The organism is Amycolatopsis sp. NPDC047767 (assembly GCF_040704195.1).
GTDB lineage: Bacteria > Actinomycetota > Actinomycetes > Mycobacteriales > Pseudonocardiaceae > Amycolatopsis.
Genome location: NZ_JBEYSJ010000003.1, coordinates 394,501 through 449,431 on the forward strand (window position 1 = coordinate 394,501; position 54,931 = coordinate 449,431).

The 54,931-nt window shown below is 70.2% G+C and carries 56 protein-coding genes and 3 tRNA genes (2 of these 59 running past the window's edge); 31 read left to right on the forward strand and 28 right to left on the reverse strand.

Annotated features, from left to right (window positions below; genetic code table 11):
* Positions 1-720: the 3' portion of an MFS transporter gene (locus AB0878_RS08020; protein WP_366577646.1), read on the forward strand. It extends 639 nt beyond the left edge of the window; the window shows 720 of its 1,359 coding nt (coding positions 640-1,359); the start codon falls outside the window, past its left edge; its stop codon occupies positions 718-720.
* 1,536 nt (positions 721-2,256) lie between these two features.
* Here the strand turns inward: AB0878_RS08020 and AB0878_RS08025 are convergent.
* From AB0878_RS08025 to AB0878_RS08040, 4 genes are all read right to left on the reverse strand, one after another.
* Positions 2,257-3,021, reverse strand: a complete 765-nt coding sequence (locus tag AB0878_RS08025) for a hypothetical protein (RefSeq protein WP_366577648.1) — start codon at positions 3,019-3,021, stop codon at positions 2,257-2,259.
* A gap of 119 nt (positions 3,022-3,140) precedes the next feature.
* The gene (locus AB0878_RS08030; protein WP_366577650.1) at positions 3,141-3,686 is read right to left on the reverse strand and encodes a SigE family RNA polymerase sigma factor; all 546 of its coding nucleotides are present in this window, start codon (positions 3,684-3,686) and stop codon (positions 3,141-3,143) included.
* Between the two features lie 8 nt (positions 3,687-3,694).
* Entirely contained in the window at positions 3,695-4,009 is a 315-nt protein-coding gene (locus tag AB0878_RS08035; RefSeq protein ID WP_366577652.1) for a hypothetical protein, read from the reverse strand.
* A 539-nt stretch (positions 4,010-4,548) separates the two neighbouring features.
* Entirely contained in the window at positions 4,549-5,748 is a 1,200-nt protein-coding gene (locus AB0878_RS08040; protein ID WP_366577654.1) for an Ig-like domain-containing protein, read from the reverse strand.
* A gap of 459 nt (positions 5,749-6,207) precedes the next feature.
* Between AB0878_RS08040 and AB0878_RS08045 the strand changes: the two genes are divergently transcribed.
* Entirely contained in the window at positions 6,208-6,411 is a 204-nt protein-coding gene (locus tag AB0878_RS08045; RefSeq protein ID WP_020669570.1) for a cold-shock protein, read from the forward strand.
* A 198-nt stretch (positions 6,412-6,609) separates the two neighbouring features.
* Here AB0878_RS08045 and AB0878_RS08050 read toward each other — a convergent pair whose 3' ends face one another.
* Positions 6,610-7,029, reverse strand: coding sequence for a hypothetical protein (locus tag AB0878_RS08050; RefSeq protein ID WP_364044635.1), 420 nt, complete (start codon positions 7,027-7,029; stop codon positions 6,610-6,612).
* A 485-nt stretch (positions 7,030-7,514) separates the two neighbouring features.
* Here AB0878_RS08050 and AB0878_RS08055 point away from each other — a divergent pair, with 485 nt between their 5' ends.
* The 4 genes from AB0878_RS08055 to AB0878_RS08070 all read left to right on the forward strand — a co-directional run bounded on the left by AB0878_RS08055 (position 7,515) and on the right by AB0878_RS08070 (position 8,335).
* Positions 7,515-7,769 (forward strand): hypothetical protein, encoded by a 255-nt coding sequence (locus AB0878_RS08055; protein ID WP_360602346.1) that lies wholly within the window; start codon positions 7,515-7,517, stop codon positions 7,767-7,769.
* Positions 7,770-8,061: 292 nt separating this feature from the next.
* Positions 8,062-8,134: transfer RNA gene (locus AB0878_RS08060), tRNA-Glu, on the forward strand.
* Positions 8,135-8,156: 22 nt separating this feature from the next.
* Positions 8,157-8,230 (forward strand) — tRNA-Asp (locus AB0878_RS08065).
* A 31-nt stretch (positions 8,231-8,261) separates the two neighbouring features.
* A tRNA-Phe gene (locus tag AB0878_RS08070) sits at positions 8,262-8,335 on the forward strand.
* 201 nt (positions 8,336-8,536) lie between these two features.
* On the opposite strand, the gene AB0878_RS08075 is transcribed toward AB0878_RS08070, so the two are convergent.
* Positions 8,537-9,055, reverse strand: coding sequence for a hypothetical protein (locus tag AB0878_RS08075; RefSeq protein WP_366577657.1), 519 nt, complete (start codon positions 9,053-9,055; stop codon positions 8,537-8,539).
* Positions 9,056-9,231: 176 nt separating this feature from the next.
* Between AB0878_RS08075 and AB0878_RS08080 the strand changes: the two genes are divergently transcribed.
* From AB0878_RS08080 to AB0878_RS08090, 3 genes are all read left to right on the forward strand, one after another.
* Positions 9,232-9,924: a class I SAM-dependent methyltransferase gene (locus AB0878_RS08080; protein WP_366577658.1), complete on the forward strand. Its 693-nt coding sequence runs from the start codon at positions 9,232-9,234 to the stop codon at positions 9,922-9,924.
* A 179-nt stretch (positions 9,925-10,103) separates the two neighbouring features.
* Positions 10,104-10,448 carry a YciI family protein gene (locus AB0878_RS08085; RefSeq protein WP_366577659.1) on the forward strand — a complete coding sequence of 115 codons (345 nt, stop codon included), beginning with the start codon at positions 10,104-10,106 and terminating at the stop codon, positions 10,446-10,448.
* 34 nt (positions 10,449-10,482) lie between these two features.
* Entirely contained in the window at positions 10,483-11,274 is a 792-nt protein-coding gene (locus AB0878_RS08090) for an arylamine N-acetyltransferase (protein ID WP_366577661.1), read from the forward strand.
* Here the strand turns inward: AB0878_RS08090 and AB0878_RS08095 are convergent.
* Positions 11,268-13,595 (reverse strand): EAL domain-containing protein, encoded by a 2,328-nt coding sequence (locus tag AB0878_RS08095; protein ID WP_366577663.1) that lies wholly within the window; start codon positions 13,593-13,595, stop codon positions 11,268-11,270. The two genes, AB0878_RS08090 and AB0878_RS08095, sit on opposite strands and share 7 nt — an antisense overlap.
* Positions 13,596-13,686: 91 nt before the next feature.
* Positions 13,687-14,475 carry a rhomboid-like protein gene (locus AB0878_RS08100; RefSeq protein ID WP_366577664.1) on the reverse strand — a complete coding sequence of 263 codons (789 nt, stop codon included), beginning with the start codon at positions 14,473-14,475 and terminating at the stop codon, positions 13,687-13,689.
* Positions 14,476-14,611: 136 nt separating this feature from the next.
* On the opposite strand from AB0878_RS08100, the gene AB0878_RS08105 reads away from it, so the two are divergent.
* Complete coding sequence (locus AB0878_RS08105) at positions 14,612-15,214, forward strand: hypothetical protein (protein ID WP_366577666.1); 603 nt, start codon at positions 14,612-14,614, stop codon at positions 15,212-15,214.
* A 62-nt stretch (positions 15,215-15,276) separates the two neighbouring features.
* The gene (locus AB0878_RS08110; protein WP_366577668.1) at positions 15,277-17,217 is read left to right on the forward strand and encodes an amino acid transporter; all 1,941 of its coding nucleotides are present in this window, start codon (positions 15,277-15,279) and stop codon (positions 17,215-17,217) included.
* On the opposite strand, the gene AB0878_RS08115 is transcribed toward AB0878_RS08110, so the two are convergent.
* Together AB0878_RS08115 and AB0878_RS08120 are read right to left on the reverse strand one after the other, a co-directional pair.
* Positions 17,214-17,531 carry an NIPSNAP family protein gene (locus AB0878_RS08115; RefSeq protein ID WP_366577670.1) on the reverse strand — a complete coding sequence of 106 codons (318 nt, stop codon included), beginning with the start codon at positions 17,529-17,531 and terminating at the stop codon, positions 17,214-17,216. The genes AB0878_RS08110 and AB0878_RS08115 overlap by 4 nt on opposite strands.
* A complete protein-coding gene (locus tag AB0878_RS08120; RefSeq protein WP_366577672.1) occupies positions 17,528-18,646 on the reverse strand; it encodes a 5-methyltetrahydropteroyltriglutamate--homocysteine S-methyltransferase in 1,119 nt (372 codons plus the stop codon). Before AB0878_RS08120 ends, AB0878_RS08115 begins: the two co-directional genes overlap by 4 nt.
* 79 nt (positions 18,647-18,725) lie before the next feature.
* Here AB0878_RS08120 and AB0878_RS08125 point away from each other — a divergent pair, with 79 nt between their 5' ends.
* From AB0878_RS08125 to AB0878_RS08165, 9 genes are all read left to right on the forward strand, one after another.
* The gene (locus AB0878_RS08125) at positions 18,726-20,066 is read left to right on the forward strand and encodes a nucleobase:cation symporter-2 family protein (RefSeq protein WP_366577674.1); all 1,341 of its coding nucleotides are present in this window, start codon (positions 18,726-18,728) and stop codon (positions 20,064-20,066) included.
* 251 nt (positions 20,067-20,317) lie between these two features.
* A complete protein-coding gene (locus tag AB0878_RS08130; protein WP_366577676.1) occupies positions 20,318-21,109 on the forward strand; it encodes an IclR family transcriptional regulator in 792 nt (263 codons plus the stop codon).
* Positions 21,110-21,195: 86 nt separating this feature from the next.
* Positions 21,196-22,362, forward strand: coding sequence for a cytochrome P450 (locus AB0878_RS08135; RefSeq protein WP_366577678.1), 1,167 nt, complete (start codon positions 21,196-21,198; stop codon positions 22,360-22,362).
* A 5-nt stretch (positions 22,363-22,367) separates the two neighbouring features.
* The gene (locus AB0878_RS08140; protein ID WP_366577680.1) at positions 22,368-22,691 is read left to right on the forward strand and encodes a 2Fe-2S iron-sulfur cluster-binding protein; all 324 of its coding nucleotides are present in this window, start codon (positions 22,368-22,370) and stop codon (positions 22,689-22,691) included.
* Complete coding sequence (locus tag AB0878_RS08145) at positions 22,688-23,923, forward strand: FAD-dependent oxidoreductase (RefSeq protein WP_366577682.1); 1,236 nt, start codon at positions 22,688-22,690, stop codon at positions 23,921-23,923. The genes AB0878_RS08140 and AB0878_RS08145 overlap by 4 nt, the downstream gene beginning before the upstream one ends.
* Before the next feature lie 30 nt (positions 23,924-23,953).
* Positions 23,954-25,129, forward strand: coding sequence for a 4-hydroxybenzoate 3-monooxygenase (locus AB0878_RS08150; RefSeq protein WP_366577684.1), 1,176 nt, complete (start codon positions 23,954-23,956; stop codon positions 25,127-25,129).
* Positions 25,130-25,949: 820 nt separating this feature from the next.
* Positions 25,950-26,765: a MerR family transcriptional regulator gene (locus AB0878_RS08155; protein WP_366577685.1), complete on the forward strand. Its 816-nt coding sequence runs from the start codon at positions 25,950-25,952 to the stop codon at positions 26,763-26,765.
* Between the two features lie 319 nt (positions 26,766-27,084).
* Positions 27,085-27,816, forward strand: coding sequence for a Clp protease N-terminal domain-containing protein (locus tag AB0878_RS08160; RefSeq protein WP_366577687.1), 732 nt, complete (start codon positions 27,085-27,087; stop codon positions 27,814-27,816).
* 73 nt (positions 27,817-27,889) lie between these two features.
* Positions 27,890-28,402 carry a hypothetical protein gene (locus AB0878_RS08165; protein ID WP_366577689.1) on the forward strand — a complete coding sequence of 171 codons (513 nt, stop codon included), beginning with the start codon at positions 27,890-27,892 and terminating at the stop codon, positions 28,400-28,402.
* Positions 28,403-28,448: 46 nt separating this feature from the next.
* Here the strand turns inward: AB0878_RS08165 and gndA are convergent, their stop codons facing one another.
* Entirely contained in the window at positions 28,449-29,885 is a 1,437-nt protein-coding gene (gene gndA / locus AB0878_RS08170; RefSeq protein WP_366577691.1) for an NADP-dependent phosphogluconate dehydrogenase, read from the reverse strand.
* Positions 29,886-30,029: 144 nt separating this feature from the next.
* Complete coding sequence (locus AB0878_RS08175) at positions 30,030-30,947, reverse strand: MBL fold metallo-hydrolase (RefSeq protein WP_366577693.1); 918 nt, start codon at positions 30,945-30,947, stop codon at positions 30,030-30,032.
* Positions 30,948-31,218: 271 nt separating this feature from the next.
* Between AB0878_RS08175 and AB0878_RS08180 the strand changes: the two genes are divergently transcribed.
* Positions 31,219-32,076: a helix-turn-helix transcriptional regulator gene (locus AB0878_RS08180; RefSeq protein ID WP_364044700.1), complete on the forward strand. Its 858-nt coding sequence runs from the start codon at positions 31,219-31,221 to the stop codon at positions 32,074-32,076.
* On the opposite strand, the gene AB0878_RS08185 is transcribed toward AB0878_RS08180, so the two are convergent.
* Positions 32,033-33,187: a glycosyltransferase gene (locus AB0878_RS08185; protein ID WP_366577695.1), complete on the reverse strand. Its 1,155-nt coding sequence runs from the start codon at positions 33,185-33,187 to the stop codon at positions 32,033-32,035. The two genes, AB0878_RS08180 and AB0878_RS08185, sit on opposite strands and share 44 nt — an antisense overlap.
* Before the next feature lie 169 nt (positions 33,188-33,356).
* Between AB0878_RS08185 and AB0878_RS08190 the strand changes: the two genes are divergently transcribed.
* On the forward strand, positions 33,357-34,205 hold the full coding sequence (locus tag AB0878_RS08190) for an SAM-dependent methyltransferase (protein WP_366577697.1): 849 nt from the start codon (positions 33,357-33,359) through the stop codon (positions 34,203-34,205).
* Positions 34,206-34,267: 62 nt separating this feature from the next.
* Here AB0878_RS08190 and AB0878_RS08195 read toward each other — a convergent pair whose 3' ends face one another.
* Complete coding sequence (locus AB0878_RS08195) at positions 34,268-34,522, reverse strand: hypothetical protein (RefSeq protein WP_285970871.1); 255 nt, start codon at positions 34,520-34,522, stop codon at positions 34,268-34,270.
* Between the two features lie 4 nt (positions 34,523-34,526).
* Positions 34,527-34,793, reverse strand: coding sequence for a hypothetical protein (locus AB0878_RS08200; RefSeq protein ID WP_366577699.1), 267 nt, complete (start codon positions 34,791-34,793; stop codon positions 34,527-34,529).
* A 252-nt stretch (positions 34,794-35,045) separates the two neighbouring features.
* On the opposite strand from AB0878_RS08200, the gene AB0878_RS08205 reads away from it, so the two are divergent.
* Entirely contained in the window at positions 35,046-35,306 is a 261-nt protein-coding gene (locus AB0878_RS08205; protein WP_366577701.1) for a DUF397 domain-containing protein, read from the forward strand.
* Between the two features lie 212 nt (positions 35,307-35,518).
* Here AB0878_RS08205 and AB0878_RS08210 read toward each other — a convergent pair whose 3' ends face one another.
* Genes AB0878_RS08210 through AB0878_RS08225 form a run of 4 tightly spaced genes read right to left on the reverse strand, consistent with a single transcriptional unit; the run spans position 35,519 to position 39,017 of the window.
* Positions 35,519-36,067: a hypothetical protein gene (locus AB0878_RS08210; RefSeq protein WP_366577702.1), complete on the reverse strand. Its 549-nt coding sequence runs from the start codon at positions 36,065-36,067 to the stop codon at positions 35,519-35,521.
* Positions 36,060-37,190 carry a hypothetical protein gene (locus tag AB0878_RS08215; protein ID WP_366577703.1) on the reverse strand — a complete coding sequence of 377 codons (1,131 nt, stop codon included), beginning with the start codon at positions 37,188-37,190 and terminating at the stop codon, positions 36,060-36,062. Before AB0878_RS08215 ends, AB0878_RS08210 begins: the two co-directional genes overlap by 8 nt.
* A gap of 13 nt (positions 37,191-37,203) precedes the next feature.
* Positions 37,204-37,605 carry a FixH family protein gene (locus tag AB0878_RS08220; RefSeq protein ID WP_366577705.1) on the reverse strand — a complete coding sequence of 134 codons (402 nt, stop codon included), beginning with the start codon at positions 37,603-37,605 and terminating at the stop codon, positions 37,204-37,206.
* Positions 37,602-39,017, reverse strand: coding sequence for a hypothetical protein (locus tag AB0878_RS08225; RefSeq protein WP_366577707.1), 1,416 nt, complete (start codon positions 39,015-39,017; stop codon positions 37,602-37,604). Before AB0878_RS08225 ends, AB0878_RS08220 begins: the two co-directional genes overlap by 4 nt.
* A gap of 170 nt (positions 39,018-39,187) precedes the next feature.
* Between AB0878_RS08225 and AB0878_RS08230 the strand changes: the two genes are divergently transcribed.
* Together AB0878_RS08230 and AB0878_RS08235 are read left to right on the forward strand one after the other, a co-directional pair.
* On the forward strand, positions 39,188-40,207 hold the full coding sequence (locus tag AB0878_RS08230) for an aldo/keto reductase (protein ID WP_366577709.1): 1,020 nt from the start codon (positions 39,188-39,190) through the stop codon (positions 40,205-40,207).
* A gap of 11 nt (positions 40,208-40,218) precedes the next feature.
* Positions 40,219-41,076 (forward strand): LLM class flavin-dependent oxidoreductase, encoded by an 858-nt coding sequence (locus tag AB0878_RS08235; RefSeq protein WP_366577711.1) that lies wholly within the window; start codon positions 40,219-40,221, stop codon positions 41,074-41,076.
* Positions 41,077-41,385: 309 nt separating this feature from the next.
* Here AB0878_RS08235 and AB0878_RS08240 read toward each other — a convergent pair whose 3' ends face one another.
* Positions 41,386-42,240, reverse strand: a complete 855-nt coding sequence (locus AB0878_RS08240) for an alpha/beta hydrolase (protein WP_366577713.1) — start codon at positions 42,238-42,240, stop codon at positions 41,386-41,388.
* A gap of 55 nt (positions 42,241-42,295) precedes the next feature.
* On the opposite strand from AB0878_RS08240, the gene AB0878_RS08245 reads away from it, so the two are divergent.
* Complete coding sequence (locus tag AB0878_RS08245; protein WP_366577715.1) at positions 42,296-42,847, forward strand: CGNR zinc finger domain-containing protein; 552 nt, start codon at positions 42,296-42,298, stop codon at positions 42,845-42,847.
* Here the strand turns inward: AB0878_RS08245 and AB0878_RS08250 are convergent.
* The 3 genes from AB0878_RS08250 to AB0878_RS08260 are packed head-to-tail and all read right to left on the reverse strand — an operon-like array spanning position 42,829 to position 45,588.
* Positions 42,829-43,674 (reverse strand): oxygenase MpaB family protein, encoded by an 846-nt coding sequence (locus AB0878_RS08250; protein WP_366577717.1) that lies wholly within the window; start codon positions 43,672-43,674, stop codon positions 42,829-42,831. The genes AB0878_RS08245 and AB0878_RS08250 overlap by 19 nt on opposite strands.
* Before the next feature lies 1 nt (position 43,675).
* Positions 43,676-44,248, reverse strand: coding sequence for a TetR family transcriptional regulator (locus tag AB0878_RS08255; RefSeq protein ID WP_366577719.1), 573 nt, complete (start codon positions 44,246-44,248; stop codon positions 43,676-43,678).
* Positions 44,215-45,588 (reverse strand): amidase, encoded by a 1,374-nt coding sequence (locus AB0878_RS08260; protein WP_366577721.1) that lies wholly within the window; start codon positions 45,586-45,588, stop codon positions 44,215-44,217. The genes AB0878_RS08255 and AB0878_RS08260 overlap by 34 nt, the downstream gene beginning before the upstream one ends.
* A gap of 134 nt (positions 45,589-45,722) precedes the next feature.
* Between AB0878_RS08260 and AB0878_RS08265 the strand changes: the two genes are divergently transcribed.
* Positions 45,723-46,751 carry a D-cysteine desulfhydrase family protein gene (locus AB0878_RS08265; RefSeq protein ID WP_366577723.1) on the forward strand — a complete coding sequence of 343 codons (1,029 nt, stop codon included), beginning with the start codon at positions 45,723-45,725 and terminating at the stop codon, positions 46,749-46,751.
* A gap of 1 nt (position 46,752) precedes the next feature.
* Here the strand turns inward: AB0878_RS08265 and AB0878_RS08270 are convergent, their stop codons facing one another.
* The gene (locus AB0878_RS08270; protein ID WP_366577725.1) at positions 46,753-47,430 is read right to left on the reverse strand and encodes a DUF998 domain-containing protein; all 678 of its coding nucleotides are present in this window, start codon (positions 47,428-47,430) and stop codon (positions 46,753-46,755) included.
* A 60-nt stretch (positions 47,431-47,490) separates the two neighbouring features.
* Complete coding sequence (locus tag AB0878_RS08275) at positions 47,491-48,264, reverse strand: hypothetical protein (RefSeq protein WP_366577726.1); 774 nt, start codon at positions 48,262-48,264, stop codon at positions 47,491-47,493.
* Between the two features lie 86 nt (positions 48,265-48,350).
* On the opposite strand from AB0878_RS08275, the gene AB0878_RS08280 reads away from it, so the two are divergent.
* Together AB0878_RS08280 and AB0878_RS08285 are read left to right on the forward strand one after the other, a co-directional pair.
* Entirely contained in the window at positions 48,351-48,560 is a 210-nt protein-coding gene (locus AB0878_RS08280) for a sigma factor-like helix-turn-helix DNA-binding protein (protein WP_004559389.1), read from the forward strand.
* The gene (locus AB0878_RS08285) at positions 48,560-49,102 is read left to right on the forward strand and encodes a Clp protease N-terminal domain-containing protein (protein ID WP_366577729.1); all 543 of its coding nucleotides are present in this window, start codon (positions 48,560-48,562) and stop codon (positions 49,100-49,102) included. Before AB0878_RS08280 ends, AB0878_RS08285 begins: the two co-directional genes overlap by 1 nt.
* Here the strand turns inward: AB0878_RS08285 and AB0878_RS08290 are convergent.
* Positions 49,099-49,740 (reverse strand): hypothetical protein, encoded by a 642-nt coding sequence (locus tag AB0878_RS08290; RefSeq protein ID WP_366577731.1) that lies wholly within the window; start codon positions 49,738-49,740, stop codon positions 49,099-49,101. The genes AB0878_RS08285 and AB0878_RS08290 overlap by 4 nt on opposite strands.
* 61 nt (positions 49,741-49,801) lie before the next feature.
* On the opposite strand from AB0878_RS08290, the gene AB0878_RS08295 reads away from it, so the two are divergent.
* Entirely contained in the window at positions 49,802-51,256 is a 1,455-nt protein-coding gene (locus AB0878_RS08295) for a PLP-dependent aminotransferase family protein (RefSeq protein WP_366577733.1), read from the forward strand.
* 513 nt (positions 51,257-51,769) lie between these two features.
* On the opposite strand, the gene AB0878_RS08300 is transcribed toward AB0878_RS08295, so the two are convergent.
* Together AB0878_RS08300 and AB0878_RS08305 are read right to left on the reverse strand one after the other, a co-directional pair.
* Positions 51,770-53,215, reverse strand: a complete 1,446-nt coding sequence (locus AB0878_RS08300; protein WP_366577735.1) for a hypothetical protein — start codon at positions 53,213-53,215, stop codon at positions 51,770-51,772.
* Positions 53,216-53,722: 507 nt separating this feature from the next.
* Positions 53,723-54,889: a pyridoxal phosphate-dependent aminotransferase gene (locus AB0878_RS08305; RefSeq protein ID WP_366577737.1), complete on the reverse strand. Its 1,167-nt coding sequence runs from the start codon at positions 54,887-54,889 to the stop codon at positions 53,723-53,725.
* Positions 54,890-54,918: 29 nt separating this feature from the next.
* On the opposite strand from AB0878_RS08305, the gene AB0878_RS08310 reads away from it, so the two are divergent.
* Positions 54,919-54,931, forward strand: partial view of a DUF445 family protein gene (locus tag AB0878_RS08310; protein ID WP_366577739.1) — the beginning only. 1,286 nt of this gene lie beyond the right edge of the window; only the first 13 of its 1,299 coding nucleotides appear in the window; the start codon lies at positions 54,919-54,921; its stop codon lies off the right edge, out of view.

The following is a 54,931-nucleotide window of genomic DNA, read 5'->3' on the forward strand; positions in this document are numbered from 1 at the left end:
CGGTCGCGGCTCGAGGACACGCCGGAGTTCAAGCGGCTCGAGGCTTCCGGCAACAAGCCGAAGAAGGCGCCGCTGAAGGAGACCTTCACCCGCAACTGGCGGATGATCCTGAACCTGATCGGCATCGTGCTGCTGCTGAACATCGCGGACTACATGCTGCTCACGACCATGCCGACGTACTTCACGGATACGTTGAAGATCAACGACAACACGTCGACGTTGATCATCATCGGCGTGGAGCTCGTGCAGGCCGCGATCATCCTGCCGCTGGGCGCTTTGTCCGACCGCATCGGGCGAAAGCCGTTGCTGATCACCGCCGCGATCGGGTTCCTGGTGCTGAGCTGGCCGAGCATCAAGCTGATGCAGTCGGGCAGCATCCTGTGGCTGATCGTCGGGTTCGGCATCGTCGCGTTCCTGCTGGTGCTGATGCTGGCCGTGATCGGCTCGACCTTCCCGGCCATGTTCCCGACGCGCGTGCGCTACGGCTCGTTCGCGATCGGCTACAACGTCTCGACGTCGCTGTTCGGTGGTACGTGCGGTGTCGTCGTGACGGCCCTGATCCAGGGCACGGGCAACAACGACTGGCCGGCGTACTACCTGATGATCGCCGCCGTGATCGCGCTGGTGCCGATCTTCAAGATCCCGGAGACCTCGCAGGTGCCGATCGAACAGATCGACACGGCGGACACCGGTGGCAAGTTGGCGGGTGCCACTCGCTGAGGCTCTTTGTGTTCGCGGCCCGTCCCCCTTGGTTTCTTGGGGGACGGGCCGCTCTTCTGCCTGCTGTGTCTACCTGCTGTGTCTACTGTGGACAGCTCTGGGGCTGCTCCGCTCAGCGAACCTCGGCAACCTCGACCGGGCGAGGAGCAGCGAAACGCTTGCGCGCCCAAGTCGCCAGCCCACCGGCGACCACAACAGCTACTACGGTTTCGATCATGAGTGCGGCGAACACCATTTTTGCTTCCTCCTCGAGTTCTCGGGCCGGCTCGCTCTTCGTTCGACCGGCTGAGCAGCAGTCCATCGGCGGCCTTGGTCGACCACCACAGGAAACATCGCCACGAGGCGCCCGGATATTTCGCCGAAAACCCACCTGGCCGGGGTGACGTCGACCACCCTGGTTGTGGGGCGGTAACTGTGGTCTGAACAGGGGATTGTCGGCCTCACTGAGTGAGAGGTCTGGGCCGCTGGGGGCTCTGTTTTGTCCCCGACCCGCGCCCCCGGCCCCCGCCCCGGCCCCCGCCCCGGCCTCGGCCCTCGGGCCACCGGCCCCGGCTTCGGCCCCGGGTCACTAGCCGCCCGCCGCCCCCGGCCACACAGCTGGGCACGACCGGCCCACTCGCTCCGCCACCACGACGCGACCGGTCATCTCGCACACTCGACATGGCACTACTGGTCCCCTCACACCGATGCGGCGTGACGGGACCGCTCGTGCCGCCGGAACAGCGCGAAAGGTCCACTCGCAGCACCGACGTGGTTCGACCAGCCCACTGGCCACGCGAACGCGGCTCGAAAGGTCCAGTCGCGCGGCGGTCGTGGCTCGACCGGTCCGTTCGTGCCGGACCGCGCGACAGGTCCGTTGGCGCTGCGAACGCCGCACGACTGGTCCACTCGCACAGCCGAGGTCGCTCGATGGGTCCGTTCGTGCGGCAGGAGCGGCGCGACTGGTCCGCTCGCGCTACTGCGAAGGCTGCACGACCGGTCCACTGGCGCTGGTCGCGCTGCACGATCGGTCCGCTCGCGCCGCGGTGGCGGTGCACGACTGGTCCAGTCGCGCAGCCGAGGCGGCTCGATGGGTCCGTTCGTGCGGCAGGAGCGGCGCGACTGGTCCGCTCGTGTCGGTCGCGCGGCACGATCGGTCCGCTCGTGCTGGTGGCGCTGCACGACTGGTCCACTGGCGCTGGTGGCGCGGCACGATCGGTCCGCTCGCGCCGCGGTGGCGCTGCACGACTGGTCCAGTCGCGCAGCCGAGGTCGCTCGATGGGTCCGTTCGTGCGGCAGGAGCGGCGCGACTGGTCCGCTCGTGTCGGTCGCGCGGCACGATCGGTCCGCTCGCGCCGCGGTGGCGCTGCACGACTGGTCCAGTCGCGCAGCCGAGGTCGCTCGATGGGTCGGTTCGTGCGGCAGGAGCGGCGCGACTGGTCCGCTCGCGCCGATGTCGCGGCACGATCGGTCCTTTCGCGCGGGTGACACGGCGCGGCCGGTCCACTTGCACCGGTCAGTCGGACTCAACGGTCCACTCGTGCGGGCGGCGGTGTCTCAGCGGGTCGTGGCGATCGGGGGTGCGCTCGCGTGCGTGGGGATTGTGGTGGCCGACGGCGGAAGGCGGACGGGCGTGCGCGGGCTCGACGGAAGGGACGCCGGCGGCTGGCCCGGCGCCTGGACCGCGGAACGGCTCGGCGTCGGGGCACCGGGCGGACGGGCAGTCGTGTCGGCGGTGGGTGGGGCGGTCGGCAGGGAGCTCGACGGGGGAGGCGTCGGCGCGATGGTCGACACGCCGGGGCCGGCGGGCTGGGCGGGCGCCGTCGGGCCGTGGCGGCCGACGGCCAAGCTCACGGCGAGGCCGGCCACGACGAGGACCGCCGCGGTGGCCACGGAGCTGCCGGCCACGGCCAGGCGCTTGCGGCGGCGTCGGATGCGGGCGCCGTCGCTGATGACGTCGGCGGCGGAGAGGGTGAGGGGTGGGCCGTCCGGGAGGGTGGAGAACAGGGCGCGGACGTCGGTGTCGGAGCTGGTGTCGGCATCCGAGCCGAGGTCGAAGCCGGGGTTGGAGATCGAGCCGAAGTCGGGATGCGAGTCGTAGTCGAAGTCGCGGCCGGAGCCAGCGCCAGCCGAGGTGCGGCTGGAGCCAGAGGTGTAACCAGAGCCAGCTGAGCCAGAGGTGCGGCCAGAGCCCGAGCCAGCTGAGCCGGAGCCAGCCGAGCCGGAGCCCGAGCCCGAGCCGGAGCCAGCTGAGCCGGAGCCCGAGCCAGTCGAGTCGAAGTCGCGGCCATGGCCTTCCGAACCGAAGCCACCTGAGCCCATCGAGTCGCCGCCGAAGCCGTCAGATCCGCCTGAGCCCGAGCCGCCAACCCCGCCGGAGCCCCAGCCGTCAGCTGCACCCAAGCCGTCAACGCCACCAAAATCGCGGTTCACCAGAACAGTCACCTCCCTCCAGGAACAGCCATGGCCGCGAAGTGCGGGCCCAGCCGGTTGCGCAGAGTGGCCAGGCCGCGGGCGGCCTGGCTCTTCACCGTGCCGGTGCTGCAGCCGAGGGTGGCGGCCGTCTCGTCGACGGACAGGTCCTCGAAGTAGCGCAGCACCAGCACGGCGCGTTGACGGGGCGCCAGCACCGCGAGGGCCTGGCGCACCAGCATGTCGTGTTCGGTTTCGGTGTCCGTGGTGGGGACGTCGGGGGGTGCGTCGGTCAGGCGTTCCCGTTTCCAGCGGCTGCGGCGGTTCTCGGCGAGGAACGTGCGCAGGACGATCTTGCGCGCGTACGCGTCCAGGCTGTCGTGCCGGGACAGGCGCGGCCACGCGAGGTACAGCTTCAGCAGCGCCGCCTGCGTGAGGTCCTCGGCGCGATGCCAGTCGCCGCACAGGAGGTACGCCGTGGCCCGCAGGCTGTGCGCGCGCTCGCCGAAGTACCGGGCGAACTCGCCGTCCCACGGCGAGCTCGGCCCGGACACCGGACGGGAGCGGGAGATCACCTGCGCGATCAGCCCCAGATGTCCGGCAGGTCCAGGTCACCGGTCGGCCCCGCGGGGATCGCCGTGGGCACGCGCACGCCGCCCGGCGCCGTCACGCCCGGAGCCTGCGGCGGCACGCGCGACGGCACCGCGGTCGGGGGCGCCACCTCGGTCGGACGCTGCGTCGGCAACGTCGGCCGCGTCGCCTCCGTCGGCGGCGCCTGGACAGGCGCGCTCGGCTGCGCCGTCGGCGGCGCCGGCTGCGCGAACGCCACCGCCCCACCCGTCACGGCACCCCCGGCCAGCAGCAACGCCCCGACACTCAACGCGAAACGAATACGCACAACAGCTCCTCAACTCACGAGCACCCCGGTCGGCGGCGCCTCTTCTGCCCTAGTCATGCCGCCGGCGCCACGGCGGGTTGCATCGAGTTCGCCAAGTTTTTCCCGCACCCAGCGCCGACGTTCGCGCCCGGATCGCGACGACTGCGCCGACACCCCGCCTCACCCGATGCGCGGCCAAGCCGGGCCGCCGTGCCCACCGGCACCGGCTGGCCCGTGATCGACCATGCCCCACACCACGCTCGGCCAAGCCGAACGGCTGGTCCCGTCGGCACCAGCCGTCCCGTCGGGCTCCATGATCTTCCGCGGCCAGGCGTCGACGTGCACCCAAACCGGGCCCCGCTGGCCACCGGCAACCGTCGGCCCGCCGGACACCGCAGTCGACCACCCGAGAACTCGGGCCCAGTTCCTGACCCGGTCACAAGGTCCGCAACTCAACCGCGCGCCCTGACCGCAAGCGCTTGCGCCTCCCAGAACGACCCCACCAACGACAAACGGCCGGAGGCACCAACCCCCGGCCGTTCACCGAAAACCGCGAAAACTCACACTGCCGACAACTTGCTCCACGAAGCCCAGTCGTACGTCCAGTCGCTGTAGTCGCCGTCCTTCGATGTCAGGGTCTGGGTGCTGCCGGTGATCTCCACCGGGTCGCCCGGCAGGACGCTGTCGTAGTAGATCTTCGCGTTGGCGGGCGACAGGTTGAGGCAGCCGTGCGAGATGTTCTTCTTGCCCTGTGCCCAGATGGAGCCCGCGAGGCCGTGGATGAACTCGCCGTTGTTGGAGATGCGGACGGCCCACGGGACGTTGACGTCGGTGTAGCCGTAGCGCGGGTTGCTCATCGAGTAGGTCGCGTGCTTCGACATGACCACGTGCACGCCGCTGTGGGTGACGCGGCCCGGGTCGGAGTCGAGGCCGTAGCTGACCGGGAAGTCCATCACCTGCTTGCCGTCGCGGATGACCTGCATGCGGTGCTGCGTGGTGTTGCCCTTGACGATCTGCGAGCGCCCGATCTTGAAGCTCGCGGAGAGGTCCTGGCGCCCGTACGTGCCGCCGCCCATGGGCACGCCGTAGATGTTCGCGTTCACCTTCACTTCGGTGCCCGGCGCGAAGTACTCCTTCGGCCGCCAGTGCACGGAGGTGTCGCCGTTGAGCCAGGCCCACGAGCCCTCGGTCTTCGGCGTGGTCTCCACCGACAGCGCCTTCTCCACCGACGCCTTGTCCTTCACGGCGCTCGGGAACGTCAGCGCGATCGGCATCGCGATGCCGTACGTCTGGCCGTCGCCGACGTTCAGGCTGCCCGCCATCTGCCGGCGCGGCTTCACGGTGGTGAAGGTGCCGCTGATCTGCACCTGCTTGCCGTCGCTGCCGGTCGCCTGGCCGGACCAGGTGTACGTCTTGCTGTAGCCCAGGTCCTCGGTCGTGGACCAGCTCGTCTTGTCCGCGGACGGCTGGCCCTGCACCTGCTTGCCGTCCGGGTTCGTCAGCGTGACGGAGTCGATCGTGCCGTCCGCGACGCTCACCTTCACCGGATCACCCGGCGCCACGTCCTTGGCGTTCGCGGCGGGCGCGAGCGTGATGCTGGCCGGCTTGGCGACCGGCGCGGCCTTCGTCGGGCCCCCGCCCGTGTTGCCGCTGGCGCTCACGGTGGCCGGATCGCTGCTGCACGCACCGAGCGCGAGCGCGGCGACGACCCCCAGAACCGCGATGCCCGCTCTCCGGCGCGCGAAGTTTCGGATAGTCACACCGATCCCCAATCTCCCCTGGACAACCCCAACCACCCAGACGTCCCGAAGAGCCCGAACGTTGATCGATCGAATAGTGACCAATGTCACACCGACCCTCATCATGCTCACGTACGGGGTCCAGACGACTCCGGGACGTGCACGGTGATGTCCGGCGCGGCCGTGCTCGATCAGCGTAACCGGCACCACTGACAGCGCTGCGTAGGCGGCGATACGACGTTCCGGTGACGTGCGAGTCTGTGAACCGATCCGCGAGATCACGGGCTTCAGATTTGGCCAGATCCCGGTAGGCTGCTGAGCAGGCCGTCGTTTTGCGTGTTCGTGGCTTCACACTCGCGGAACTTCTGACGCGAGCCGTGGGGCCCGACAGCTCTTCGCTCGACTCGTTGGAACCGCCCGGGACGGCCGGGGTGCCGCTTCGGTGGCATTCGAAGCGGATCTGTTACGAGGAGTACAGCGGTGGCGCAAGGCACTGTGAAGTGGTTCAACGCGGAGAAGGGCTTCGGCTTCATCGCTCAGGATGGCGGTGAGGGTGACGTGTTCGTGCACTACTCGGAGATCGACGGGCGCGGCTTCCGCACCCTCGAGGAGAACCAGCGAGTGGAGTTCGAGGTCGGCCAGGGCCAGAAGGGCCCCCAGGCCCAGAAGGTCCGCCCGATCTGAGACAGGCCCAACGCGTTTTCTCAGGCCTGAGTAAGGAACTCCCGGCGAGTCGCTCGCCGGGAGTTTCTTTTTGTTGTTGTGTGACACCGTTTTGTTGACACAGCGTGGTTTCCCTGACGCAGCGTGACTTCCGGTCACGGAAAAGCCCCCGGCGCTGGTGCACCGGGGGCTTTCTCGGCTGTGTTCGTCGCGCTTCGGTCAGCGGGGGAGAAGCGGTTCGTCGAAGGAACCCTGGGGGAAGCTGAACTCGTCGGTCATGGCGTCGGAGTGCCGGCGATCCTGCGCCGACGCGGCCTGGCCCTCCCAGGAGAGGCGCTCCAGGATCCACTCCATCGCCAGCGCCTGCGGGGAGATGTCGCGCTCGTTGGCGATCTCCTTGAGCTGCTGGCTCGCGATGAGGTTCATGCGCAGCTGGTAGACCTGCGCTTCGCCGAAGCGCTTGCCGGTCCCGGTGCTTTCGGGGTCGGAGTCCGGAGCGAGAGCCGCGAGGTAGCTGGTGAGCTCCTTGTCCTCGACGACTTCTTCGCCCGCCGGCTTGGCGGCGTTGCGGTGCCGTCCGGACGAGACGGCCTTGAGGTTCGTACGGCTGCCGAGGCGGCCGAGTGAGGGAAGAGGCACCCGAACACGATAACGGTTGGGTCTCGGCAAACAAACGACTGTGAGACACAACACAAGCAATTCGGTCGCTCATTGAGCCTATTCGATCACCTGAACAGCCCAGCGGTAAACGCTGTTCAATGACCGTCTGTGGATGTGCTGTTCACGCGTTGCACAAGGCGGGTTTCAGCAGGCCAGCACGCAAAAGCGCAGAAATGGAGAGACCCCCGCGCCAGGGGGAGGAACGCGGGGGTCGGAGGGGATCTCCACAGGCGCTGACCGGGGGTGTGTCAGCACCATCGATTGTTGCACGAGTTCCGGGCTTGGGCGAGTGGAACCCGTGAGAAATCCACACTCCGGTTCACATTCACGATCTTGTGAATGTGTCCGGCGATTGCGCAGGGTTGTGCGGAGAGTGTTCCCAGGTTCACTCTCCGGGGGGCTGCCTGTGGCGCTTTCCTCTGGTTAGCCTCGCGGCCAGTTGTTCAGAACCGGGCGGAGGGGCCATGAGCGGGTCTGTGGAAGTTCGACAGTTCCTCCTTCGGTACGAAGGTGCCGATGGCGGAAGCACGTCGCTGACCGGCGGCGGCGTGCCGGCGCAACGCGGGGCCACCGACGGCCAACGCGTCTCCGACGACCAAGTGCGGCGCGCCCGCCTTGCCGTCGCCAACGGCGCACTGGGGGTCGAGGACTGCGCCCAGCTGTTGGAGATGCTCGGCCTCGATCTCGACGAGGGTGGACAGGCGCCGGTTCAGCGCTGAGGTCTGCCGTCGGGTGGGGTTCGGGCCGTGCGGTGGTCGGTGTGGGCTGTCGTGTGACTTGTTGACGGATCTCGAGGCGTCTTGGGTGTCTCCGGGTTGATCGACGCCCGGTTGGGGGCGACGGCCGGCCGGCTCGCCCCGCCGGCGCGGAGGATCACTGTTGTCGCAGGTCATGAGCTTGCCGGAGAGTTAGTCACCCCCCGGTGTGAGGCGGTGGGGGCGTGCCCTATGCTTGTAATCGCTCCCGGGGGAACCTGAGAGCGCGGTCGGTCGGTTCGCCGAAACCGGCTGGGCTCCCATCGTTCAGTGGCCTAGGACTCCGCCCTTTCAAGGCGGCAACGCGGGTTCGAATCCCGTTGGGAGTACGCAGTACCGTAGTACCAGCAAGGCCCTGTGGCGCAGTTGGTTAGCGCGTCGCCCTGTCACGGCGAAGGTCGCGGGTTCGAGTCCCGTCAGGGTCGCAAGATCGTTCGGCTGCTAGCCGGCGTTCCCGGCCAGGTAGCTCAGTTGGTACGAGCGTCCGCCTGAAAAGCGGAAGGTCGCCGGTTCGACCCCGGCCCTGGCCACGCTCGAAGAAGCCGTCTTGACTCACGTCAGGGCGGCTTTCTTGTGTCTGAGGGCGGATTTGGCGCGAGTGGCGTCAACGCCGGGGCGACGATCGCGGGGACGCCGCGGTGGAGGCGGCTCGTGCCGCCTCCACGGGACGCGACGTCCCCGATGATCGTGTTACTTGCTGTGTTTCGGTTCGGCCGCCGGTGTCGTGGTGATCACAGCCGGTCGGCGAGGGTTTTCGCCAGCGTGGTGTAGCCGGCGCGGAACCCGTCGTTGCGCGGAGCGGCCAAGGAGAGGTGGGCGACACGGGTCACGCCGTGGCTCGGCTCGATGACCGCGATGTCGGTGCCGTTGCCCTTGCTGAGGCAGTAGATCGCGGCTTCACCGAGCGGCTGCGCCTTGTCGGCGCACTCCTGTTCGGCGACTTGCAGCAGTGTCTTCTGCGCAACCATTGTCGGGGTCTCGGCGATCTCGAGGGCTGCCAGAAGGGAACCGTCGTCGTCGGTGCGGTGGTACTTGCAGGTGTAGACGGTGAGCCCGCCCTGGACTGACGGGATTTGTTCGCTGCTGTCGTAAATGTTCGAGTCGCTGAACGCCTTTGCGATCTCCGCCGAGTCCAGAAACGGACACGCCGCCGTCAGCTTGGCCGGCGACACTGCCGGCACGAACGGCGGCGGGGGAGGGCTGGCGCTCGTGGTGGGCGCAGGACTGCTGCTGGAGGCCGGCGCCGCCACGACGGCTCCGTTGGCACCGGTCGAACATCCTGCGGCAGCCGCCGCCACGAAGGCGGCGGCGATGAATCTTCGAGACAAACGCATGCACCGAATCCTGCCGGACATTCCCGGAATTCCCGCTCGCGGAGATCCACTTGTGATCACTCGGAGTGGCTTGTTCGCCGAATCTTCTTGCTGTGCGTGAAAAACTATGCGGGTTGGAGCGGCGTGCGTTCTTCGAAGCCTGGCTCAGAGAACCGCGCAAGGTGAAGCGCGTCTCCGTGGCGGACGCCGCTGGCAGGATGCCGAACGTGACGCACGAGCTGTGGGACGCGCACGCCGCGGAGTTCGATGAGCAGCCCGATCACGGGTTGCGCGACCCCGTCGTGCGCGAGGCGTGGCGGGAGCTTCTGCTGTCGTTGCTGCCGAAGGCGCCGGCGTCCGTGGTTGATCTGGGTTGTGGGACGGGAAGTCTCGCCGTGTTGTTGGCCGAGGCCGGCTATGAGGTGTGTGGGGTGGACCTGTCCCGGCGGATGCTGGCGCTCGCCGAGGAAAAGGCGGCGGCGGCCGGGGTCCAGGTCGAGTTTCGGCATGGCGACGTGGCGGATCCGCCTGCGGGTGCGTACGACGTGGTGCTCAGCCGGCACGTGCTGTGGGCGATGCCCGATCCCGCGGCCGCGGTGGCGCGGTGGGTCGGGCTGCTGAGGCCCGGCGGGCGGCTCGTGCTGATCGAGGGCCGGTGGTCCACCGGGGCCGGGCTGACCGCGGCGGAGTGTCAGGGACACGTGCTGGCTCATCGGCGGGAAGCGGGCGTCGAGAAACTGGATGACCCGGCGTTGTGGGGTGCGGAGATTGAGGATGAGCGATACGTGGTGACCAGTCGAGCCTGAAGACGCACGACGGTGGCTGCGATCGATCGGGTACAAGTCGAGGCTGCTCGGGGCCGTGGTGAATCGGGTGAAGGCCCACTTCGGCTGATCCGCAAAAAACTTCGCGCGGCGGTGTCCGGACCACCACGCCGGCTCCGACCACTCGGCGAAAGACACCGTCGAGACCCAAGGAGCACACCGTGAAGTACCTGCTCACCATCAACATGACCCCCGCCCTGTGGGAGAGCCTCCCCGAAAGCGCGAAGCAGGACGTGTACGACGGACACGGCGCCTTCATGAAGAACAACGCCGCCGAGTTCGTCGAGACCAAGGCGCTGGCCGGGCCCGGCGAAAGTGTCACCGTGCGGGTGCGCGAGGGCGAGACGCAGCCGGAGATCGGCCTCATCCACGGCAGCGAAACCTTCCTCTGCGGCTACTACCTCGTCGACGTCCCCACGAAGGACCGGGCGATCGAGCTCGCCGCCGAGGTTCCGGAGGCGAAGCACACCGCGGTGGAGGTGCGGCCGGTCGAGTACGAGGGTTGACCTGCACCGAGGTCGAGGTTGCACGCTGATCACCATGTGGAACATCGACGCCGTGGACGTCAACGCGTACCTCGAGCGGGTCGGGCGCCCGCGTCGGCCACCGTCAGCCGAGGCGCTGCGGGAGTTGACGCGGGCGCACGTCGAGACGATTCCGTTCGAGAACGTGGACGTCGTGCTCGGGCGGCATCGGGGGATCGGGCTGGACGTCGTCAGCGAGAAGCTGATCACGCGGCGAAGAGGCGGGTACTGCTACGAGCAGGCCGGCCTCTTCGCGGCCGTCGCGGAACGGCTGGGGTACGACGTGCAGCGGACGGTTTCGCGGGTGCAGCCCGACCGGGGCGGGCCGTACACGCACATGACGTTGATCGTCACCGTGGAGAACACGCCGTACCTCGTCGACGTCGGGTTCGGGTCAGGGATGCTCGTGCCGATGCCGTTCGAGGACGGCGCGGTGGTGGACCAGGGCGGGTGGCCGCACCGGCTCATCCGCCGGGAAGACTGGTGGGTCTTCCAGAAGAAGGACCAGCACGGCTGGGAAGACCTCCACGAGCTCCTCCCGCAGGTCCGCAGCCGGCCCGTGGACTACGAGGTCTACCACCACTACATCTCCACCCACCCGAAGTCGGTGTTCTTCGGGCGGCTGGTCCTCATGCGACTGGAGGACGGCCGGCTGCGCCGCATGATCGGGCGGGAGCTCACCGAGTCCCGGCCCGGGATGACGGACGTGACCAGGACGATCGCGCCCGAAGAGCTGGAGAAGACGTTGGCGGACCTGGACATCGTGCTCACCGACGAAGAACTCGACGCACTGCTGAAGGTCTACTGAGCGAACAGCTCCGCGGCAGGCAGCGGCCGGCCCAGGTGGTACCCCTGGGCCTGGTCGCAGCCGAGCTGACGCAGCAACGCCAGCTCCTCGGCCGTCTCCACCCCCTCGGCCACCACGGTCAAGCCGACCGCGTGCGCCATCGCGATGATGCTCGCGACGATCGCCGCGGCGTCGCGGGAGTCGGCGATGCCGGTGATGAACGAGCGGTCGATCTTCAGCGTGTCCAGCGTCATGCGGCGCAGCTGCGCCAGCGACGAATAGCCCGTGCCGAAGTCGTCGATCGCGAGCAGCACGCCGAGGGAACGCAGTGCTGCCAGTACTTCCGCGGCGGCGACCTCGTCGCGCATCAGCGCGCTCTCCGTCACCTCCAGGCACAACGCGGAAGCCGGGAGGCCCGTCGTCGCCAGTGCGTCGCGCACGGCCGGCACCAGCTGTGGATCTTCCAGCTGGCGCACGGAAAGGTTCACCTTCAGCGACAGGTCCAGACCGCGGGCCGCGCGCAGCGACGCCACCTCGCGCGTGGTGTCGCACAGCACGAACTTGCCGATCTCGTTGATCAGCTCGCTTTCCTCGGCCAGCGGGATGAACTCCGCGGGCGAGATCGCGCCGTGGGTGGGGTGCGTCCAGCGCAGCAACGCTTCCACGCCCACCATTTCGCCGGTGTGCAGGTCGACCACGGGCTGGTACGCGGGCCACAGCTGTCCACTGTGGACCGCGTCGCGCAGGTCCTGCTCCATGCGCAGCCGCCGCTGCATTCGCATCCGCAGGGCGACGTCGAAGAACTCGTACCGCCCGCGGCCGAGCGCTTTTGCTTGGTACATGGCGACATCCGCGTCACGCAGCAGGTCTTCGGCGCTGCGCTGGTCGCCCGCCGTGACGAGGACGATGCCGATGCTCGCGTCCACGTGGAGCTCGCGCCCGTGCACGGAAATGGGCTCCGCCAGCACCGAACGCAGGTGCGCCGCGAGCGAGCGCACCTCGGCGTCGGCCGTGGCCCCAGCCGTGACGACCACGAACTCGTCACCCCCGAATCGGCCCACCACGTCGGCCGCGGCCGTGGCGCGGCGCAGGCGTTCGCCGACGATCCGCAGCACCTGGTCGCCGACGGAGTGGCCGAGGGAATCGTTGATGATCTTGAACTTGTCGAGGTCGAGGAACAGCACCGTGGTCGGGTTGACGCGGTCGCGGCGATCGAGCCGGTCGAGCACGAGTGTGCGGTTCGCCAGGCGCGTCAACGGGTCGTGGGTCGCGTCGTGGGCCAGGCGGGCGCTGATGGCGCGCCGTTCGGTGATGTCGGTGAACGACGTGACCACGGAGACGCCGACGGGGTCGTCCGGGTTGAGCAGCCGCGACGTCAGCGCCACCCACACATCGCGGCCGTCGGCGCGGCGCAGGCGCAGGACGAGGCCGTTCTGCGTGATCCCGGTGCGGCGCGTGGAGATCGACGGCAGCTCGTCCTCGGACAGCCGGTGCCCGGACTCGTCGAAGAGCACGAGCGACGAGCACGGCACGCCGATCAGCTCGTCGGCCGGCACGCCGAGGATGCGGCTCGCGGCGGGGTTCACCGACTCGATCAGGCCTTTCGGGCCCACGACCAGCACACCTTCGTCGAGCGCGGCCACCACCGTGCGGTAGTGCTGCTCCGCTCGGCGGCGCGCGGTCTCGTCAGCGCAGACGAGCACGTGGCCGTCATTCATCTCAGCTGCGGAAACGCGGACCGAGAGCGGAGCCCCTTCGCGATGGTGGTGCGTCTGCTGCACCACGCCTCCCGCGAGCTGGACCGCCACGGGATCGGGATCGGCGCCGAGCAGCTCGCGCGCCGGCCGACCGGCGGCTTCGGCCGCGGTCCACCCGTACACGGTCTCCGCTGCGGGGTTCCAGCTCGTGACGATGCCGTCCGCGGTCACCGCGATGATCGCGTCGCTCACCTGCGACACCACCGCGGCCTGAGTGGCGGCGGCCCGGAGCCCGGCGACGTCGCGGATCACGACCTGGATCGCCGACGCGGCCTCGTCGCCGGTGCGCAGCGACACCGTCTCCACGGCGAACGTGCTGCCGTCGACTCGTTTCACGACCGTTTCGACCGGTTCGGCCGCAGGCTCCTCGGCGCGGTCCCGTTCGGCCACCACGAAGTCGGTGACCGGCCGGCCCACGACCTCGGCCGTCGACCGGGCGCCGAAGAGATCGAGCGCCGCGGGGTTGGCGTAGGTGATCACGCCGCTTTCGTGCACGCAGGTGGCGTCGGCGCTCAGCTCCACGAGCCGCCGGTAGCGTTCGGCCAGCTCCGCGAGCTGCGCCTTGGCTAGGGCGTCGGCCTCCATAGTGCGTCCGGTCCCCCTGTGTCGGCGTGTGGCCCGTCGATTACACCACCAAGGGATCAGTCGTGTATATGCGCCGGGGAACCTTCGTATATCACGTGCCGCCGGGCCCCGGCTCCGCGAATTCCCTCGGTGTCGCGCCCCTCGGACGCCGGTTCACGGAGTCGCGAAGCCGTGGGCCCCAGTAGAAGAGGCCGAAGTGCGCCGCGCACGCGTGGCCGAGCACGGTGACCACGGAATCGAGGCTGCCGGGCGAATCGGACACCCAGACCACGGCGATGAACAGCTCCATCACCACGAGAACCGCGATGCGCGGCCGGCCGCGCAGCAGGAACACGAGCGCGCCCGCCGTGGTGAAGAAGCCGTAGCTCACGCCGATGTCGAGCCAGCGGCTCGCGGTCGTCGGCAGCACGCCGCCGCTGATCAGCAGCATCACGGGCACTTCCGTGGCGAGCGTGGCCAGCACGTGGCCGCTGAAGAAGACGATCGCCGTGCGGCCGGGCCCGAACCGGCGTTCGAGCGGGGCGAGCGCGATGGTGAAGATGATCGCGTAGGCGAGCCAGCCGCCGTCTTCGAGCCACAGCGCGCTGCTGAGCAGGGAGACCAGCGGGCGGCGCCAGAGGTTGTGGGCGTCGGTGCTCGAGAGCTGCAACAGCTTGGCCGAGACGACCGGGTCGGCGAAGCGCAGCACGAGCGTGGTGCCGAGCAGGACGATGAGGTAACCGAACGTGAACGGTGTCGACCGGGGGGTCGGCAGCGCCCGCGCGAAGCTGCGGCCCACTGCTCGCCAGGTCAGCGTCACCCGGGTGGGCGCGGCCTCGCCGACGAGCCGGTGGGTCCACCAGTCTCGGAGGGTGACCGGCTGTCGGGCTCGCAGCAGCATTACTCCAGGCTCTCCGGGCATCCTGGGAGTTTCGCTAAGGGCAGCTGTGAAACCGCTGTGATTCTCACCCGCTAGTGTGACGCACACTGCGTAGAACTTTCTGTCATTATTCACCCGTTCGGTGGCCTGGTGCGGTATGAATGGCCCACTCCTGGTGAAAGGCCCGCTGGTGGACGAAGAGGTTTCGGTCGCCGAGCTACTCGTGCGCGAAGGTTGGGGCGAACGTCTGCCGCCGCCTTCGCGCTCGCGTTGGCGCATGGTCGCCGTGATGGTGGCGGTGGTCGTCGGGTGTGGCGCCGCGGCGATCCTGGTGTCGTTCGGCACGACGGCGAACGACGAGGCCACGCGCCTCACCGAGATGAAGGTCATCGAGATGCCCGACCGTACCGACGGTGCGGGTGGCGTCTCGGAGTCGAACCCGCCGCCGGCCACGATCGCGGGGTCCGGGCAGGGCCACGACTCGAACTCTTCGAGCGACGACGAGACCACCGAGGCCAGCGCCCCGAAGATCACGTCGATCATCGACCCGCTCAACCCGCGCGGCGGTGGTGAGCCCGGCACGACGTCGAGCAGCAACTCCGGCACCGCGACCAGCGGATCCGACTCGCCGACCTCGCCGACGGGCACCGCGCCCGGTTCGGGTGGCACCTCGTCGGACAACCAGCCTCCGCCGCCTCCGCCCCCGACGACCACGACGAAGACCAACCGGCCGTGTGTGCTGGGCATTCTCTGTATCTGAGTTCGGCTGCTGTTAACCGACATCACCAGTCTTGACCAGTCCTGACCGGGCATGATCACGGCGTGGTGAACGTCAAGACCAGGCCCGGCCTGCGGACGTGGCTGCTCGAAGGCGAGCACAAACGCGCCGAGCAGCTGAAGGGCGGCAAGCGGGAGACCGCGAAGAAAGCTGAACACCCGTGGTGGAAGGTCATGTGCCTCACGGGTGTCGACTACTTCTCCACGCTCGGCTACCAGCCCGGCATCGCCGCGCTCGCCGCCGGCGTGCTGTCACCGTTGGCGACGGTCGTGCTCGTGATCCTCACGCTCTGTGGTGCGTTGCCGATCTACCGCCGCGTCGCGCGAGAAAGCCCCCACGGGCAGGGCTCGATCGCGATGCTGGAGAAGCTCCTGTCGTGGTGGAGCGGCAAGCTGCTCGTGCTGGTGCTGCTGGGTTTCGTGGCCACCGACTTCGTCATCACCATCACGCTCTCGGCCGCCGACGCCACCGCGCACGTGGTCGAGAACCCCTTCGTCCCGTCCGCCCTGCACAACGGCCAGCTGTGGATCACGCTCGTGCTGATCGCGTTGCTGGGCGCGGTGTTCCTCAAGGGCTTCGCCGAGGCGATCGGCGTCGCGGTGGTGCTGGTGGGCGTGTACCTGGCGCTGAACGTGGTCGTGGTCGCCACCGCCGTCGAGCACGTGGTGACGAGCCCGAAGCTGGTGGTCGACTGGCAGAACCTGCTGGTGGCGCAGCACCCCAACCCGTGGCTGATGGTGGGCGTGGCGCTGGTCGTGTTCCCGAAGCTGGCGCTGGGCCTGTCCGGCTTCGAGACGGGTGTTTCGGTGATGCCGCTGGTGAAGGGCAAGCCCGGTGACACCGAACCGGAGCCGGAAGGCCGTATCCGCAACACGCGCCGGCTGCTGCTCACCGCGGCGCTGACGATGAGCGCGTTCCTGATCACGTCGAGCTTCGCCACCACGGTGCTGATCCCGCAGCAGGAGTTCCAGCCCGGCGGCGCGGCCAACGGTCGTGCGCTCGCGTTCCTCGCGCACCAGTACCTCGGCGACGTCTTCGGCACGGTCTACGACGTCAGCACCATCGCGATCCTGTGGTTCGCCGGCGCGTCGGCGATGGCGGGGCTGCTGAACATCGTGCCGCGTTACCTCCCGCGCTACGGCATGGCTCCCGACTGGGCCCGCGCGACGCGGCCGCTGGTGATCGTGGTGGCGCTCATCGCGTTCGTGATCACGCTGATCTTCGACGCCAACGTGGAGGAACAGGGCGGTGCGTACGCGACGGGCGTGCTGGTGCTGATCTCCTCGGCCGCCGTGGCGGTGACGCTGTCGGCCCGCCGGCGCCGGCAGCGGCGGGCGTTCGTGGCGTACCTGGTGATCACGCTCGTGTTCCTCTACACGACCATCGCCAACGTGATCGAGCGTCCGGACGGCGTGAAGATCGCGGCGTTCTTCATCGTCGCCATCGTGCTGACGTCGATGATCTCGCGCGCGACGCGGTCGCTGGAGCTGCGCGTGGAGGAGGTCGACTTCGACGCGGCGGCCCAGCGGATCCTCGACAAGGCCGTGCGCGCGGGCGAAATCCGCATCATCGCCAACGAACCGGACGCCCGCGACGAGGCCGAGTACCGCGACAAGGAACGCGAAGCCCGCGAGGACAACCACATCCCGACCGACTGCGCGATCCTCTTCCTCGAGGTGACGATCTCCGACGCGTCCGACTTCGAAACCACGCTGCGCGTCCACGGCGAAAAGCGCGCGGGCTACCGGATCCTGCGCATGAAGAGCCCGTCGATCGCCAACGCCATCGCCGCCGTGCTGCTGCACATCCGCGACGAAACCGGGAAACAGCCCCACATCTACTTCGCCTGGACCGAGGGCAACCCCTTCAAGTTCCTCATCCGCTACCTCATCTTCGGCGACGGCGACATCGCCCCCGTGACGCGGGAAGTCTTGCGGCGCGCGGAACCCGACCCGCACCGGCGGCCGCTCGTGCACGTGGGTTAGCTGTCGTCGTCCGGCATCAGCGGCCGCATGAAGGTGCGGCGGTGCCGCACGACGCAACCGGACTCGTCGCGGATGCGGTCGGCCGCGATGAAGTCGGGGTCAACGCCGAAGAGCGCGCGGTACTGCTCGTACGCGGCGAGGCTTTCGAAGCTGAACAACGCCCTGGCCTCGTCACTCGCCCCTTCGGCGGGCAGGAAGTAGCCGTGGTGCACGCCGCCTTCGCGGGTGACCAGGCGCATCCACGCCTGGGCGAACCGTTCGAACTCGGTGATCTTCGCGGGATCGATGACGTAGTCGACCACGCAGGTGATCACCGGCCCCACACCCGTTCCGCGGTCGAGACGATGAGCTCCAGCTTGCGCAGCTGGTCGTCCGTGGTGAGCTCGTTGCCTTCCTCAGTCGACGAGAAACCGCACTGCGGCGAGAGGCAGAGCTGGTCGATGTCGACGAACCGCGAAGCTTCCTCGATGCGGCGCACCAACGTGTCCGCGTCTTCGAGCTCCGGCCGTTTCGTGGTCACCAAACCGAGCACCACGCGCTTGCCCGGCGGCACGAACCGCAGCGGCTCGAAGCCGCCGGAGCGTTCGTCGTCGAACTCCAGGAAGAAGCCGTCGACGCCGAGCTCGCCGAACAGCGCCTCGGCCACGAACTCGTAGCTGCCCGAAGCCGCCCACGACGAGCGGAAGTTGCCGCGGCACAGGTGGGTCGTCACGCTCATGCCCTCGGTCCGGCCGCGCAGCGCCGCGTTGATCTGCTGGATGTTGCGCAGGTGCAGGGTGTCCGGGTCACCGCCCATGCGCGCGACGAGCTCGCGCTGCGCCGGGTCGTTGAGGTACGCGAGGCTGGTGTCGTCGAGCTGCAGGTACGTGCAGCCGAGCTCGCCCATCGCCGTCAGCTGCGCCGCGTACGCCGTGGCCAGGTCGGCGAAGAACTCCTCCAGGTCCGGGTACACGGTCTCACTCACCGCCGCCCGGCCGCCGCGGTAGTAGATCATGCTCGGCGACGGGATGGTGAGCTTCGGGGTGATGCCGGCGTCCACGTGGGACTTGAGGAACGCGAAGTGCTCGGCGAAGATCGGCTGGTCCAGCCGCACGCGGCCGTCGACCTGCAGGCCGGGCGGGCTGAACTCGAGGTCGCCGGCGAGGTTGTGGAACTTCACGTGCAGGCGCTCGTCGCTCTGCGAGATGCCGCCGAGTGAGTAGATGAAGTCCATGTGCCAGGACGCGCGGCGGAACTCGCCGTCGGTGGCCGAGGACAGGCCGGCGACCTTCTGCATCTTGATCACGTCGCGGATCGCGTCGTCTTCGACGGCCTTCAGCTGTTCGGCGGTGATCTCACCCGCGGCGTGGCGGCGGCGGGCGTCGCGCAGAACCGGCGGCCGCAGCAGGCTCCCGACGTGGTCGGCGCGGAAGGGGGGACGCGGAGTCATCCTCGCATCGTCACACACAAACCGGCGGTATGCGTCGTGAGAAGATGCGCGATCGGATCCGCGTGAAAGGGCTGCCCCCATGACCAAACACCCGGTCGACCAAGGCCTCCCCGCCGGCCGGCTGCTCCTGCTCGGCCTGCAGCACATGGCGATCATGTACACGGGGTCGGTCGCTGTGCCGCTGATCGTCGGCAGCGCGCTGAAGCTCGACGCGGCGACGATCGCGTTGCTGGTCAACGCCGACCTCTTCGTGGCCGGGATCGCCACGCTGGTCCAGTCCATCGGCATCGGCAAGCTCATCGGCGTGCGGCTGCCGGTGGTCGCGGGCGCGACGTTCACCGTGGTCAACCCGATGATCCTGATCGCCTCGCAGTACGGCCTCACCGCGGTGTACGGCTCGATGATCGCCTCGGGCGTGTTCGGGCTCCTGCTGGCACGGCCGTTCGCGAAGATGATCCGGTTCTTCCCACCGCTGGTCTCGGGCACGTTGCTGCTGGTCATCGGCATCTCGCTGCTCGGCCCGGGCGCGGCGATGATCGCCGGCCACGACACGGAGGCCCCCGACTACGCGACCCCGTCGCACCTCGGCATCGCCCTCGGCGTGGTGGCGCTGATCGTGCTGCTGACGCGGGTGCTGCGCGGGTTCGTCGCGCAGATCGCGCCGCTGGTGGCGCTCGCCGTCGGGCTCATCGTGGCGATTCCCCTTGGCCTGACGCAGTTCGGCGGAGTCGGACAGGCGAGCTGGTTCGGGCTCGCGTCCCCGCTGCACTTCGGCGCGCCGACGTTCCCGATCGCCGCCGTGCTGTCGATGTGCGTGGTCATGCTGGTGACGTTCACCGAGTCCACCGCCGACATGATCGCCGTCGGCGAGATCACGGGCCGCCCGGCCACCGACGCCGACGTCGCCCGCGGCCTCGCCACCGACGGCCTGTCCGCCATCCTCGGCGGCTTCATGAACTCCTTCCCCGACACCGCGTTCGCGCAGAACGTCGGCCTCGTCCAGATGACCCGCGTGCGCAGCCGCTGGGTCGTCGCCGTGACAGGCGGCCTGCTCGTGGTGATGGGCCTCGTGCCGAAGGTCGGCGCGGCCATCGCCTCGATCCCCGAACCGGTCGTCGGCGGCGTCGCGGTGATCATGTTCGCGATGGTGGCCGCGGTGGGCGTGCAGAACCTCAAGAAGGTCGAGTTCACGGGCAACCACAACACGTTCATCGTCGCGGTGTCCCTCGGCGTCGGTCTCCTGCCCGCCTTCGCCACCGACCGCTTCGGCACGTCCATCTTCTTCCAGCACTTCCCCGCGTGGCTCCAGACCATCTGCGGCAGCCCGATCACGCTGACGTCGATCCTGGCGTTCCTGCTGAACCTCCTGTTCAACCACCTGGGGGCGAGGAAGGATCCGGACCTGCTGGCGGCACCGTAAGGGTGCTTGACGGTGCGGCCGGCGTCGCCGCGGTCGCACCGAAGGCAGCGGCGCCGATTCGCTGGGACGAGATGGCGGCGCGTTCGTCCGGATGGGTGGGCGGCGTCGCGGGGTTGCGAATGCGCCACTTCGCCGACGATCGGCAGGTTTGAGTGCCCGCTCGGCCCGGACACGCGGCGCGCCACTCGAGCGGCGCACTGGCCTGTGCTCACCTGAGACACCGGCACCGTAGGGGTGCTTGACTGACACCCATGCGGCACAACGCGCAGCGGCCACCGTCGGTCGTGGAGCGGGTGTTGGACGTGCTGGGCGCGTTCACGTCCGAGCGACCGGTGTTGACGCTGTCCGAGCTGAGCCGGCGGGCCGGGCTGCCGTTGTCGACGACGCACCGGCTGGCGGGTGAGCTCGTGCGGCGCGGGGCTTTGCAGCGCGACGAGCAGGGGCAGTTCCGCGTGGGCCTGTGGCTGTGGGAGGTGGCGTCGCTCGCGCCGCACGGGGCGCAGCTGCGGGAGAGCGCGATGCCGTTCCTCGAGGACCTCTACGAGGCCACGCACCAGAACGTGCAGCTGGCCGTGCTCGACGGGGCCGAGGTCGTGTACCTCGAACGGCTCTCCGGGCGCCGCGCGGTGAACGTGATTTCGCGGGTGGGCGGGCGGCTGCCGTTGCACGCGACGGGCGTCGGGCTCGTGCTGCTCGCGCACGCGCCGGCCGAGGTGCAGGAGCAGGTGCTCGCGCTGCCGCTCAAGCGCTACACCGGCAAGACGATCCGCTCGGCCGAGCAGCTGCGGCGGGTGCTGGCCGACGTCCGCCGCAACGGCTACGCGGTGAGCGACGGCCAGATCGAGCTGCCCGCCCTCTCCGTCGCGGCGGCGGTGCGCGGCGCGTCGGACACGGTCGTCGCGTCGATTTCCGTGGTCGTGCCGGCCGAGGGGACGGACCCGTTGACGCTGGTCCCGGCCGTGCGGGCGGCGGCGCGCGGTATTTCACGCACGCTCGGCGCCACGCTGCGGCTTTCCGAAGACGCGCACCGCGAGACCCACTGAAACCTTCCACTCAGTGGAAGACGGGCTGCGGTCAACGGCCGCGAACCAGCACGCTGAGGGCCATCCCGACGACCTGAGGAGGCCCGGTGATCACCCTCGACGACGATCCGTTCGCCGACGAAGTCCTGGCCGACCCCGTGCCGCTGCACCGGCGGCTGCGCGACGCCGGTCCCGTCGTGCGCCTCGGCCGTTACGACGTGTGGGCGATGGCCCGCGCCGAGGAGGTCACGCAGGCGTTGACCGATCCGGAGACGTTCTGCTCGTCCGCCGGCGTCGGGCTCAGCGACTTCCGCAAGGAGATGCCGTGGCGCCCGCCGAGCCTGCTGCTCGAGGCCGACGCGCCGGAGCACGACCGGGCCCGCCGCACCGTGACGAGCGTGCTGACGCCGAAGGTCGTGAAGACCTACCGGGACACCTTCGCACGTGAAGCGGAGAAGCTCGTCGCTTCGCTGGTGGAGCGCGGCGAGTTCGACGCCGTACCCGACTTCGCGGAGGCTTTCCCGCTGAAGGTCTTCCCCGACGCCGTCGGTCTGCCCGCTGAGGGTCGTGAGCACCTGCTGCCGTACGGCGCCATGGTGTTCAACGGCTTCGGCCCCCGAAACCACCTGGTCACCGAGGCCATGGAGCGCGGCGCCGTGGCCCGCGAGTGGATCGCCGAGCACTGCCGCGCCGAGAATCTGGCGCCGGGCGGGCTCGGGGCGCGGATCCACGAAGCCGCTGCCGACTACCCGGCCGAGGAACGCGCCCTGCTCGTGCGCTCCTTCCTGAGCGCCGGCGTCGACACGACCGTCCACGCGCTGGGCAACGCCGTGTTGTGCTTCGCGTCCTACCCCGACCAGTGGGCCGCGCTGCGTGAGAAGCCGGAACGCTCGCGCGCGGCGTTCGAAGAGGTCGTGCAGTTCACGTCGCCCGTGCAGACGTTCTTCCGCACCACCACGCGTGACGTCGAGATCGGCGGCCAGCGGATCCCGGCGGGGGAGAAGGTGCTGCTCTTCCTGGCCGCCGCCAACCGCGACCCGCGGCGCCGGCCCGACGCGGACACGTTCGACATCACGCGCCGCGCGGCCGGGCACGTCGGGTTCGGCTCGGGTGTCCACGCGTGCGTCGGCCAGATGTTCGCGCGGCTCGAAGGCGAGGTGCTGCTCGCGGAGCTGGCCCGGCGCGTCACGACGATCGAGCTCACCGGCGAGCCGCGGCCCCAGCTGTCCAACACCCTGCGTGGCCTCGCCTCGCTGCCGGTCCGGGTTCGGTGAGCGGGATGCCGAAGGTCACCTACATGCGGCCCGACGGGACCTCCCGCACCGTCGACGCCACGGTCGGTCGCTCGCTGATGCAGGTGGCGCTCGACCACGGCGTGGACGGGATCGTGGCCGAGTGCGGCGGTAACGCCATGTGTGCGACCTGTCACGTCTACGTCGACCCGGCGCGTCTCGACGATCTTGGGCCCTTGTGCTCAGATGAAGAGGAGATGTTGGACTGCACGGCCAGCCCGAGGGCGGCCACCAGCAGGCTGTCCTGCCAGCTTCCGGTGACCGAGGACCTCGACGGTCTGGTCCTGCGTTTGCCGGAGGAGCAGTTATGACCACAGGATCCTCGCCCGAGACCGTGCTCGTCGCCGGCGGCGGCCAGAGCGGCTTCCAGGCCGCGGCTTCGTTGCGGGACAAGGGTTTCACCGGGCGGGTGGTCCTGGTCGGCGACGAGCCGGGCGTGCCGTACCAGCGGCCGCCGCTGTCGAAGGCCTACCTCAAGGGCACGGCGGGCGACGAGCAGCTGCGGCTGCGGCCGGAGGACTTCTTCGCGGAGAAGGGCATCGAGCTGGTGCCGGGGCGGGTGGCTTCGGTGGACCGGGCCGCCTCGCGGGTGGTGCTGGAGTCGGGTGAGGAGCTTCCGTACGACCACCTCGTGCTGGCCACTGGCGCGCGGAACCGGGTGCTGCCGGTGCCCGGCGCGGAGCTCGACGGCGTGCTGATGCTGCGGACGCGGGACGACGCGGACCGGCTGCGTTCGTCGTTGGAAAGCGCTTCGAACGTCGTGGTCATCGGCGGCGGCTTCATCGGGCTGGAGTTCGCCTCGCACGCCGGGCGGCCCGTGACGGTCGTCGAGGCGCAGGACCGGCTGCTGGCGCGGGTGGCGTCGCCGGAGGTGTCGGCGTTTTTCAAGGAACTGCACGAAAAAGCCGGCCACACGGTGTTGCTCGGAACGGGCGTTACGGCTCTGCACGGCGACGGGCACGTCTCGTCGGTCGAGCTGGCCGACGGCTCGCGCCTGCCCGCCGACCTGGTCGTGGTCGCGGTCGGGGTGGTGCCGGAGACGACGCTCGCTTCGGAGGCCGGGCTGGCCGTGACCAACGGTGTGGTCGTCGACGAGCACCTGCGCACCGAGGACCCGAAGATCTTCGCGATCGGCGACTGCGCCAACTTCCCGTGCGTCCACGCGGGCGCGGCGACGCGGCTGGAGTCGGTGCAGAACGCCGTCGACCAGGCCCGCTGCGTCGCCGCGGCGATCACCGGCGACGCCGCGCCGTACGACAGCCTGCCGTGGTTCTGGACCGACCAGACGGGCGCGAAGCTGCAGATCGTCGGCATTCTGGCCAACGCGGACAAGACCGTGGTGACCGGTGATCGGGCCGAGGGGCGGTTCTCGGTGCTGTCGTTCCGCGACGGGGTGCTGATCGCCGTCGAGTCGGTGAACCGCCCACCCGACCACATTGCCGCGCGCCGGCTGTTCACGGCGGAGCTGCGTCCGTCGTACGCCGATCTCGAAGCCAGCTCGTTCGATTTGAAAGCCCATGTGAAGTCGCGTTCCGCGGCTTGACGTTCGTTCGTTCGTTCGGAGGTACCCCCGTTGCGCACCCAGGTCGCTGTGATCGGCGCCGGCCCGGCCGGTCTGCTGCTTTCGTACCTGCTCCACTCCGAGGGCGTGGAGGCCGTCGTGCTGGAGGCGCGCGATCGCGAGTACGTGCGCCAACGCGTGCGCGCGGGGGTCTGCGAACAACCGACGGTCGAGCTGCTCACGGAGATCGGCCTCGGCGACCGGCTGGCGCGGGAAGGCTTGCCGCACGAGGGTTTCTCGCTCCGGTTCGACGGCCAGGACCACCGCATCGCGCTGACCGAGCTCACCGGGCGATCGATCACGGTGTACGGGCAGCAGGAGATCGTGAAGGACCTCGTGGACGCGCACGAGCGTCAGGGATTGCCGTTGGAGTTCGAGGTTTCGGACGTGGCTGTGTCTGATGTGGACACTTCGCGTCCGGTGGTCCGGTATGTGGACGCGGCTGGTGTTGCGCAGGTTCTGGAATGTGACGCCGTTGTCGGCTGCGACGGTTTCCACGGGGTGTCTCGTCCGTCCATTCCGGACGGTGTGTTGCAGTTCTTCGAGCGGGAGTACCCCTTCGCGTGGCTGGGTGTCCTGGCGCAGACGCCGCCTTCGCACGAGGAGCTGATCTACACGCACCACCCGCGTGGGTTCGCCTTGCACAGCATGCGCTCGCCGGAAATCACGCGCCTCTACCTGCAGGTCGACCCCGCCGAGGACCTCGCGGCCTGGTCCGACGACCGCATCTGGTCCGAGCTGTCCCTGCGCCTGGCGGTCGACGGCGAGTTCACCCTGCGCGAAGGCCCGATCCTCGACAAGGGCATCACGCCCATGCGCAGCTTCGTCGCCGAACCCATGCGCCACGGCCGGTTGTTCCTCGCCGGCGACGCCGCCCACATCGTCCCGCCGACCGGGGCGAAGGGCATGAACCTGGCCGTCGCGGACGTCCGCGTCCTCTCGCGCGCCTTGGTCGCCCTGCTCAAGGGCGACCCCGCCCTGGCCGATGCCTACTCCGACACCTGCCTCCGCCGCGTCTGGCGCGCCGAACACTTCTCCTGGTTCATGACGACCATGCTCCACACCGACCCGGGCGCCGACGCGTTCGCCCGCCGGTTGCAGCTCTCGCAACTCCGCTACACCGCCTCGTCGCGCGCCGCAGCGACCAGCGTGGCGGAGAACTACGTGGGGTTGCCGTTCGGGGGTTGAGGTTTTCCGGTCTCGCTTGGGCTCGTGAGTGGACCACTGGCGCCGCTGCGGCGCCAGTGGTCCTTTCGTGCCGTGGGCCGGCCGCGGCGGGACCGTTCGCGCGCGCCGGTGAGTGTGTGAACGGTCCGTTCGCGCGGCTATGGCGGGGCGGGTGGACCGCTTGCGCGCTGGTGAGTGAGCGAGTGGGCCGCTCGCCCTGTGCCGGAACCGCGACCGGACCGTTTGCCTGGCCGCGATGTCGCGAGGGGGCCGCTCGCGCTGCGCCACGACGGCGCGAGTGGGCCTTTCGTGCCGTGGGCCGGTCGTTTTCGCGCCGGTGAGTGTGCGAACGGTCCGTTCACGCGGCTATGGAAGGGCGGGTGGACCGCTTGCGCGCTGGTGAGTGAGCGAGTTGGCCGCTCGCCCTGTGCCGGAACCGCGACCGGACCGTTCGCCTGGCCGCGATGTCGCGAGGGGACCGCTCGAGCTGTGCCGCGCGACGGGACCGTTCGCCCGGCCGCGATGTCGCGAGTGGACCTCTCGCGGGGTGGTGTGGGGTGCGAATGGACCTTTCGGGCCGTGATGTGGGTGCGAGTGGACCTGTCGTGCTGCGGGGCGGTCGCGGCGGGACCGTTCGCGTACCGGTGGGTGTGCGAGTGGACCTGTCGTGTGGTGGGGCGGTCGCGAAGTGACCCTTCGCGTGCCGGTGAATGGTGCGAGGGGACCGTTCGGACTGAGCCCCGGCATGCGAGCGGACCGCGGACGCCGCGACCGGCGGCCGCACCCGTCGCCAAGTGGGCTTGACTCTGACACCGTGTGAGACCCGAACGTAGGTGGTGTCATGTTCAGCATCGGAGAGTTCGCCAAGGTCGGCCGCGTGTCCGTGCGGATGTTGCGGCACTACGACGCGCTCGGGTTGCTCCGGCCGGCGCGGGTGGATCCGCACAGTGGGTATCGCTACTACGCGGCGGACCAGCTCGCGCGGCTCAACCGCATCCTGGCGTTGAGCGATCTCGGGATCGGGCTCAAGCAGGTCGCCGAGGTGCTCGACGAGCGGCCCAGCGCGGAGCAGCTGCGCGGGATGCTCAGGTTGCGCCGTGGGGAGCTGGCGGAGCGGGTTGCGGCGGAGACGGCGCGGCTGGCGCGCGTGGAGGCGAGGCTCCGGTTGATCGAAGTGGAGGACACCATGTCCGAAGTGGACGTTGTGGTGAAGCCGGTCGAGGGTGCTCGTGTGGTGGCCGTCGGGGGGATTGCCGAGTCGTTCGAGTACGACGACATCGGGCCTGTCGTCGGCGGGCTGTGCGCGAGTCTCGCCGAGCGGATGGAGCGCGCGGGCCTGAAGTTCGCCGGGCCGGCCATCGCTTGGTACGAGCCGGCTGACGATCGGGTGCACGTGCAGGCCTGCGCGCCCTACGTCGGGTCGCCGGAGGGCGCCGCGCTGGACGAGGTGGAGCTGCCGGCCCTCGCGCACGCCGCGACGCTCGTCCACCGCGGCACGATGGCCACCATCGCCGAGTCGTACCAGGCCCTCGCGCGCTGGATCGACGACAATGGCTACCGCGCCGAACCGGGCCACGCCCGCGAGGTCTACCTGCACACCGACGGCGACGAGACGGGCTGGGTGACCGAGCTGCAGATCCCGGTCTCGGCCGCCTGACGAACAAGGCTGGGCCGGCAAACCCGGCCCAGTCCGCGCGGCCGAAATCGCCACGGTTGCGGCCGGTGATGCGGCCGTGCCGAGGGCGACCGGGGCCAACGCAGCCCGGACAGTGGGCGATCCGGCCGGGCCGAAGGCGCCGACCTGCCAGGCCCTCGCGACCCGGCAACCACCGGCCAGGTCCAGTCTCCTGCCGATCCAGGCCGTGATCCGCCCAACCTCGCCCAGCCGACAAGTCGACCCCATCCCCAAACCCATCCCCAGACCCATCGTCAACCCAAGGTTGACGACACCGAATCGTCAACCTACAGTTGACGGCATGACCTACCCAGTGAAGCTCGACGACCTCATCAGCGCCATCAAGGCGAACAACGACAAGGACGCCCTCGCGCAGCTGTCCGACGCGGTCTACCTGGGCGAGCACCTCGGGGAGCTCGCCGATCACCTCATCGGGCACTTCGTGGACCAGGCGAGGCGCAGTGGCGCGTCGTGGACGGAAATCGGGACGAGCATGGGCGTGTCGAAGCAGGCGGCCCAGAAGAGGTTCGTGCCGAAGGTCGACCCGGGGGGTGATCCGGGCGGGATGATCGAGCGGCTCTACGGCCGCTACACCGATCGCGCGCGGCACGTCGTCGTGGCGGCGCAGCAGGCGGCGAAGGACGCGAAGAGCCCGGGCATCGACACCGTGCACCTGGTGCTCGGGCTGCTCACCGAACCGGCCGCCCTGGCCGCCGGGATCCTGGTGTTCCAGGGCGCCAGCCTGGACGCCGTGAAGGAAGCGGCGGAGGCGCGGTTGCCCGAGCCCGTCGACCCCGTGCCGGACCCGATGCCGTTCACCGCGGCGGGCAAGAAGACGCTCGAGCTGACCCTGCGCGAAGGCCTGCGCCTTGGCCACAACTACATCGGCACCGAGCACATCCTGCTGGCGATCCTGGAGCAGGGCGAAGGTGCCGGCTACGAGGTGCTCGCCGGGCTGGGCATCAAGAAGGAGCCGGCGGAGGCGAAGATCCGCGAAGCCCTGGCCGAGATCCTGGCGGCGCGAGGGCAGTGAGGTACGTGGTGCCGGCAGTCGTCGTCGCTTTGCTTCTGGTGGCGGCGACCGCCTGACCCCTAGGCTGGCCGGCATGGCCGACCGGTTCATGGAGGAATTCCGCCGGGCGTTCGAAGACGCCCAGGGCGACGGCCCTCCCGCCATCCAGAGCTTTGAAATCGTCGAAGACAACGACGAAACCCTCGCCGCCGAAGCCGGCCGCCTGCTGGAGCCGATCGTGCAGCAGCTCGCGCTGCTCGGTCCCCAAGGCTGGGAGTGGTTCTCCGCCGAGTTCTCCTTCACCGTCTCCGCGGAAATCGCACTCCTGCGGTTCTTCGCCGGCAACCAGCACCAGGACGTCTACGTCCCCGAGCCCATCACCGCGATGCTGCGCAACCAGCGCCACGTCGCCGCGCAGATGTCCGCCGGTCCGTGGTGGCGGCTGATCCTGAGCGTGCTCAACAGCGGCCAGCTCAGCGTCAACTACGACTACGGCGACGAACCCTTCCCGCCCCACCAGCTCCTGCCGCCGCAGCACTACCGCGACGACCTCAACACCTACCGCCGGCCGCAGATCCCGCCTTGGCTCGCCGAGTACACGCGATGAAAAAGGGACCCCCACCAACCCGGGTGGGGGTCCCTTCACCAAACGATCAAGCACCGACCTCGTCACGGGAATCCGTGGCCCACAGGGTGTGGAACGAACCCTCGCGGTCGACGCGCCGGTACGTGTGCGCACCGAAGAAGTCACGCTGACCCTGCACCAACGCGGCCGGCAGCCGGTCGGCGCGCAGGCCGTCGTAGTACGCCAGCGCGGTGGAGAAGCCCGGCGTCGGGATGCCCAGCCGCACCGCCGTGGAGATGACCGAACGCCACGAGTCCTGCGCGTCCTCGACGGCCTTGCGGAACGCGCCCGCGGTCAGCAGCGTCGGGAGAGCCGGGTCCTCGGCGTAGGCCGCGGTGATGTCGTTCAGGAACTTCGCGCGGATGATGCAGCCCCCGCGCCAGATCGACGCGACGGCGCCCAGGTCGATGTCCCAGCCGTACTCCGTGGCGCCGGCCTGGATCTGGTTGAAGCCCTGCGCGTACGCGACGACCTTCGACGCGTACAGCGCCTGCTCGACGTCGTCGGCGAAGGTCTCCAGCGCGGCACCCTTCAGCGGCGTCCGCGCCGGCCCCGCCAGCCCGCGGGCGGCCGCGCGAAGCGGCTTCGAGCCCGAAAGCGAACGCGCGAACACGGCCTCGGCGATGCCACTGATCGGCACGCCCAGGTCGAGCCCGATCTGCACGGTCCAGCGGCCCGTGCCCTTCTGCTCCGCCGCGTCCTCGACGATGTCGACGAACGGCTTGCCCGAACCGTCGACGTGCTTGAGTACCTCGGCGGTGATCTCGATCAGGTACGACTCGAGCCGGCCGGTGTTCCACGTCGAGAACACGTCGGCGGCCTCCGCGGGCGAGTAGCCGGCGGCGCCGCGCAGCAGGTCGAACGACTCCGCGATCAGCTGCATGTCGGCGTACTCGATGCCGTTGTGGACCATCTTCACGAAGTGGCCGGCGCCGTCCGCGCCGATGTGCGTGCAGCACGGCGCGCCGTCGACCTTGGCCGAGATGTCCTCGAACAGCGGGCCGAGCGACTCGTACGACTCCTTCGACCCGCCCGGCATGATGCTGGGGCCGTTGAGCGCGCCCTCTTCACCACCGGACACGCCCGTGCCGACGAAGTGCAGCCCACGCTCGCGCAGCGCGGCCTCGCGCCGGCGGGTGTCCGCGAAGTGCGCGTTGCCGGCGTCGACGATCACGTCACCCGGCTCCAGTAGCGGCGCGAACTCCTCGATCACGGCGTCGGTGGGCCCACCGGCCTGCACCATGATCACGATCTGCCGCGGCCGCTCCAGCGCGTCGACGAACTCCTGCGCGGAGTACGCCGGGATGAAGTCGCCCTCGTCGCCGAACTGCTCGACGAGCGTGCGCGTCCGCGCCTCGGAGCGGTTGTGCAGGGCGACCGTGTGCCCGTGCCGGGCCAGGTTCCGCGCCAGGTTGCGGCCCATGACCGCCAGGCCGGTGACCCCGATGCTCGCCTTCTTGCTCATCCGAACCCTTTCCGAAGTCTCTGCCGGAGTCCGAGCGTAGTCCGGTTCGCGCTCACGCGAACCTGCGAGAACACTCACGGGGGTCCGGGGGAATGAATCACGGGCGGCCCGGTGACCGGGACCACTTCTGTCGTGTGCCGGGCCTCAGGAGAAACAGCGGATGGGCGCGCCGTTGTACGCGACCATGTCGGTGATCGCCGCGACGAGGTCGATCGGCGCGCCCCACTCGGCGCCGTCCAGTTCGGCATACGCGCGGTGCAGGTTGCCGGCCAGGCGTTCCTGTTCGGACAAGTCCGAAAAGGTCCCGAGGTCGGTCTCTTTCGCCAGCTGCAGCGGCGAAAGCCCCGCCGCCTTGCCGCGTTCGGCCGTGTCCTGGACGAACTTCAGGTACGCGTCGACGACGTCCACCGTCTCCAGTCCACAGGGGCCGCCGTGGCCGGGCAGGATCAGCGCGGGTTCCAGCTCGCGGATCACGTCGAGGGCGGCACGCCAGCCGGCGACCGAGCCCATCAGCGCGAACGGGCTGCCGCCGTTGAAAACCAGGTCACCCGCGAACAGCACGCGCTGCTCGGGCAGCCAGGCGAGCACGTCGTTGGTGGTGTGGGCGGCGTGGCCGGGGTGCCGGAGCTCGATCGCGGTGTCGCCCGCGTGGACGGTGAGCCGGTCGTCGAACACGACCTCGGGCGCGCGCAGCTCCAGGTGGCCCCAGTCGTTGCCGACGAGCACACCGTCGTAGGTCTCGATGCCGGCGGCGAGCATCGCGTCGCGCGTCTTGCGCTGGCCGATGATCGTCGCGCCGCCGACGAGGTAGTTGCCGTTGGTGTGGTCGGAGTGGTGGTGGGTGTTCACGAGCGTGGTGACCGGTCCCGTCGTGTCCTCCACGGCGGCCAGCAGGGCGCGCGTGCGCCGCTCGGTGGCGCACGTGTCGATGAGCACGGTGTGGTCACCCGCGGACACGAAGCCGCAGTTGTTGATGAACCAGGAACCGTCGGGCTGCACGTAGCCGAAGACGCCGTCTGCGAGGCGCTCGACCTTCGCGGCGCCGGGGGAGCGATCGATCACGTCCGCCACTATGCCGCAGAACCGAACGGCGCAGAACCGGCCCCAGCAGTCCGGATGGAGCAGCGACGGTGTCCGAAAGGCGCTATATGGCCTGGTCCAGGCGAGTGACACCCGGGGTGACTGGCTTTTCGGATCATTTCCTGGAACGCTGCGCGGTGTCATCATCGAACCCCGTTGGGTAAAGGCACTAACCTGGGTGGTTCGAACGTTCGCGCGTCGGCAGTGGTCGAGAGACCGCTCCGGCGGTTAGTGGTCCGGGAGAGCAAGGCTGATGGCGAGCACCGTCACCTCGCGCCGGAAGCAGCTCGGCAACGAGCTCCGGCATGCTCGAAACGCCGCGCGGATGACACAGCAGCAGGTCGCCGAAGTTCTCGGCTGCACCCAGGGCAAGGTCAACAAGATCGAGTCCGGAGCAGTGGGGGTCAAGCTCGGAGATGTGCGATCGATGCTGAACGCGTTCGGGATCAACGGCGAAGAAGCCGACACCCTGATGAACCTGGCCCGCGCCGCCGCCGGGCAGCGCGGTCACTGGTCGGGCTACCGCTCGGTGGTGCCGCACTGGTTCCGCACCTTCACCGACCTGGAGCCGGCCGCGGCGGAGATCCTCACCTGGCACGGTGAGCGCATCCCGGGCCCGCTGCAGTCCGAGCACTACATGCTCAAGCAGTTCACCGAGGCGGGCGCGACCGACGTCACGTCGCTCGTGCGCAACCGGCTCGACCGCAAGGCCGTGTTCGACCAGCAGCAGCCGCCGTACTACCGGTTCATCGTGAGCGAGGGCGCGCTGCGCCGCGCTCCCGGCGGGACGGCGCCGGCCGTGATGCTGGACCAGGTCGAGCACATGCTGGCGCTCGACCGCTACCCCCGCGTGTACGTGCACGTGCTGCCTTTCGGCGCGAAGCTCGCCGCGGTGCCCAACGACTTCACGATCATGCGCTTCCCCGACCGCACGCGGGACTTCGTCTACATCGAACACTCCGCGGGCGGGCTCTACCTCGACGACGTCAAGGACTTCAACATCTTCGTCGACTCGTGGGACCGGCTGCGCGGTGCGGCGCTGGAGCGCGGCGAGACGCGGCAGTTCCTCAAGGAGCTCGCCGAGGGCTACCGGGCGCAGATGTCGCAGTGATTTCCAGCAGTGGCACGGTTTCTTCCGCGCCGGGCTGGCCGTTGATCTCCTCCTGCACGCGCTGAGCCGCCTCGCGCCACCGCGGTTCGGTGAGCAGCCGCGCGGCCGCGTCGTGGATTTCGTCCGGTGTCGCGGTTTCCGGGTCCAGCGCGATGCCGGTGCCGAGCCGGGTGGTCTGGCGGGCGTTGCCGGGCTGGTCGGCGCCCATGGCGAACACGAGCGACGGCAGGCCGTGCGCCAGCGCGCCCAGCAGGCTGCCCGATCCGCCGTGCGACACCACCAGGTCGATCGACGGCAGCAGCTCGGCCTGGGGCACGAACCGTTCCACGCGGACGTGCGCGGGTTGCGGCCCGAAGACGGCCGGGTCGAGCTGGGTGCCGACAGTGGTGGTCACGTCCGCGGTCAGCCGCGCGAGCCCCGCCAGCGTGCGTTCGAAGAGGTCGCCGGACGCGGTGTTGAAGTCCGTGCCGAGGGTGAAGTACACGCCGGGCGGGTCGTGCGGTGGCCGCGGCGGGATCGGGTCGCCCTGGCGGAAGGAGAACGCATTGGGCGGCAACGGCGACGCCGGGTCACGGACTGACGGCGGGAACGGCGAGAGCACGAGCTGCCCCTCCAGCATCGTCAGCTGGGGGTCCGTCGGCAGGCCGTGCTCGGCGCGCAGCTCGTGCAGCGGTTCGGCCACGAGCTCCTTGCGCAGCAAGGTACCCGCGGCCAGCACGAGAACGTTCACGCACGGCACGCCCAACTGTTCGGCGCCGATCGCGGCGCCGAAGTCGACCTCGTCGCGGATCACGACGTCGGGCCGCCAGTCGCGGATGATCTCCAGCAGCTTCCCCGCACGTTCGCGGCCGGCACGGCGCGCGAAGAGCTCCTGGATCTCCCAGTCGTCACGCGCCGGGTCGACCGGCGGCAGCGGCTCGCGCGTCGACGCGGTCTGAGCGCGCGGTGCGCTCGTGGCCAGGGCTGTGAACCCCGCGCGCTCGATCGGCGGCACGTGACTGCCCGCCCCAGCCACGGCGACGGTGTGCCCCCGCGCCGCGGCGGCCCGCGCGACGGGTGCCATCGGATCGAAGTGGCCCCGGCCGCCGATGAAGGTGAAGAGGAAGCGCATTCCCGGCAAAGTAGTGGTTGACGACGGGGCCGGTCTCTCCGTTCTCCTGGGCTTTCGCCGCCGGGCCCCCCGATCAGGTGTCACTCGATCGGGGGTCGGCTGCGGGACGCGCCGGGAGATCGGCAGACTGGTCCGCACCAGCACACCGCGGGTCGGAAAGGGACAGCTGATGACACAGGTACCGGATCCCGAAGCCCCGGAGGGCATCGACCTCGATCGGCCCAACGCGGCCCGCATCTACGACTGGTTCCTCGGCGGCACGGCCAACTGGGCGATCGACCGCGAGTTCGGCGAACGCGCGGTACAGACCTTCCCCATGATCAAGACCATCGCGAAGTCCGGGCGCGAGCTGCTCGGCCGCACCGTGCGCTACATGGTGCGCAACGGCATCGACCAGTACCTCGACCTCGGCTCCGGGGTGCCGACGGCCGGCAACGTGCACGAGATCGCCACATCGGTGAACCCCGACGCGCGCTGCGTGTACGTGGACAACGAGCCCGTGGCAGTCGCCCACTCGCAGATCCTGCTGGAGCGTGAGGGCGTCGCCGACCGGCACGCGGTGCTGCACGGCGACCTGCGGAACCCGGGTGACATCTGGCCGCGTGCGCTCGACACCGGTGTGCTGGACCCGAAGCGCCCGATCGGGTTGATCATGTCCGGCGTCCTGTACTTCATCGGCCGTGACGAGGGAGCGCACGAGATGGTGCGCAAGTACCTCTCGCTGGTGCCGTCGGGCTCGTTCTTCATGGCCTCGCACATCACGCTCGACGGGGTGCCGGAGTCGGACGGAGACAGCCGCGAGTCGATCCACGAGCAGTACAAGCAGTCGAGCACCCCGATCCACTTCCGCTCGCGCGCGGAGTTCGCGGAGTTCTTCGACGGCCTGGAGCTCGTGGACCCCGGGGTGGTCTGGGTTTCGGAGTGGCGGCCGGAGGAAGGCGAGTCGCGCAACAGCGACCGCATGGCCGCCGACCCGTCGTTCAGCGGCGGAATCTGCGCCGTCGGACGGAAGCCGTAACGACGAAAGCGCGCCCCGGGAGGGTGGCCCGGGGCGCGCTGGTTCGGTGGTCTGTGTCGCGCTTACGCGCGGGACGGGCCCAGCCCGTGGACGAGCGGCGCGAGGTCGACGCGCGCCTCGAGCGGCCGCGTGGCGCGGACCAGGTCCGGCTGGCGCGGGGCGGGCACGTCGAGGTCGGTGTCCCAGGTGACCGGGCTGCGCAGCGGCGCCTGGATCAGGCTGAAGCCGAAGCGACTGCGCAGCTCGTGGTTGATCCCACGCCGGCCGTGAGTGTGTTCATCCTCACGACGGAAGAGCGTGGTGAGCCGGACGGCCATGAGATCACACCCCCAGTTCCGATAGCGGTGACCGGGGCAGATCCGCTCCGGCCAGACCGAGACAGCTTTCGCACGGCATACCCACGCCCGGCGCCAGCCACTCGATGTGGGTCCGGGGAAACGACTCCCCGCACCGCGCGAGCACCTCTGCGGAAGAACCCGCTGCGTCCACCTCGAACACGTGCACGACGCGGCGGGATTCGCCGACCCTGCCGGGCGCGAGCCTGCCCGTCATGAGCACGTTCGCCGTCATGCTGTCCTGGATGATCACGCGGTCCCTCCCCCCGAGGTCGGTGCCGGTTCGTGGACTCCGCTGGTGGGCTGGGCCGAATGCAGCAAGCCATTCACCCACCACTGGCGCCCCGATCGATGCGATTAATCCTACTCCTGGAATAATCTTCATGTCGAGATCGGGTCGAGTTGATCACCCGCTTGGCCCTGCGGTTTGCTCCGTAGTGACAGAAAGAAGCCGGGGACGTGTGTGGCGACCGCACGCCCTGCAGGAGGCTCGGAGGTACGACCCATGACGGATTATCCGTCGCTCCAGGATTACGACCCGGACACGGCCGAGGGGCTGTTCGAGGACGCTGCCTGGGAGAAGTCGTTCGCCAGTGAGCCGAACGGCGGCAGCTGCGTCGAGGTCAACCTGGGCCGTTCCGACCTCGTCGGCGTGCGCGACACCAAGCTCGCGTCCAGTCCGGTCTTCGTGTTCGACCGGGGCGAGTGGGAGGCCTTCCTGGTCGCGGTGAAGGCCGGGCAGTTCGACCTGCCGCCGGACGCTTGACGCGCGGTTCGCGATTCACGCGGGAACCCGCGTGCGGGCCTTGCCGTGAGGCTTTCACCAACTGTCACTCGAACGAGTGATTGGTGCTGACCCTGGGTGGTCGTGCGGCGCAAAGCACCCCAATGCGGCGTTCGGTGCACTCAGCGCACCCAATGCGGCGTTCGGTGCGTTGAACGCAACCAACGCCACATTGGGGTGCGCTGAGCTGTGGATCAGGCGGCGGCCGGCACCCCGCCGCCGCGCAGCCGGCCGCGCGTGCGGCGCCAGGCGATGACCACGAGCACGACCAGCCCGATCAACGGCAGGCTGCTGATCGCCCAGCTCAACCCCATCGGCGGTCCAGGCTGTGACAGCACCGGCAGGCTCTTCAGCTCACCGCTGCCCTGACCCTGGGGGCCGTTGATCGTGAAGCGGAACGCCCACGTGCCCTCCGTCGGCAGAGCGCGGATGTCCAGACCCCAGACGTCGCGCTTGCGCGGGTGGCGCGCCAGCGGCTGCGGGCGTTGGAACGCGGCGGCCGAGGGGTTGTGCATGGCGAGCGTGCCGGTTTTGGTGCCGATGCCGCCGTCGGGGATGAACGTGAAGTCCAGCGACTGCATGGCGCGCAGCGGCCACGTCGAGAAGCCCACGGTGAGGCCGTACGGCCCCGCCTGCACGCGTTCGGTGTGGACGATGTTCACCGGCTCGTACGCGTTGGCCGGCAGGGCGGTGGCGAGCAGCAGGCCGATGACCGCGCCCAGCGCCAGCAGTGTCTTACGCATGGGTCTGCACCTCCGAAGCCGGGGCGAGCAGGCGGAGCATGCCGCCGAAGCGCCAGCCCGCGAAGCCGCCCGCCAAACCGAGCACGCCGGCGGCGAGGCCGGTCGCGAGAACCGCCGTGAGGTCACCGATGTGACCGGAATAGACCAATCCGCGCTGCACCAGCAGGGTCGCACCGACCAGGAGCCCGGCCAGCCCGCCCGCGAGCACGGACACGCGGCCCAGCTGCCACCCCCGCCGTCGCGCGATCAGCAGGTAGCCCTCCACCAACGCGGCCACCGGCAGGAGCGCCATCGGCATCAGCGCGGGCATGTCCGGCACGCCGCTCACGTAGTCGCGCACCGGCAGCCCGACGAGATCGGCGTACGCGCGCGCAGCCCACGGTGAGAACCACCAGAAGACGGCCTGGATCACGGCCAGGATCGCCGCTGTCGCCACGGCGCCGCCCGGCCGGCGCAGGAACCCGGCGCCGGCGAACACGAGCAGCACGGACAACAGCGTGGAGCCGACCGACGTTGCCTCCACCGGGTCGAGGTCCACCTGCTGCAGCCCCAGTGCCGTCACCGCGCTGAACGCGATCAGCACGGCCAGCGAGCCGAACACCCCGATCCGGCCCCAGCGCTGCTCCCGCGCGGCCGCGAAGACCATCGTGGTGCCGATGATCGACAGCGTCACCGAGAGCAGCAACCCGATGTGCGGCGGCGAGTCGATCACGGCGTCGAAGCCGTACAACCCGTGCCACCACTGGTCCCACAGCCCGTAGAGCAGGAACAACGCGGCGCCGACGCCGGAGACGAGGTAGCCCGCCGGCGCCGCGAACGTCCGGCCGAACACGCCGATCGCGCGCCCGCCGATGCGCGGGTCCACCGGCCGCCCGGCGCGTTGCGCAGCCGTGGTCAGCAGCACCACGGCCAGGCTCGCGAGCCCGACGATCGCGCTGCCCGAGTACAGGAACAGGTGCGGCAGCGTGAAGAACGTGTCCGGGCCGACGTCGTCGTGCCATTGCACGTCCCAGGTGAGCCCGACCATCGAGATCACCGACCCCGCGAGCACCGTGCACGCGGGTGCCAGCCCCGGCCTTCTCGTCGCGGCGACCACCCGGGCCCCCGACGCGGTGAGATCCATCCCCAGCCCCTCCTTACTGGTTGACCAACACGGGAAACACGACTTGACCGGCGCCCGCCGGCCCACGCAGGGAGACCGTGATCTCCCACTGGCCCGCCATCGGCAGGCCGACGTCGGCGGCGCGGAAGTGCCCCGGCCCGTCGGCGGTCGCCGGCACGGGTGTGATGGCGTGGCCCATCTGCGGCATCACCGGCTCCACCGTCACGCCGTCCACGGCGGGACCGGTCACCGCGAACGCGAACGTGTTGCCGCCGACGCGTGGCGCGTCCGTGGACAGTTGCACGGTGTAGGGCCCGGTCGTCGACTTGAGCACGGTGGGACCGCTCGGCCCGCCGCCGAACAGCAGCCAGCCGGCGATCACCGCGGCCACCAGCACGACGACGCTGATCAGCACCACTGGACGTTTCGTTTTCATTGGCCCCCTCCGGGAATGGCCGGCACGTCGAGCACCACCGGCACGGTCAGCACGGACCAGCCGCGTTCGGCCTGCAGCCACAACCGGTAGCGGCCGGGCGCGGGGAAGGTGTACGTGAAGGGCACGTCGGGCCCGTACGCGGCGACGGTTTCGTCCGGCACGCCGGTGAGGCCCGGGACGTACGGCGGCATCGCGTGCGCGTGGGCCCACGTCGGCGCGGTGGCGGCCGCGGCGCCGACGTCGGTGTCCGACGGCAGCGGCCCGACGACGATCAGGTGGCCCAGCATGCCCAGCCACGGCTGGAGGTCGCCGGAGGGGAAGTGCGCGGTGACGGTGACCGGGGTGCCGGCTTGCACGCCCGTGGTGGTGACGTCGACGGGCACTCCGTCGACGACGCGTTTTCCTGGTCCGGCGGGGACTTCGGCGGGGTTGCCGGTTTTGCTCTTTTCGTCCACAGTGGACCGTGCGAGCTGAACGCCGCCGCCGCGTCGTTCGAGTTCCGCGGCCACCGCGTAGGTTCCGGCTTCCGGCGCGGTGAAGTCGACGCGGTACTCGCCGGGCGCCACCCGCACCGGGTGCAGGTGCCACAACCGGCCGGAGGGGGAGACGACGATGAGGTGGACCAAGGCGTCGTCGTGGATCACGAGGTCGTCGGCGGGCCGGCCGGTGGACCCGTCGGTGAAGCGGAGATCGAGAGATTTTCCTTGCGTGCCAACGGTCAGGTTCACCGGTGGCCGTGAGTAGTCCGTGACGGGCAGGCGTGACAGCGCGTACGGGTCGGTGACGTTGTCCACGGTCGCGTCCAGCTGCGCGCCCGGCGCGGGCGGCGGGGGAGTGCTCGTCGACAGCAGCGCGCCGGTGACCGCGACGGCCAGCGCCGCGACCATCCCGCCCGCCGGCAGCAGGGCGTAGGCGGTGCGGCGTGACCGCACGGCCACGACCAGGGCGAGGAGCAGAAACGCCCCTGCCGCAACGAAACCGCCGTACGCCGCCTTCTCCCAGGGCGGCACCACGCGCGCCGGGACGACGAACGGGATGGTCGAGGTGGTCGTCCCGTCGTTCAGCCGCAGTTCCCATGGCCCGGCGTGGTCGACGCCGACCGTGCCGGGGTAGAGCCCGGGCGTCGCGCCGAGCACGACCTCGCCGCGGGAGAACACGACGCCGTCGGCGGCGGTTGCGAGGTGCAGCGGGCCGGGCGCGGTGCCCGCGTGGGTGGCGATGTCGACGTGCAGGTCGCCCGGCGTCACGTCGATCCGGCGGATGATCACGGTGAGCTCGCGGGCTCCGAGGGTCTGCGCCACCTGGATGTCTGCGCCGACCGGTGCCCCGTCGGCGCGCGCGGTGCCGCCGCCGAGCGCGATCCCCAGCGCGCACAGCACCAGCAGCAGCGCCGTTGTCTTTGTGGTCCCCATCACGGCAAAAGGTATCGAGGTTACGGGGTCGAATCGTCACGGAAGCGGGGGAAGATCCATCCCCGGTTCGGGGGATGCGAACCCCTAGGTACCCGCTTCCTTGCGAAGTGGAACGTTGCTCCGTATGTTTAACGGAGCAACGTTCCGTTTGCTCTTCGGAGGACGATTCCATGCAGTACCGCACCTTGGGCCGCACCGGTGTGCAGGTCAGCGCGCTGTCGCTCGGCGCCATGAACTTCGGCGCGATCGGCCGCACCACGCAGGACGACGCCACGGCCATCGTCGACGCCGCGCTCGAAGGCGGCATCAACGTCGTCGACACGGCCGACATGTACGGCGCCGGCGAGTCGGAGGTGATGGTCGGCAAGGCCATCGCCGGGCGCCGCGACGACCTCGTGCTCGCCACGAAGGCCGCCATGCCGATGGGCGACGAGCGCAACCACCGGGGCAGCTCGCGCCGTTGGCTCGTCAGCGAGCTCGACAACAGCCTGCGCCGGCTCGGTGTCGACCACGTCGACCTCTACCAGATCCACCGCTGGGATCCCTCGACCAGTGACGAGGAGACGCTTTCCGCGCTCACGGATCTGCAGCGCGCCGGGAAGATCCGCTACTTCGGCTCGTCGACGTTCCCCGCGTACAAGATCGTGCAGGCGCAGTGGGCCGCGCGGGAGCACCATCTGGGCCGCTACGTCACCGAGCAGCCCAGCTACTCGATCCTGCAACGCGGCATCGAGGCCGACGTGCTGCCGATGACCGAGGAGTACGGCCTCGGCGTGCTGGCGTGGAGCCCACTCGCGTCCGGCTGGCTGTCGGGCGCGGTCCGTGAGGGGCGCGAGATCGCCACGAGCCGCTCGAAGGCCCTGCCGCAGCGCTTCGACCTGGCGCTGCCCGCCAACCGGGCCCGGCTCGACGCGGTGGAGCGTCTGGCGAAGGTCGCCGCCGACGCCGGGCTGACGCTGATCCAGCTCGCGCTCGGCTTCGTGACCGCGCACCCGGCCGTGACCAGCGCGATCATCGGCCCGCGCACGCCGGAGCACCTGCGCTCGCACCTCGCGGCCGCCGACACCGTGCTGTCCGCCGACGTGCTGGACGCGATCGACGAGATCGTCGCACCCGGCGTCGACCTGGCCGCGCACGAGAAGTTCGACACCCCTCCCGCTCTGCTCGATCCCTCCTTGCGTCGCCGCTGAAAGGACTTCCCATGTCACCTCGGTTCGGCATCATGACCGCCCCGATGCAGGTTGACTACGCCGACCTCGTGCGCGTCTGGCGCGAAGCCGACACCCTGCCGGAGATCGAGCACGCTTGGCTCTTCGACCACCTGCTCCCCATCGCCGGCGACCCTGATGGGCCGATTTTCGAAGGCTGGACCCTGCTTTCGGCTCTCGCCGCGCAGACTTCCCGCCTGCGCCTCGGCCTCATGGTCACCAGCAACCGCTTCCGTCCGCCCGCCGTCCTCGCCAAGATCGCCACGACCGTCGACGTGGTTTCCCACGGCCGCTTGGACTTCGGCATCGGCGTCGGCTCCCGCCCGAGCCACCCCCTGGCCCGGCGCGAGTACGAAGCCCACGGCCTCCCGTTCCACGACACCGCGCACGCCGTGCAGGCCCTCGCCGAAGCCTGCACCGTCATCCGTCGCTTGTGGACGGAGGACGCGCCCTTCGACTTCATCGGCGACACCGTCCAACTCAAGGGCGCGTTCGGCAACCCCAAGCCCATGCAGCGCCCCCACCCCCCGATCGTCATCGGCGGCCGCGCCTCCGCAACCCTCCGCGTCGCCGCCACCCACGCCGACGTCTGGAACATCCCCGGCGGCGACCTCGACGACTGCATCAGCCGCAGCGCCCTCCTCGACCGCTACTGCACCGACATCGGCCGCGACCCGGCAGAAATCACGCGCTCGATCCACCTGCCGGTGTCCTATGCGGACCCGGGCCTCACGCGCAAAGCCATCACGGAGGCCGTGGACGCCGGCTTCGAGCACGTGGTGCTCGGCCTGCCGTCGCCATTCCCGGAGGGTGTCGGGCAATGGGTGGTCGATGAGCTGATCAAGGCCTGACCGAGCGGCCCTCGCCGCCCACAACGACGACGTCCGGCGGCATCTCTCCGGAAGCGGCCGCTGTCGAGCCTGGCCCTCGCGTTTCTGAGCGCAGGCTCGGTTCGGCGCTCATGTGCCGCCTGGCCGGCGACTTCTGGCTGCTCCTCCGGGGAAGCGGCCGCGGTCCGTTTGCCTCGGCGTTGCGGAGCGCGGGCTGGATGGGGTGCTCAGCCGCCCCGCAGCCGGCGTTCCCCGGCGGGTGTGGCGCGGCCGCCGGCCGACGAGCTGATCAAGGCCCAGGCGAGATGCTCACGTGAGTGCGATCACCACCTAACCCAAGAACTCACGCAAGTGCGACACCACCGCCTCCGGTTGTTCCTCCGGTAGGAAGTGGCCGCAGTTCTCGAGGCCGACGCCGGTGACGTTGTCGGCGTAGTCGCGCCAGAGGTCGAGGGTGGGGAGTTTGCCGAGGAGGCCCGCTTGGCCCCACATGGCGAGAACGGGCTGGGTGAGGCGGTTGCCGGCGGCGTAGTCGGCGTCGTCGAGGGTGGCGTCGTCGGGGAAGGAGGCGCGGTAGTCGTCGAAGCCGGCGCGGAGGGCGCCGGGGGCGGAGAAGGCGCGTACGTATTCGGCGACGTCCTCGGCGGGCAGGCCCTGGCGCTGGAAGGTCCAGCGTTCGAAGAAGTAGCCCAGGTAGGCGGCGATGTTGCTGCCCGCCAGCAGTTCCGGCAGGTCGGGTTGCAGGTGGAACAGCCAGTGCCAGTAGCCCTTCGCGACATCCGAATCCAGCCGTTTCCACATCTCGCGCGTCGGCGCGATGTCGAGGACGGCCAGGCGCTCGACCTGCTCCGGGCGGTCCAAAGCCCAGCGGTGGCCGACGCGGCCGCCACGGTCGTGGCCGACCACCGACACGCGGTCGAAGCCCAGCTGCTCGGCGAGCTGGGCGAGATCGGCGGCCATGGTGCGTTTGTCGTAGCCGCCGCGGGGCTTGTCGGTGCGGCCGTAACCACGCAGGTCGGGCGCGATCACGGTGTGGGTTTCGGCGAGCGGGCCCGCGACGCGGTGCCAGCAGTGCGACGTCTGCGGCCACCCGTGCAGCAGGAACACGGGTGGGCCGTCGCCGCCGCGCAGGTAGTGCATCCGGAGGTCGCCGACCTGCGCCATCGAAGGTTCTAACCGGCTCATGGGGTTAGACGCTACCGGACGCGACTAACCGGTGACAAGGGTTAGAATCAACCCCATGGAGTGGGTTTTCGACGGTGGCCGGCCGTGTCTCGACCTCGTCAACACGCTGCGCGACCGCTACCAGCCCGAAGGGGTCGAGCTGCTGACCTCGCCCGAAGCCCTCGCCGAATGGCTCTCGCTCGCCGGCCTCACCAAAGGCCCGGTGCCCGTCACGCAGGAAGACCTCGAAACGGCGAAATGGCTCAGGGAAGCCGTGAACCGGCTGGTCACCACCCCGCCGGCACCCCCTGACGTCGAGCTCGTGAACAAAGCCGTCGAGGAGCCGCTGCCCAACGCGCGCCTGCGGCTGTCCGACGGGGAGCTGCGCAAAGCGGCACCCACCCCGCGAAACCCGGTCGCGGCCGCCTTCGCGCTGATCGCGACCGACGTGATCGAGCTGGTGACGAGCCCGGTGGACGTCCGCGTCTGCGCCGCGGACGACTGCGGCCTGCGCTTCGCCGACGCGTCACCACGAAGGACCCGGCAGTGGTGCTCGATGTCCCGCTGCGGCAACCGCGCCAAGGCCCGGGCCCACTACGCACGGCTGAGTCAGGGCAGGAGCCGGTAAGCCCACGGATGGGCCCGCAACCACACGTTCAGCTTGCCGATCCACCGCATGTGCGCCGTCCGCAACGGTGCGGGCACCAACCAGCCGACGATCCGCACCACACGGCAGAAGCGCGCGAACCGCAGCTGGTCACGAGAAGTCCACTGTAGACCGAGCTGCTCCCGCAAAGCCGCCGGCAACGTCGCCCGGATCAAGAACAGCTGCCCGGCCGCCTGCGCATCCCGCAGCCGCGGCCACCACCGATCCGGCAGCCACCGCACGGGTTTCGGCACGGTGTGGATGGTCTCCAGCAACGTCGTCATCGTCTCGTTCGGCCGGAACGACGCGACCATCTCGTCGTAGTACCGCGAGAACGCGGCCCAGTCGGGTGGCAGATCCCGCTCCCGCACCCCGAGCACCCGGCCGATGTCGCACATCTGCGCGTAGTACTCGTCGAGCTCGCCCGGCGTCAGCGGCCGCCCGAAAAACCGTTGTACATCAACGGGAACCTTCACCAACGTCGCATGTACCCACGCGTAAGCACCCGGATCCAGCCCGCTGTACCGCCGCCCGTCGGCCACCCCGGTGAACGTCCGGTGCAGCTCCCGCAACCGCGAAGCCTCGAACCGCGCGCCGGCAGCACCGCCGTACACGTAGATCGACAGCGAAGCCCCCGTCCGCATCAACCGCGTCCAGGGATCCGAAACGTAGTCCGAGTGGTCCCGCACCCCGGCCGCCACCACGGGGTGGGCCACCTGCAGCACCAGGACCTGCCCGGCCAGCAGCACGTCGCGGAAGTCACCGAAGTACCGCCAGGCCGCGGTGCCCCGCACGACCGGCGGCGCCACGTCAGGCCCCGCGCAACAGCATCATCAGTGGCTCGGCGGCCGGCACGTCGGTGCCCGTCGACAGCCGCCGCAGCTGCAACCCGGCGATGAGCGCGACGACGGGACCCGCCACCCGCGCGGGATCGGGCACGCCGAGCGCGCGCAGGATCGTCGTGGCCAGGTCGTCGTACGCCGCGAAGCAGCGCGCCGACGCTTCGCGCAGCCCGGGATCGCGCGCGGCCTGGAGGTACAGCTCGTGGGGTGCGAGGTCGTCGGTGCCGAACGGCAGCTGCTCGATCACGTGCTCCACCACGGCCGCGGCCTGCTCCAGGCTGAGGCCGTCCGCACTGTGCGCGTCGGCGATCGCGGCGAGCTTCGCCGTCTCCTCCTCGGCGAACAGCAGCATCGCCTCTCGCAGCAGCTCCGTCTGGCTGGGGAAGTGGTAGGTCAGCGTGCCGAGCGAGACGCCCGCGGCGGCCACGATGCGGCGGTTGGTGAGCCCGCCGACCCCTTGCTCGCCGACGACCTCGAGCGTCGCCCGCAGGATCGCGTCGCGGGTGTTCACCACGCCCTTGCGGGCCGGCGCAGGTGCCACCGTTGGACCTCTTCCAGTTGCGCGGCCACGGAGATCAGCCGCTCCTCGGCGTGCGACGGGCCCAGCAGCTGGGCGCCGAGGGGGAGCCCGTCCGCGGTTTGTCCGGCCGGGACGTTGATCCCCGGCCAGCCCAGCACGTTCCACGGCCAAGCGTAGGGGCACGCGGCGATCATCGTCTGGTCGGTGCGCCAGCCGGTGAGGCCGTCGAACGCGCCGGTCTTCGGCGGCGGCGTCGCGGTGGTCGGGGTGAGCAGCACGTCGACGCGCCCGAAAACGGAACCGATGCGGCGTTGCAGCGCGGGTTCGAGAGCGCGGGCGAGCTTCAACGCACCGGCGAGCACGGTGCCCTGCTGCGCGTTGCCGCGCGTGCGGGGGTCGAGCTTGGCCTTCTCGGGCACGCGAGCGGCCCAGTCGCGCACGCCGGTGAGCGAGCGCGGCAGGAAGGTGAGGCCGATGAGCCCGTAGCCCGGGTCGATCTCGACGATGTCGTGGCCCAGGTTCGCCAGCGCCTCCGCGGTGTTGCGCACGGCCGCTTCGACGACCGGGTCGAGGCTGGTTTTCGTTGCGGTGAAAGGAATCCTCGTCGACAGCCCGATGCGCAGCCGGCCGGGTTCCCGGCGGGCGGCCGCGCGGAACACGCCGTCGGAGCCCGTGGTGACATCCAGCAGGGTCGCCGCGTCGGCCACGGTCCGGGCCAGCGGGCCGAGCACGGTGAGGCCGTGGAACAACTCCCCACCGAGCGGCACGCGGCCGCGCTGCGTCTTGATGCCGACGAGCCCCGTCCACGCCGCCGGGATGCGCACCGACCCGGCGCCGTCGGAGCCGAGCGCCGCCGCGACCACCCCGCCGGCCACCGCGGCCGCCGAGCCGCCGGAGGACCCGCCGGGCGTGTGGTCGGGGTGCCACGGGTTACGCGTGACCCCGAACGCCGGCCCTTCCGTGAACGGCCATTGTCCCAGCTCAGGCGTGTTCGTCTTGCCGATGATCACGGCGCCGGCCCGCTTGAGCAGCGCCACGGCGGGTGCGTCGGCGGTCGCGTCCGGGAAGTCACCCGCGCAGCCGAACGCCGTCGGCAGGCCCGCGAGGTCCACGTCGTCCTTGATCGCGACGGGCACGCCCAGCAACGGCGTCCGGTCACCTCGCGCCCGGCGCCGGTCGGCTTCTTCGGCCTCGGCAAGGGCTTCGTCGTCGCGGATCCGGCGGAACGCGTTGAGCACGGTCTGGCTCGCGTGCGCCTCTTCCAGAGCCGCTGCGGTGAGCGCCACCGAGGTCGTTTCGCCTGCTTCGAGCGCCGTCACCTGGTCGGCGACGGTCGTGAACGCGGAAGTCCTGACGGTCATCGGGCCACCCCCGGGTTCTCGTTCGTTCGAACGAACGTTACCACCGGACTGTGATTCCGGCTCCCTGGTTCGACAGCCGACCCGCCCGAGGCCGACGATGAGCCCGAGACCCGCCCCAGCCCCACGGAGGATCGATGACGTTCGACTTCGACCGGTTTCCCGTTTTCGACGCGTTCCCGCGGGCGGGGCTCGGCACCGGGCCGACGCCGCTGCTGGCCGCGCCGCGCCTGGGCGAGGCGCTCGGGCTGCCGCGGCTGATGCTCAAGCGCGACGACGTCCACCCGCTCGGCGTGGGCGGCAACAAGCTGCGCAAACTCGACTTCCACCTCGGTGCGGCACTCGCCGCCGGCGCCGACACGGTGATCACCTTCGGCGCCCTGCAGACCAACCACGGACGCCAGACCGCGGCGGCGTGCGCGCGGCTCGGGCTGCGCTGCGAGCTGGTGCTCACGGCGAAGGTGCCGCGCCAAGGCGAGGCCTACGAGCATTCCGGCAACATCCCGCTCGACCTGCTCTTCGGCGCCCGCTTGCACATCTGCGCCACCGTCGAGGAAGCCGAGCGCACCTACGAAGAGCTGCTCGCGTCGGCCGACTACGAGGGCCGCAAGGTCTTCACGGTCCCCGTCGGCGGCTCCGACGCGCTCGGCACCCTCGGCTACGTGTCCGCGACCCACGAGCTCGCGCAGCAGCTCTCGGCGCTCGGGATCGACAGCGCCCGCATCGTCGCGCCCCACGCGAGCGGCGGCACGTCCGCCGGCCTCGCGCTCGGCACGGCGCTGCTCGGCAACCTCGGCGCCGACTTCGCCTGCGTGAGCCATCCGCTCGACGAGGCCACCGACAACCTCACCCATCTCGTCACCTCAGCCGCGCAGCTCCTCGGCGTCGACACGCCGTCGCTGGACCACGTGCGCATGAGCGACTCGACCATGGGCGAGGGCTACGGCATCCCGGCGCCCTCGACGTGGGGCGCGCTGCGGCTGTTCGGCCGCACCGAAGGTGTGGTGCTGGACCCGGTCTACTCCGGCAAGGCCGCTGCCGCGCTCGTCGAATGGGCCGCGGACGGCCGGTTCGACCCCGAGGAGACGGTGGTGTTCGTGCACACCGGCGGCCTGCCCGGGCTGTACGGCTACGCACCGGAGTTCGTCGCCGCGATGCAGGAGTGAGTCAGTCCCGCGCGGCGGCCGGTTGCAGCTCGGCCGCCGCGCGGGTGGCGTCGACCCGCACCGCCACGCGGACCAGGCCCAGCAGCAGCACGACGTCCGCGACGAGCATCAGCCGTTGCGTGGCCCCCACCGGCAGCAGCTCGGTGACGGTGTGGACCGGCAGCCCGGCTTCGTCGAGGCGGGCGAACAGGAAACTCACGCCGAACACCACCAGAACGGCCACCCCGAACCGCAGCCGCCGCGCCACGAGCGCGCGCTCGGCCGTGCCGCGCAACGGTTCCAGCAACGTCAGCGCCGCGGCCGGCAGGCTCGCGAACGCCACCACGCACGAGTACAGGTGGATCTCGCCGCTCGTCAGGTCCGGGTGCGGCGGGTAGCTCGCCGGGAACACCGCGGCCGTCGCCAACCCCAAGGCCCACAACGAAAGCAGCACTCGCGTGGTCCGAGGCAGCGGCACGCCACCGGCCGCCAGGCAACCGAGCACGGCCAGCGAACCGACGGCGAGCGCCAGCACGCTCGCGCTCAGCAGGCCCGGGTCGGTGGTGGTGTAGCTCGACAACGTGTCGTGGATCGGGTCGTGGGAGCTGATCACGTGCATCAGGGTGATCGTGAACAGCCCCCACCCGATCGCCACCAGTGCGCCCATCCGCCAGATCCGCAGCCCCCGTGAAATCCCCATGGTCCCCAGCGTTGCGGGGCCGGCGCGATCCGTGATCCGGGATCACCCTGAATTCGACCCCTATTCGACCTCGCTGGTGAATTCGGCGAGCACCAAGGCTTGATCGTCGTGCCGCTTCGCCCGCGGCCAGCGCGAACCGTCGGGATCCTGCGTTTCCGCGGTTCGCACGGCGTCCAGCACGGCGTCCGGGCCGTTCACCCGGGCGAGGCGCAGCACGTCGGGCCAGCCGAAGAGGCCGTAGTCGTCGACCCCGGTGGACACGCCGTCGGTGGCGAGCAGCACGGCGTCGACCTCGGGGCGCGGCCACGAGCGCCGCACAGCCTTCGCCGCCGCCTCGGGGTCGGCTTCGGCGACCCAGAAGCCGTCTTCGGCGTTGCGGCGGCGGCGCACGTCGGCGCCGGTCTGCAGCAGGCCGCCGTCGCGCAGGGAGACCAGCCGGTCGTCGGCCACGACGTCGACGCCGAACTGTCCGAACGCGACAACCGGACTGTCCGCCAGCACAAGGGTTTCGACCTCGGCCGCGTCCCAGCGCAGGATCGACACGGTGCTCGACGGCGAGTGCCCGGGCTCCAGCCCGTGCTCCGCCGCGACCCCGGCGATGGACGACGCCAGCGCCACGGCGAGGTCTTCCTTGGGACTTTCTCTCAGCTCGTCCGCCAGCCGGCGCACCAGCAGGTCGGCGTACCAGCCGCCGGGCGGCAGGTCGGGGCTCGGTGACGTGGCGCCGTCCAGCAGCAGCACGGCGTTGTCCAGCACCACGACGTGGTCTTCGCTCGCGCGAGGCAGGCCGTCCGCGCCTACTCCCGCGCGCTCCGCGATCGCGATCTCGGGCATCACCCGATGCTAACCCGAACGGCTGACCGGGACCGGTCTGTCAACTTCGGTTGACAGACGTGGTGGTGTCAACCTAGATTGACACCATGACCGAAGCAACAGACCTGGCCGCGAGGGCGGGCGACCGTGATCCCCGAGTGGGGCTTCGCGCGGTCGCGGCGCTTCGTCGGCTCCTGGAACAACTCGAAGCCGTGCAGGTGCGCAGCGCCCGCGTGCACGGCTGGTCCTGGCAGGAGATCGCCGCCGAGCTGGGGGTCAGCCGGCAGGCCGTCCACAAGAAGTACGGGAGGCACTGATGTTCGAACGGTTCACGCTCGACGCGCGGCTGGCCGTGGTCGAGGCCCAGATCGTGGCGCGCGAGGCCGGTGCGCGGCAGATCGAGCTCACCGACGTGCTGGCCGGGCTCGCCCGCACCGAAAACGGCGCCGGCCTGCGGCTGCTGCAGGAGCTCGGCGTGTCGCGGGAAGACGTGCTGGGCGAGCTCGACCGCATCCGCCGGCGCGGCGGGATCAGCGACGCCGAGGTCGCCGCGCTCACCGAGTTCGGCATCGACGTGGAGCAGATCGTCGAGCGCGTCGAGGAGACCCACGGCCCGGGTGCGCTCGCCGGTGGCGGCAGACGCGCGAAACGCGGCCACATCCCGTTCGCGGCCGACGCGAAGCGGACGATGGAGCTGAGCCTGCGCGAAGCCGTGAAGCTGGGCGACAAGCACCTCGGGCAGGAGCACCTGCTGCTCGCGCTGGTGCAGCAGAAGGGCCCGGTGCCCGACCTGCTGGCCGCCCACGGCGTCGACTACGTGTCGGTGCGCCGCGTGGTCGGCCAGCGGGAGGCCGGCTAGTGCTGCTGCTCTTCGCGGCGCCCGGTCCGCCACGTGACCAGGGGCAACAGGGCCTGCGTGAGTGGTCCGATCGTGAGCGCGTAGAGCACGGTCCCCACGCCGAAGGTGCCGCCGAGCAGCCAGCCGACGGCGAGCACGGTCACCTCGATCCCGGTGCGCACCAGCCGCACCGACCAGCCGGTGCGCGCGGTGAGGCCGGTCATCAGCCCGTCGCGCGGACCGGGGCCGAGGCGAGTCCCGACGTAGACGGCGGTGGCCACGGCGTTGAGCACCACACCGCCGACGAGCAGCAGGATCTGCAACGCGAGCGTGTGCTGGTCGGGCAGCACCGCGCGGACGGCGTCGACGGTCACGGAGATCACCACGACGTTGGCCACCGTGCCGATGCCGGGCCGCTGGCGTAGCGGGATCCACAGCAGCAGCACGAACACCGACGCGATGGCCGTGACCGTGCCGAAGCTCAGGCCGGTGAGCTTGGTGAGGCCTTCGTGGAGCACGTCCCACGGGTCGAGGCCCAGGTGGGCGCGGGTGAGCATGGCCATGCTGGCGCCGTAGAGCGCGAGGCCGGCCAGAAGCTGGGCACCACGGCGGACGGGCGCCCGGCGGACGCTGAGGGGACTGAGGTCGACAACTGCCACTTCTCCACTATCGGCGACAAGTGGACTGGTAATCCATGGCCAATGTCGGATAATTGGTCTTATGACCTCGCATCTTCCGCTGGGTAGCCGTGTCTCTGGTACCCGATTGGCCGTGTTGCTGGGGGAGTGGCGCCGCCGTGGCTCCCGGCAGGGGGCGGCGGATCTGGCCGCGGCCGTCGAGCTGCAAGTGCTCGACGGCCAGCTCCCCATCGGCACCCGGCTGCCCGCGGAGCGCGAGCTCGCCGACGCCCTCGGCGTCAGCCGCACCCTCATCGGCGCGGCGCTGGACCGGCTGCGTGCCACCGGTGTCGTCGCCAGCCGTCGCGGTGCCGGTTCGTGGATCTCCGGTGCCGGCCACCGTTCGGCCGCGCCGGCCCAGCACGAACGCGACGGCCTGATCGACTTGGCCCGGGCCGCGCCACCCGCGTTGCCGGGGCTGATCAACGCCGTCGACACCGCGCGGCGCGACCTCGTGGAGCACCTGAGCGGCAACGGGTACCTCACCGGCGGCCTGCCGCTGCTGCGCGAGCGGATCGCCGAGCGCTACACCGCGCGCGGCCTGCCGACGACTCCGGACCAGGTGATGCTGACGGCCGGCGCGTACTCGGCTTTCGTGCTGTGCCTGCGCATGCTGGCCGGCCCGGGCGACCGCGTGCTGGTGGAGCAGCCGACTTACCCGAACGCGATCGACGCCGTACGCGCCGCGCACGCGCTGCCCGTGCCCGTGGCGCTCGACCCCGTGCGCGGCTGGGATCTCACGGGGATCGAGGCCGCGTTGCGCCAGGCGTCGCCGCGGTTCGGCTACCTCGTCGTCGACTTCCAGAACCCCACGGGCCTGCGCCTCGACGCCGCGGGCCGCGAACGCCTCGGCGGCCTCCTCGCGCGCTCGCGCACGCCCGTGGTGGTCGACGAATCGTTGGTGGAGCTGGATTACGAGGGTGATCCGCTCGACGCGCCGCCGCCGCTGGCCGCGTTCGCGGGGGACCTGGCGCTGACGGTCGGCTCGGCCGCGAAGTCACAGTGGGGAGGGCTACGGCTGGGCTGGATCCGCGCGTCAGCCGACCTGCTCGACCGGCTGCTGTCGTCGCGCTTCGCCGTGGACCTCGGGGCGCCGGTGTTCGACCAGCTGGTGCTGGCTTCGCTCTTGGAGCCGGCCGGTTACGCGGCGTTGGCCCAGCGGCGGGTGGATTTCCGGCTGCAGCGCGATGCCCTGATCGACGCGGTGCACGCCTACTGTCCTGAGTGGACGTTCGAGGTCCCGGCCGGCGGCCTGTCGTTGTGGTGCCGCCTGCCGGAACCGATGAGCACGCGCCTCGCCGTCTCGGCGGCGAACCACGGCGTGCAGCTGGCGCCCGCCTCGCGCTTCGGCGTGCACGGCGGCCTCGAACGCTGGCTGCGGCTGCCGTTCGGCCTGCCGCCCGACCAGCTGCTGGAGGCCGTGCGGCGGCTGAGCCTGGCCGTCGAGTCGGTGCGCGGTTACGCGGATGTGCCGGCGGCGAACGTGCCGGTGACCTGAGCTTCGCTGGTGCGGCAGCGTTTCCCGGGCCAGGGCTCAAAGATAAACAGCCGGTGCACCGGATGTTCCAACCACTCCAGGGATGGTGGTGGTCGCATCCGGCGCACCGGCTGTTCGTCACCCGCTCCGTTCAGAGCGGGCGCCGCGGCGGCTTCCCGGCACAGCCCCTCGACGTGCCGGGAAGCGCCGACGGCTCAGGCGGGCTTCGGTTGGCGCAGGTTCCCGCTCGGCGCGGTGAGCGGGAACCTCCGGAGCACGCCCGTTGTGGGTCCCGGCGCCGCGGGGGCAGCGCGGCGCCGGGACCAGGACCCGATCCGGCCGGGCGCGGTCGGCCGGTCGGGAAGGCTGGTCGTACGCATGGATCGCCCCTTGGGAGTGACACCTGGAATGACGCGTGGAATGACACGTCGAATGACTGGTGCGAAAGGGTGAGCCAGGCGCAGCGAACGGGCGCGCGCTCCAAGAAGTTGATCTTGGTTTGGACGTGGCTCTCCCCGGTGGACCGGGTGCCGGTCAGTCCGGGGAGGTGGTGGGCAGGGCTGCGTCCCTGCCCGCGCCGGCGACCTCGTGGTCGCGGCTGACGCCGATCAGCTTGAGCTGCGTGGTGGTCACGCTGTCCCCGACGACGGCGAACGGCTGCCGTGCGCCGCCCGGGCCGTCGTGGCCCGGGTTGGCGGTGGTGGTCGGCGCGACGGGCGCGCTGGGCGCCGCGGGCAGGCCGCCGCCGCCCCCGCTGCCGCCGCCACCTGTGACGCCGACGCGGGAGTTCTCGTTGTGCGCGGGCTGCGCGCCGGTGCTGCGCTGCTGCACGGGAATCAGGTGCACGACACTCGGGTAGTGCACCAGCCCGGCCGCCTTCGGCACGGTCACCGGCGCCGGCTGCGGCACGATCACCGGCACGACGGCGGTCACCACCTCGGCGGGCTGGGCGGTCAGCTCCGGCACGGTCGCCGTGACCCCGCCGCTCACCGTCCCACCCGAGAACACCGGGCCGAGCACGTCTCCGATCGCGATCAACGGCGGTGCGTCATCCCCACCCGGCACCGTTGTGACCGGCGGCAACACGGTTCCCCCGACGTCGTCCACGGTCCCGACCACACCGGTGATCGAGTGCACGGTGGTGTCGACCAGTCCGAGTACGCCCCCGAGCAACCCGCCGAGCAGGCCATCCTGGTGCGACGGCGTGACGCGCAGCGGCGCGTCTGTGGCGCTGGGATCCGTGGCAGCGCTGGGATCGCTGGTGGTCTGGTCGGTTGCGCTGTGGTGCGTTCCGTCGCAGTCGCCGGTCTCGTGCTGCTTCGCGCCGGCGGACCCGTCAGGCCCGACCTGATCGGAGCCGGCGGTGGCGCCGCCCTGGCTCGCGCCGGTCGTGGCCCCGGAGTCGGTGCTGTCGCCGGAAACGGCGGGCGTCGCGGTCTGGTCCGACGTGCTCTCGTCGGAAGCGTTGGTGCCGGAAGCGCTCGGCTTGGCGGCGTCCGTGCCGGAAGTGCTCGTGCCCGAGGCGTTCTTGCCGGAAGTGGTCTCGCCGGAAGTGCTTGTGCCGGAAGTGCTCGTGCCCGAGGCGTTCTTGCCGGAAGTGGTCTCGCCGGAAGTGCTTGTGCCGGAAGTGCCCGTTGCCGCGGCATCCGAGCCGGTGCCGCCGGTCGAACCCTTGCTGTCACCGGAAGTCCCCGCGGCACTCGAGTCCGCAGTGGACCCGGTCGAAGCGCCGTGCCACGGATGTCCGTGCGGCTCTCGACGGTGCTCCCGAGCCTCGCCGTGCCCGGTGTGACCCGGCGCGGTCACGGCCGTGTTCCCGGATGCGTCCCCGTGCGGCTGTTCCGCCGCTTCCGCCCCGGCTCCGGCGATCAACGCGCCGAGCAGCCACCCGGCCAACGTCAACCCGCCTGCCAGCGCGATCCGCGCGGCCGGCCTCGCCAACGGGGCCGCCCACGGCCGCGGCCGGCGTACTGCAGGCACCGGAGACACAGAAGACACCGAAGCGCGGCCACTCGGAACACCGGCAGGCAGAACAACACAAGGGGTCAGCCCGGGATCAGCGCTGCTCACGAGTGGTGCGTCGGTGCGTGCGGCTGCCATGTCGCTCACGCCACCACCACCGTCCGCGCCTGAAGCTCATGCGGCCGCCGCACGAGACTGATCCAACTGGGGTTCTTCTCCGGCCAGGTCGCAGTTCCCCCGGGGCTGCACTCTTTCTAGCACCGGTCGCGAGTGTTTCATCTTCCCTGCGTTCGATCCACCCCGTAAGGCGGAACGGACTTACCGGCTCCGGTGTCCGATCAGCCGAAGTTGATCACTGAGCGTGTGCCCGGCAGGACCCTCTGCGGCCATCCGGGCGGACGCCCGCACGGCCGTTGACCTGATGTTTCACCTCGAAAACATACTCTCGGTATCGAATCACTAACGCACTGTCGATGAATCTGGAGCGTAACCGCTTCGCAACTCGTGATTCGGTAACCGCAGTGGTCAGACGAGTTGCCGCAATCGCGCGACGGCCTCGTCGATGACTTCGTTCCGCTTGCAGAACGCGAACCGCAGCAGGTGTTTCCACTCGTCCGGGTGATCTGTGAACACCTTGACGGGCACGGCCGCGACGCCGACGCGTTCGGGCAGCTCCCACGCCAGCTCCGCGGCGTCGGTGAACCCGAGTGGACGGACGTCGGCTGTCACGAAGTACGTGCCGCTGCTGGGCCGCACGGCGAAACCCGCGTCCGCGAGTCCCGCCGACAGCCGGTCGCGCTTGTCCTGCAGGCTCGTCCGCAGCTCTTCGACCCACGGCAGCTCGTGGTCCAGCGCGTACGCCACGGCCGGCTGCAGCGGGCCGCCCGAGACGAACGTGATGAACTGCTTCGCTGCCTTCACTGCCGCGACGAGCGACGGCGTCGCGCAGACCCAGCCGATCTTCCAGCCGGTGCAGTTGAACGTCTTGCCGGCGCTGGAGATCGACACCGTCCGCTCGCGCATCCCGGGCAGCGTCGCGAGCGGGATGTGGGCCGCGTCGTCGAACACGAGGTGCTCGTAGACCTCGTCGGTCACCGCGATGAGGTCGTGCTCCACGCACAGCGCCGCCACGGCCTCCAGCTGCGCGCGCGAGAACACGGTGCCGGTCGGGTTGTGCGGCGAGTTCAGCAGCACGGCGCGCGTGCGCGGCGTGATGGCGTCGCGCAGGGCGTCGAGGTCGAGCTCGAGACGCCCGTCTTCGGCCTCGACCAGGCCGATCACCCGCCGCTGGGCGCCGGCCATCGCGACGGCCGCGGCGTAGGAGTCGTAGTACGGCTCGACCACGATCACCTCGTCGCAGGCTTCCGTCAGCGCGATGAGCGCGGCCGTGATGGCCTCGGTCGCCCCCGCCGTGACCAGGACTTCCGTGTCCGGGTCGTACTCGGTGCCGTAGCGCAGCCGGTGGCGCGCGATGGCGGCGCGCAACTCGGGGCGGCCCGGGCCCGGCGGGTACTGGTTGTCGCCGCCGAACAGGGAGTTCTTCGCCGCTTCGAGCATGCCGGCGGGCCCGTCGGTGTCGGGAAAACCCTGGCCGAGGTTCACGGCGCCGTGCTTCACAGCGAGCGCCGTCATCTCGGCGAAGATCGTCGCGGTGAAGGGGCGGAGGCGGGGGACGAGAGCTGGTTCACGCACGAAAACGCATCCTCACGGACAATGGCGTCGTGGAGCAACTCA

Excerpts from the sequence above, each read along its gene's own strand:
- AB0878_RS08095 (WP_366577663.1), bottom strand. The coding sequence starts at position 13,595 with ATGGAGGCCGACGCCCTAGCCAAGGCGCAGCTCGCGGAGCTGGCCGAA.
- AB0878_RS08270 (WP_366577725.1), bottom strand. The coding sequence starts at position 47,430 with ATGGGGATTTCACGGGGGCTGCGGATCTGGCGGATGGGCGCACTGGTG.
- AB0878_RS08120 (WP_366577672.1), bottom strand. The coding sequence starts at position 18,646 with ATGACTCCGCGTCCCCCCTTCCGCGCCGACCACGTCGGGAGCCTGCTG.
- AB0878_RS08055 (WP_360602346.1), top strand. The coding sequence starts at position 7,515 with ATGAGCGGGTCTGTGGAAGTTCGACAGTTCCTCCTTCGGTACGAAGGT.
- gndA (WP_366577691.1), bottom strand. The coding sequence starts at position 29,885 with ATGAGCAAGAAGGCGAGCATCGGGGTCACCGGCCTGGCGGTCATGGGC.
- AB0878_RS08260 (WP_366577721.1), bottom strand. The coding sequence starts at position 45,588 with ATGACCGTCAGGACTTCCGCGTTCACGACCGTCGCCGACCAGGTGACG.
- AB0878_RS08265 (WP_366577723.1), top strand. The coding sequence starts at position 45,723 with ATGACGTTCGACTTCGACCGGTTTCCCGTTTTCGACGCGTTCCCGCGG.
- AB0878_RS08105 (WP_366577666.1), top strand. The coding sequence starts at position 14,612 with ATGAATGGCCCACTCCTGGTGAAAGGCCCGCTGGTGGACGAAGAGGTT.
- AB0878_RS08165 (WP_366577689.1), top strand. The coding sequence starts at position 27,890 with ATGGCCGACCGGTTCATGGAGGAATTCCGCCGGGCGTTCGAAGACGCC.
- AB0878_RS08210 (WP_366577702.1), bottom strand. The coding sequence starts at position 36,067 with ATGCGTAAGACACTGCTGGCGCTGGGCGCGGTCATCGGCCTGCTGCTC.
- AB0878_RS08225 (WP_366577707.1), bottom strand. The coding sequence starts at position 39,017 with ATGGGGACCACAAAGACAACGGCGCTGCTGCTGGTGCTGTGCGCGCTG.
- AB0878_RS08180 (WP_364044700.1), top strand. The coding sequence starts at position 31,219 with ATGGCGAGCACCGTCACCTCGCGCCGGAAGCAGCTCGGCAACGAGCTC.
- AB0878_RS08220 (WP_366577705.1), bottom strand. The coding sequence starts at position 37,605 with ATGAAAACGAAACGTCCAGTGGTGCTGATCAGCGTCGTCGTGCTGGTG.
- AB0878_RS08125 (WP_366577674.1), top strand. The coding sequence starts at position 18,726 with ATGACCAAACACCCGGTCGACCAAGGCCTCCCCGCCGGCCGGCTGCTC.
- AB0878_RS08100 (WP_366577664.1), bottom strand. The coding sequence starts at position 14,475 with ATGCTGCTGCGAGCCCGACAGCCGGTCACCCTCCGAGACTGGTGGACC.
- AB0878_RS08130 (WP_366577676.1), top strand. The coding sequence starts at position 20,318 with ATGCGGCACAACGCGCAGCGGCCACCGTCGGTCGTGGAGCGGGTGTTG.
- AB0878_RS08185 (WP_366577695.1), bottom strand. The coding sequence starts at position 33,187 with ATGCGCTTCCTCTTCACCTTCATCGGCGGCCGGGGCCACTTCGATCCG.
- AB0878_RS08240 (WP_366577713.1), bottom strand. The coding sequence starts at position 42,240 with ATGAGCCGGTTAGAACCTTCGATGGCGCAGGTCGGCGACCTCCGGATG.
- AB0878_RS08285 (WP_366577729.1), top strand. The coding sequence starts at position 48,560 with ATGTTCGAACGGTTCACGCTCGACGCGCGGCTGGCCGTGGTCGAGGCC.
- AB0878_RS08160 (WP_366577687.1), top strand. The coding sequence starts at position 27,085 with ATGACCTACCCAGTGAAGCTCGACGACCTCATCAGCGCCATCAAGGCG.
- AB0878_RS08195 (WP_285970871.1), bottom strand. The coding sequence starts at position 34,522 with ATGGCCGTCCGGCTCACCACGCTCTTCCGTCGTGAGGATGAACACACT.
- AB0878_RS08235 (WP_366577711.1), top strand. The coding sequence starts at position 40,219 with ATGTCACCTCGGTTCGGCATCATGACCGCCCCGATGCAGGTTGACTAC.
- AB0878_RS08025 (WP_366577648.1), bottom strand. The coding sequence starts at position 3,021 with ATGGGCTCAGGTGGCTTCGGTTCGGAAGGCCATGGCCGCGACTTCGAC.
- AB0878_RS08155 (WP_366577685.1), top strand. The coding sequence starts at position 25,950 with ATGTTCAGCATCGGAGAGTTCGCCAAGGTCGGCCGCGTGTCCGTGCGG.
- AB0878_RS08245 (WP_366577715.1), top strand. The coding sequence starts at position 42,296 with ATGGAGTGGGTTTTCGACGGTGGCCGGCCGTGTCTCGACCTCGTCAAC.
- AB0878_RS08145 (WP_366577682.1), top strand. The coding sequence starts at position 22,688 with ATGACCACAGGATCCTCGCCCGAGACCGTGCTCGTCGCCGGCGGCGGC.
- AB0878_RS08280 (WP_004559389.1), top strand. The coding sequence starts at position 48,351 with ATGACCGAAGCAACAGACCTGGCCGCGAGGGCGGGCGACCGTGATCCC.
- AB0878_RS08140 (WP_366577680.1), top strand. The coding sequence starts at position 22,368 with ATGCCGAAGGTCACCTACATGCGGCCCGACGGGACCTCCCGCACCGTC.
- AB0878_RS08230 (WP_366577709.1), top strand. The coding sequence starts at position 39,188 with ATGCAGTACCGCACCTTGGGCCGCACCGGTGTGCAGGTCAGCGCGCTG.
- AB0878_RS08205 (WP_366577701.1), top strand. The coding sequence starts at position 35,046 with ATGACGGATTATCCGTCGCTCCAGGATTACGACCCGGACACGGCCGAG.
- AB0878_RS08275 (WP_366577726.1), bottom strand. The coding sequence starts at position 48,264 with ATGCCCGAGATCGCGATCGCGGAGCGCGCGGGAGTAGGCGCGGACGGC.
- AB0878_RS08090 (WP_366577661.1), top strand. The coding sequence starts at position 10,483 with ATGTGGAACATCGACGCCGTGGACGTCAACGCGTACCTCGAGCGGGTC.
- AB0878_RS08215 (WP_366577703.1), bottom strand. The coding sequence starts at position 37,190 with ATGGATCTCACCGCGTCGGGGGCCCGGGTGGTCGCCGCGACGAGAAGG.
- AB0878_RS08295 (WP_366577733.1), top strand. The coding sequence starts at position 49,802 with ATGACCTCGCATCTTCCGCTGGGTAGCCGTGTCTCTGGTACCCGATTG.
- AB0878_RS08190 (WP_366577697.1), top strand. The coding sequence starts at position 33,357 with ATGACACAGGTACCGGATCCCGAAGCCCCGGAGGGCATCGACCTCGAT.